The sequence below is a fragment of the Ruegeria sp. AU67 genome (assembly GCF_900312795.1).
In the GTDB taxonomy this organism is placed as follows: Bacteria; Pseudomonadota; Alphaproteobacteria; order Rhodobacterales; family Rhodobacteraceae; genus Ruegeria; species Ruegeria atlantica.
The window spans coordinates 1-57,343 of the sequence record NZ_OMPH01000030.1 but is presented as its reverse complement, the minus strand read 5'-3'; the positions used below and the strand labels follow the sequence as shown (position 1 = coordinate 57,343).

The following is a 57,343-nucleotide window of genomic DNA, read 5'->3' as shown; positions in this document are numbered from 1 at the left end:
GACGGGGCAAAAGTCTCGATCATGACCCTGCACGCGGCAAAGGGGCTGGAGTTCCCGGCCGTGTTCCTGCCGGGGTGGGAGGACGGGTTGTTCCCGTCGCAAAGGTCGATGGACGAATCCGGGATCAAGGGACTCGAGGAAGAACGGCGATTGGCCTATGTCGGAATCACACGCGCGGAAGAGATCTGTACGATTTCTTTTGCGGCCAATCGTCGGGTGTTTGGTCAATGGCAAAACGCGATGCCGTCGCGGTTCATTGACGAGTTGCCTGAAGATCATGTCGAAGTTCTGACGCCGCCGGGGCTGTATGGGGGTGGTCAGCCGACTGCCGGTATCGAAACCCGTGCGGCCGAGGCCAATGTCTATAACTCCCCCGGTTGGCGGCGATTGCAGGCCCGGCAGGGGCAGTATGGAACGTCCCAACCCCGCGAAAGCCGCAATACGGTGATTGACGCGACTGCGGTCGCCAGTTTCACCCTTGGCGAGCGCGTGTTTCATCAGAAATTCGGCTATGGCGCGGTGATCGGCATCGAAGGCGACAAGGTCGAGGTCGATTTCGAAAAAGCTGGATTGAAAAAAGTGGTTTCCCGCTTTCTGTCCGCCAAGGATGATGTGCCGTTTTAAGCAAACGGAATTTGCCTGACGGCACATGCTCGATCTTTTTGAAAAGCGCCCGGTTTCGACCGCGGCGCTTTTTTCTTGTCTGCAGAAACAAAAACGGCGGTTCCCAGGGAGGAGGAGAGGGAACCGCCGTTCTTTTCAACATCAGGGCAGGGAGGAGGAGAGCCCCGATGTATCCGAACCCGGGTTTGATCCCGGTATGAGGAAGACGCGGCGACGTCAGGGAGGAGGAGAGACGTCGCCGCGCGCTTTCAACACCGGGAAAGGGAGGAGGAGTACCCGGTGTGTCACGTTCCGGCGTTCAAGGCCGGTATTAAGGGCGGCGACATCAGGGAGGAGGAGAGATGTCGCCGCTGAAATACAGGTCCAAAAGGGAGGAGGAAGGACCTGATCTCGATGTTTCTGTGTCGCTTAACGCGCGACGTGCTCTTCGGCCGCTTGCTGAGCCAGGCGGCGGATCATTGAGCGGTGAAGCCCCAGATCAGCCAGTTCGCGGTTCGACAGATCAGACAGTTCGTGAACCGTCTGGCGATAGACGCGATATCGGGTGAACCGGGTCTTTGCCGCCTCGAACAGCGAAGCCAGGCTAACTGCCGGTGCGCCTTTGAGCGCGGTGTTCTGTGTTGCTACAGCCATTTGCTTTACTCGATGTATTCGTTGTTGCCGGTGTTGTCCGGCGCTTGCTTGAGATTGAAAATAATCAAATGCTGCGATTGCACAATACCCGACAACGTCAATGCTGCTATGCAGCAAATGCATAGATATCAACCGGTTGCCAGTGTGGGTTTGGCCGAGCCAATAAAATAAGGCCTTCAGTGAGTGTTTCCCCTAGGGAAGGTCTCAACAAGGTTTTCTGAATTTTCGTGTCTGCGCGTCTTTTGAGCGTAGTTTGTCAATTCTTGTGCGCTTTGTGTATTGGACGGGCCAGGCGCGCGGCGGCTGACATGATGATTTCTGATCGTGGGAATTCATGGGCGTCAGCTGGGGCGGCGCAGAATCCACATGTGGCTGAGGTTAAAAATTGGGATGATTCGTTAACCCAGTGGCCCATTTTCGCTATGCTCATCATAAAATATCACCTCTGGGAGAATTTTCTGGGAAATTATGGGAATATTTGGGGTGGCTCTGAAATTGGTCTATTTAGTATATTGATAACATAAACTACCTACAATTGGTGTCTGCGGGGTGGTTTTCTTTCCCAGTTGCGTTGGCTAAACTGTGACTCTGAACATAGGGTCGGCAAATTTTCTGTTGATTTCCATGAATTCCCATGTCATCCCTAGTTCATCCGATGAGGACGAGGCACATGGGGCGCCAAACGACCCCGAACCAATAAAAACAGGTTTCATACAGGCATCTCGCTTTCATCAATCAAGAGATCCGGCGCGCGGGCGAGCAGACATCCCCCCAGGTGGCGCGCGCAGCTGGACATCCCGCACAGCGGGTCAATGCGGCGGGTTGATCAGTGGCAGCAGATCAACCCGCCGTTTTTCATCTGGGGGAGTGAATTTTAAGTGGGGCGCAAGCGGAAGGGACAGTCGTCTTGGCGCGCAGGTTTAGAGGTGAAAGCCACCACAAGGTGGATACGAAGGGCAGGGTGTCGATCCCGGCCTCGTTTCGCCGTGTGCTTGAATCCTCTGACCCGAATTGGCAGCCCGGCGACACTCCTGAGCTTGTAATTGTCTACGGCGACCACCGACGCAAATTCTTGGAATGCTATACTATGCAGGCGATCGAAGAGGTCGATGCCAAGATCGATGCGCTGCCGCGCGGGTCGATGCAGCGGAAGATGTTGCAGCGCATGTTCCACGGTCAATCTTTCCCGACCACAGTGGATGAAACCGGCCGTCTGGTGCTGCCGGCCAAGCTGCGCAACAAGATCAATCTTGAAGGTGAGGCATTCTTTATCGCCGCGGGTGACACGTTCCAGATTTGGAAGCCTGAAACTTACGATTCCGAAGAATTGGCTGCGGCCGAAGAGTGGTTGGACGAACAGCCCGAGGACTTTGATCCTTTGGAGTTCCTTGACGGCACCGGGGATGCGTAACGGCATGGCCGGCGCTAAAACCCCTTCCGATAAACCTCATATCCCCGTTCTGCTGCGTCCGTTGCTGGCTGCTGTGGCGCCCGTGTCGGGTGTCTGGCTGGACGGAACGTTTGGTGCGGGCGGATATACGCGGGGCCTGCTGGAAGCGGGCGCTGACAAAGTCATCGGCGTGGACCGTGATCCGTTGGCCTTTGAAATGGCGGCGGATTGGGTCAAAGGTTATGGCGACCGGCTTGTGATGCAGCCGGGTGTATTCTCGCGCATGGACGAATACGCACAGGATCTGGATGGTGTCGTTCTGGATCTGGGCGTGTCGTCGATGCAGCTGGATCTGGCGGAACGCGGCTTTTCTTTCATGAAAGATGGCCCGCTCGACATGCGTATGAGTCAGGAGGGCGAAAGCGCGGCAGATTTGGTCAACACTGCGACCGAGGAACAACTAGCTGATATCCTATATCATTATGGCGAAGAGCGTGCCAGCCGCCGCATTGCCAAGGCCATCGCCAAAGCGCGTGCAGAAGAGCCGATTACAACAACTCTGCGCCTCGTCCAGATCATCGAATCCTGTTTGCCGCGACCCAAGCCGGGGCAGTCCCACCCTGCAACGCGCAGTTTTCAGGGTCTGCGGATCGCAGTGAATGCTGAATATGAAGAGCTGTATCAGGGTCTTATGGCTGCGGAACGTGCGTTGAAGCCGGGCGGGCAACTGGCAGTCGTAACGTTCCATTCCATCGAAGACCGGATGGTCAAACGGTTCTTTCAGTCCCGTGCGGGAAAGACGGGCCGGGCCAATCGATACGCGCCCGAGATTGAGCAGGAGCTGCCGCAGTTCACGCTTAAGACTCGTAAAGCCGTGGGACCGGATGATCAGGAGCTGCAGGAAAATCCGCGTTCACGCTCGGCAAAGCTGCGTGTTGCAATTCGAACGGATGCGCCGTCGGGGGAAATTGATGCCCGCGCCGTTGGTATGCCGCAACTAGGGGGAAGAGCAAAATGAAGAGTGTTTTGTATGTGTTGACTGCTCTGTCCGTGTTTGGGCTGGCGCTGTGGGCGTATCAGGAAAACTATCGCACGCAGCAGGTGGTGAAGGAAACGCAGAAGCTGCAGCGCGAAATTGGTATGGCGCAGGTGAAACTGGCGGTTTTGAACGCCGAATGGGCCTATCTGAACCGCCCCGACAGGTTGCGTGAGCTTGCTGATCTGAACTTTGAACGGCTGGGCCTTTTGCCCCTGCGGGCCGAGCAGTTCGGTCGCGCCGATCAGATTGCCTATGCGGAAGATCCTGACCTGCCGATCGTCGACCCGATCGAGCTGCAGGCCATCACGAACATTCAGGCGCTGGGTGAGGTGCAAATCCCATGACCCGAACGCCGCTGCGCCCTCTGGCTCGAATCCTTGACGCGCGCTCGCGGGGCGAGAATCCCAAAGCCATCGAGCGCGAAAATATCCGCAAGCGTCACGAAGACATGAAAGACCGCAGCCGTACCCGCGCTGAGGGCCGCTTGCTGGTGCTGGGTCTGTTCTTTTTCTGCGCCTTTTCCGTCGTGGGCGTCCGGATGGGCATGTTGGCCACTTCCGAAGCGCAAGAACCCGTGGCCTCGGCCCCGGGGGCAGCCATTGCGATGCAGCGGGCCAACATCGTAGACCGGGAAGGGCGCATTCTTGCGACCAATCTGGACACTTATTCGGTATATGCGCAGCCGCCGCTGATGATCGACCCGATTGCCGCAGCTGATCAGCTTGTAGCGATTTTCCCAGATCTGGAAAAAGAACGCCTGGTCAAGGACTTCACCGGCAATCGCAAATTCCTGTGGATCAAAAAGCGTATCTCGCCCGAGCAGAAACAAGCCGTGCACGATATCGGTGATCCTGGCATCCTGTTCGGCCCGCGTGAGATGCGGTTGTACCCGAATGGCCGTCTGGCGGCGCATATCCTTGGCGGGTCAAGCTTTGGGCGCGAAGGCGTCAGCGCTGCTGAAGTGATCGGTGTGGCCGGTGTTGAAAAGCAATTCGACGACTACCTGCGTGATCCCGCGAATGGGACTAAGCCGCTGCAACTTTCATTGGACCTGACGGTTCAAGCCGCCGTTGAGCAGGTGCTATATGGCGGCATGAAGATCATGAACGCCAAGGGTGCGTCGGCGGTTCTGATGAACGCGCATACGGGCGAGGTGATCTCGGCGGCCTCATTGCCGTCTTTCGATCCCAATGATCGCCCGCGCCCGCCGACCTCGGGGTTCGATCCATCAGATAGCCCGCTGTTCAATCGCTATGTACAGGGCGTTTACGAACTGGGATCCGTGTTTAAGATTTTCACCGCCGCGCAGGCGGTTCAGTTGGGTTTGGTGAATTCGAACACGATCATCGATACCTCGGGGCCGATGAAGATCGGCCGTTTCCCGATTGGTGAGTTCAACGGCAAGAATTACGGCAAGATCAGCGTAGCCGATGTGATCGTCCACAGCTCGAACCGGGGCACCGGGCGACTGGCGCTGCAGATCGGCGCGCAACGGCAGCAGGATTTCCTGGAATCGCTTGGTATGTTCGATCCCACCCCGTTCGAAATCGTCGAAGCCAAGGGCGGCGAACCGCTGAAGCCCAAGAAATGGGGCGAACTGAGCACGGTGACCATCTCATACGGTCATGGTCTGTCGACCAGCCCCATGCACCTGGCGGCGGGGTACGCGGCGATTGCCAATGGCGGGCACTATGTAAGCCCGACGATCCTGCGCAAAAATGGGCCACAATACGGTCCTCGGGTGATGTCTGATAACGCGGCAAATCAGGCGCAGAACATGTTGCGCCGAGTGGTAACAGATGGCACCGCCAGTTTTGGCGATGTTGCAGGCTATGATGTGGCCGGTAAGACCGGCACCGCGGACAAACCCAAGCCCCGCGGCGGGTACTATGATGACAAAGTTATCGCGACCTTTGCGACGTTCTTTCCGGCTTATGATCCTAAGTATGTCCTGATCGTGACGTTGGACGAACCATCCATACTTGCTTATGGCGAAAAGCGCCGTACGGCAGGCTGGACAGCGGTTCCTGTGGCCGCAGAATTGATCGGGCGCATCGCACCGTTGCTGGGCCTGCGTCCTCGGGTTGAGCCTGAGGCCGGCGCTGCTATAACGCTGACCTCAAATTAGGCTGTCCAAACGAGGTGGGTCATGGGCGCAAGGACAAAGAAACTCAGCCAACTGGCCCTGACCGCCCGAGGTGGCACCAATCCTGATATCACAGGGCTGGCGGTCGACAGCCGCGAAGTCAAAGACGGATTCCTCTTTGCGGCACTTCCCGGTACACGTGTTCATGGCGGTGAGTTCATTCAATACGCTTTGCGTATGGGGGCCGCAGCCATCCTGACGGATGCTGAAGGGGCAGAGATCGCATCCGAGGAACTGGCCGCATCAGATGCGGCGCTGATCGTGCTCGAGGACCCGCGTCAGGCGCTGGCCGGGTGCGCTGCGCTGTGGTTCGGAGCGCAGCCTAAGACCATCGTTGCGGTTACTGGCACCAATGGCAAAACCTCGGTCGCGACATTTGTTCGCCAGATATGGACCGAACTTGGTCACGCCGCGGTGAACCTCGGGACCACAGGGGTCGAGGGGGCGTGGACCGCACCACTAGCCCATACAACGCCCGAACCAATCACTTTGCATCGTTGCCTGTCCGAGGCTGCGGAGAACGGAGTGACTCATGCTGCGATGGAGGCATCCTCGCACGGGTTGGAACAGCGCCGCTTGGACGGGGTACAGCTGGCTGCGGCGGGGTTTTCGAACTTCACTCAGGACCATCTGGACTACCACGAAACGTTTGAGGCGTATTTCAACGCTAAGGCAGGTCTGTTTGATCGGGTCCTGCCGCAAGACGGCACCGTTGTCGTCAACATGAGCGATCCCAAGGGGGCTCAGGTCCTCCGAATTGCCAAAGACCGGGGGCAAAAGGTTTTGACCGTTGGGCTTGGGGAAGCAGACCTGTGCCTGATGAATCAGCGGTTTGACGCAACAGGTCAGGACCTGCGGTTTTCTTGGCAGGGCAAGATCTTCCAAACTCGTTTGAATCTGATCGGCGGGTTTCAGGCTGAAAATATCTTGTTGGCCTGCGGTCTGGTTATTGCTGCAGGGGAAGAGCCTGAACACGTTTTCGAAACCCTGCCGCATCTCACAACAGTTCGCGGGCGCATGCAGCTGGCCGCGTCGCGAGAGAATGGGGCAGCGGTGTTTGTGGATTACGCTCATACACCTGACGCAGTGGCGACCGCGCTCAAGGCACTGCGCCCGCATGTGATGGGCCGTCTGATCGCCATTGTCGGCGCGGGCGGTGATCGCGACGCGACCAAGCGCCCGCTGATGGGGCAAGCCGCCGCCAACCACGCAGATGTGGTTTTTGTCACCGACGACAACCCGCGCAGCGAAGATCCGGCCACCATACGCGCCGCCGTGATGGATGGGGCACCAGAGGCCACCGAGGTCGGCGATCGGGCGGAGGCCATCTTGCGCGGGATAGACGCGCTGCAACCCGGGGACGCGCTTTTGATTGCGGGCAAAGGGCATGAAACCGGCCAGATCGTTGGCGATCAGGTTCTGCCATTTGATGATGTCGAACAGGCCAGCATCAGTGTGGCCGCTCTAGACGGGAGGGTGGCATGACATTGTGGACTGCAGCCGAGGCCGCCGAGGCAACCGGTGGACGCGTCACTTCGGATTGGGCGGTCAATGGTGTGTCGATCGACACGCGCACCATCCAGCCCGGTGATCTTTTCGTTGCGCTAAAGGCTGCGCGGGACGGGCATGATTTTGTAGCGCAAGCTTTGGAGAAAGGCGCAGGTGCGGCTTTGGTATCCCGCATTCCCGAAGGCGTGGCTGAAGACGCGCCCTTGTTGGTCGTCGAAGATGTCCAGACCGGGCTGGAAGCGCTGGGTCGGGCGGGTCGTGCCCGAGCCGAAGCGCGTGTGCTGGGCGTCACAGGCAGCGTTGGCAAGACATCGACCAAGGAAATGCTGGCCACCATATTGGAAACGCAGGGGAAAACCCATGCCAGCGTTGCCAGCTACAACAATCATTGGGGGGTTCCCCTGACATTGGCGCGGATGCCGCGCGACACAGAATTTGCTGTGATCGAGATCGGAATGAATCACCCCGGAGAGATTTCTCCGCTCGCGCGTCAGGCCCGCCCGCATGTGGCGCTGGTGACGACCGTTGCGGCGGTGCATCTTGAGGCCTTCGAGTCCGTGGTCGGTATCGCACGCGAAAAAGCTGCAATCTTTGACGGCCTGACTCAAGGCGGTGCGGCTATCGTAAACGCGGATATCGAACACGCAGACATCCTGCGCGCCTGCGCGCGGGACTTAGGGGCAAAGACAGTGGATTTCGGCCGCAATGGGGCCGACTACACTTTGACCGATGTGTCCCAAGAGGCCGACTCGGTGAGCGCAAATGCAACAGTTGCAGGGCGTGCGATTGCGTTTGACGTTCGGTCAGCGGGCACGCATTTCGCCATGAACGCACTGGGGGCATTGGCTGCCTGTGTTGAAATGGGCGTCGATCTAGATCAGGCGATTGCAGGTCTCGGCGGATGGTCGCCGGTCAAGGGTCGCGGGGTGCGCGAACAGATCGCGTTGACCGACGGTGGCCGGATCGAAGTGCTGGATGACAGCTATAACGCTAACCCGACGTCGATGGAGGCCGCACTGGACGTTCTGGCCGCCGCGCAAGGTCAGCGTCGTGTCGCTTTTCTTGGGGATATGAAGGAGTTGGGGCCGGAGGAAATTGCCATGCATGCGGCGATGGCGGATGTTTCGGCTATGCAGCGCGTGGACAAAGTTCATTGCGTCGGTCCGCTGATGAAGGCGCTGTACGATGCACTTCCGGCGGATAAACGCGGGCTTTGGTTCGAGACCAGCTCCGAGATGGCGGTTCAACTGCCCGAGCTTGTTCAGGCCGGTGACACTGTGTTGGCCAAGGGATCGCTGAGCATGGCATTGGCGCAGATCGTTGACGGTTTGCGTAAAATGGGGCAAGGGGGCGCGCTTGATTGATGATCGCGCCCGCCACCTCAGTGTGAGAAAGGTTTTGAAATGCTCTATTGGTTGACCGCCCTGTCGGACGGAGGAGATTTTTTCAACCTCTTCCGTTATATCACGTTCCGCGCAGGCGGCGCCTTTTTGACCGCGCTGATTTTCGGTTTTCTCTTTGGCAAACCGCTGATCAACGTGCTGCGCAAAAAGCAGGGCAAGGGCCAGCCGATCCGGGATGATGGGCCCGAAGGGCATTTTTCGAAGGCGGGCACACCGACGATGGGCGGGCTGCTGATCGTGGGAGCGCTGATGACATCGACATTGATCTGGGCGCGGTGGGACAATCCCTATGTCTGGATGGTTCTGTTTGTAACGCTGGCCTATGCGGCGATCGGGTTTGCTGATGACTATGCGAAGGTGTCGAAACAGAACACCAAGGGCGTTTCGGGTAAAATGCGTATGGCACTGGGGGTTATCATCGCAGTTCTGGCCTCGGCCTGGGCCACGCTGCACCATCCCGAGGCCCTGCAGAACCAGCTGGCGCTGCCCATTTTCAAGGATACACTGATCAATCTGGGCATGTTCTACATACCCTTCTCGATCATCGTGATCGTAGGGGCGGCCAACGCTGTTAACCTGACCGATGGTCTGGATGGTCTGGCCATCATGCCGGCGATGATCGCAGCTTCGACGCTGGGAGTGATTGCCTATGCCGTTGGACGGGTCGACTTTACCGAATACCTGGATGTCCATTACGTGCCCGGAACAGGTGAGATTTTCGTCTTTACCTCGGCCCTATTCGGTGCCGGTCTTGGCTTCCTTTGGTACAACGCGCCACCAGCTGCGGTGTTCATGGGCGACACCGGATCGCTGGCGCTGGGCGGTGCATTGGGTGCCATCGCGGTAGCCACCAAGCACGAACTGGTTTTGGCGATTGTAGGTGGTTTGTTCGTGGTCGAAGCGCTGAGCGTGATCATCCAAGTGCTGTATTTCAAACGTACTGGACGTCGGGTGTTCCTGATGGCGCCGATCCATCACCACTATGAGAAAAAGGGCTGGGCAGAGCCGACGATCGTGATCCGGTTCTGGATCATCTCGCTAATCCTGGCAATGATCGGTCTGGCAACGCTGAAAGTCCGGTAACGCTCCCGTCAGGTTCGGCGGACCTGCGGTCCACCTGTCACCTGTTGGGCCCGGCTCGCGCTGACGCGCGAGCATTTTGCCACCCTTGCCATCGGTGATTTCTTCGGTGCAGTGTGGCGGCCAATTCAAAGCTATACGAAGGTGGGCAGCATGATCCCGGTCAAAGGGTTTTCAGCGCAGAAAGTTGCGGTTCTGGGGCTTGGCCGGTCGGGGCTGGCCACGGCGCGTGCCCTGCAGGCAGGTAAAGCTGAGCCTGTGTGTTGGGATGACAATCCTGCCGCCCGGGAATTGGCCGAGGCCGAAGGGTTCGTCTGTACCGATCTGCGCCGTCATGGAGCGTTTGACGATATCGCCACGCTGATCGTTTCGCCCGGTATTCCTCATCTCTATCCTGACCCCAATCCAATTGTGGCTGCGGCGCTCGAGGCCGGTGTCCCGGTCGATAACGACATCGGGCTGTTTTTCCGATCCTTTGCAGGGCCTGAGTGGAACAATTATGACTCTCCGCCGCGTGTGATCGCGGTGACCGGGTCGAACGGGAAATCGACCACCGCGGCTTTGATCCACCATATCCTGACCGAAGCCGGGCGCGAGGCACAGCTGGCGGGTAATATCGGTCGTGGCGTGCTGGATATTGATCCGGGTGGTGACGGTTCGGTCGTTGTGCTGGAGCTGTCCAGCTATCAAACAGAACTGGCCCGGGCCCTGACCCCGGACGTGGCCGTTTTCACCAACCTGTCGCCCGACCATCTTGACCGCCACGGCGGGATGGGGGGCTATTTTGCCGCCAAGCGTCGGTTGTTCGCCGAAGGTGGCCCGGACCGCGCCGTGATTGGCATTGACGAGAAAGAGGGCGCGTTTTTGGCCGGTCAACTGGCAGAGGGCCGCGCAGACGATCGGGTTATCCGGGTGTCGGTTGCGCGCAAACTGACGGGACCCGGATGGCAGGTGTTTGCGCGTAAAGGGTTCTTGTCGGAATACCGTAAGGGACGGCAAGCAGGTTCGATTGACCTGCGCGGAATCACGGGCCTTCCCGGCGCGCATAACCACCAAAACGCCTGTTCAGCTTATGCCGCCTGTCGCGCGCTTGGGCTGGCACCGCGCGTAATCGAAGACGCGCTGCACAGCTATCCGGGCCTGCCGCATCGCAGTCAGATCATCGCCGAGGTAGGCGGTATTACTTATGTGAATGACTCAAAAGCCACCAATGTGGACAGCGCTCTCAAGGCGTTGAGCGCCTTCAGGAAGGTCCGCTGGGTCTGTGGGGGGCTTGAGAAGGAAGGCGGTGTCGCCGCTCTGAACGCAGCCGCAGACCAGGTGGTCAAAGCTTATGTCATTGGTCGCGAGGCCGCGAGTTTCGCCATGCAACTTAAGGCTGATGCGCTGGTTTGCACCACCATGTCCGAGGCTGTTGAGCAAGCCATGAAGGATGCCCAACCCGGCGAGACAGTCCTGCTTGCGCCAGCCGCGGCCAGTTTCGACCAATACGACAATTTCGAGCAGCGCGGAGAGGACTTTGTAGCGGAAGTCAGGCAACGGCTTCCGGAATAGCCATTTGCAATAGACCGCCGGTTGGGCCAAGCTGCGATGCTATCAGCTTGACGCGCCATCATTATTGGTTTTGCTTGCCTGCAAATTCAACACGAGGTTATGACTATGCCATTTCGTAAGTTTTCTCTGATCCTGCCTGCCATTCTCGTTGCCGGTGCCTGCACCAACACAGGTGCCAATTATCAACCAATCGTCGACGGCCCGATCGGCCCGAACTACAACGTAGACCTTCAGCAGTGCCAACAACTGGCGGCATCACAAGCCAGCGTTGATGGCTCCACCGCAGGAAACGCAGCGATAGGCGCGGCAGGTGCGGCGGCTGTAACCGGGATTGTTCAGGACAGCAGCGACAATCTGGGCCGTGCGGCAGTTGCCGGTGCGCTTGTTGGCGCCGGCGCAGACGTGATTAACAAAAACCAGAACAAAGAAGTTATCGTGCGCAACTGCATGCGCGGACGTGGCTACAACGTCGTCGGCTAACTCTGCCCGGCGATTGCAATTCCTGCGGCGTGGCCCGAGGACCACGCCCATTGGAAGTTGTAGCCGCCCAGCCAACCGGTGACATCCACCGCTTCGCCAATCGCATAGAGGCCGGGGACATCCCTGGCCTCCGTTGTTTTTGACGACAGGCTATCAGTATCGATCCCGCCCAGCGTCACCTCGGCTGTACGATACCCTTCGGTGCCCGAGGGGGTAAGCTGCCAGTCGGACAGTGCTGCGATCAGTTCGGACAGCGCGGCGTCCGACTGATCGGCCAGATTGCCTGGCATGGGGATATGATGGCTCAGGTACTCGACCAGACGCCCGGGCAGGTGGCGCGCCAGTTCCGTGGTCAGCGCCTTGCGTCCGCCGCTTTGCCGCTGATCCCGCAGCAAATCAAACAGCGGCAGATCCGGGATCAGGTTTACGCGGACCGCCTCGCCTTCGCGCCAATAGGAAGACAACTGCAGAACCGATGGTCCACTAAGCCCGCGATGGGTGAACAGCAAAGCCTCGTCAAAGCTGGTCCGGTCATTCGACAGCCGCGCGGGTAGGGATACGCCAGACAGGTCCTTGAATTTGCCATCCGAAAACGTAAACGGCACGAGCGCGGCCCGCGTTTCGGTTATCGTTAGTCCGAACTGGCGCGCAATGTCATAGGCCAGCCCGGTCGCGCCCATCTTGGGGATCGACTTGCCGCCAGTAGCCAGCACGAGGTTGGTGCAGCTCAGGTTATGCCGCTGCCCTTCACGTTCGAGGTCCACAGCAAATCCGCCATCGGTCTTGCGCAGGTCTTTTACCTCGGTCCGAACCCACAATTCCGCCCCGGCGCGCTCCATCTCATCCAGCAACATTTGGATGATCTGTTTTGATGACCCATCGCAGAACAGTTGCCCCAGCGTTTTCTCATGCCACGCGATGCCGTGTCGACCGACCAGATCAATGAAATCCCACTGCGTGTACCGCGCCAGCGCGGATTTGCAGAAATGCGGATTCTGCGACAGGAAGTTTCCCGGTCCCGCATACATGTTGGTGAAGTTGCAGCGCCCACCGCCCGAGATACGGATTTTCTCTCCGGCAGCCTTGGCGTGGTCGATTACCAAAACGTGCCCGCCGCAATGGGCGGCGCACATCATGCCGGCTGCACCGGCACCAAGGATGATCGTGTCATAGGTCATGCGCGGGTGGATGGCTTGGATCGCAAAGGAAGGCAAGGGGTCAAAGTCTCAGATGAACGATCCAGAATTTTGTCTTGAGCTCAACCTTGCTTGAGGAATTACAAGCAAGTTTATGACGCCAAACAGTGCAATGCTTTTGAGGGTGCTTAAATGGATTTGGAAAACTGCTTGGACCGAATAGCGTATTCGGGCGACCTAAAGCCAGATCGGGCGACGCTCGACAATCTCTTCGCGGCCCAACTAAGGATGGTTGCTTTCGAAAATATCGATCAACAATTGGGGGTTCCGGTTTCGTTTGATGAGAACGACGTGTTTGAAAAAGTCGTTACGCGGAAACGCGGCGGATGGTGTTTTGAGCTAAACTCTCTTTTCAGTTGGGTACTGCAGGAAATCGGATTTGAGGTGTCATATCTGGCTGGATACGTCGGCCCGGACAAACCTTCTTCAGATCAGGCACCAGATCATATGCTTTTGAAGGTCAAGTGCGATGAGCATTTGCTTGTTGATGTTGGATTTGGTGGCGCGATGTCTACTCCAATCCCGCTGGAACCATTCACGGGATTGCAGCAGCCTTACAATATTTCGCTAGCCGCCCAGCGTGATGGCTTTGTTCAATATTCAGAAAGCGCATGCGGAGGGGAAACAGGCTATTGGTTTACTCAGGAAAGTGTCGAACCAAGCGTGTTTCAGTCTGCCAGTCGACATTTGCAGACCGATCCCAACTCGCCATTTCTACGCACCCTGACCGCGCAAAGGCGTTATACCAACAGGCATATTATACTACGCGGTCTGGTGATGAGGACGATTGATACTATGGGAATACGTGAGGAAACCGTTTCGACACCAAAGGAGTTGGTTGACTGCCTGAAGTATGACTTTGGCCTGAATGTCCCGGCGGTTGCTGAAGTCTGGCCCAAGATCAAGAAACGTCATGACGAGCTCTTTCATGATAAAGTCCGGTAGGTGTTCCGCCGCTCAGCCGCAACGATGAGCAGATTTCTCCATCCTTATTCATTCCGCTAGCCCAAACGCAAAAATCCCTGTAGACTCTCAATCAGATCCTGAAAAACGGGACGTTAACGAGGCAGATAGTGGCGGTATCTCATGACTGAGATGGTGTATGGCGCGGTCCAGGACCAGCGCGGAGAACCGATTCTTCCGAAATGGTGGCGGACGATTGATCGCTGGACGATGTCCTGCGTTCTGATCCTGTTTGTCATCGGATTGTTGCTGGGGCTGGCCTCATCACCACCGCTGGCAGGGCGCAACGGGTTTGATCCGTTCCACTATGTTGAACGGCAGGCGCTGTTCGGTGGGCTGGCGCTGATTGCGATGCTGCTGACGTCGATGATGTCGCCGACTTTGGTGCGCCGTTTGGCAGTACTTGGGTTCCTTGCCTCGTTTGTGGCGCTGGCCTTTCTGCCCGTCTTCGGAACGGATTTCGGAAAAGGGGCGGTGCGCTGGTACTCGCTGGGCTTTGCATCTTTGCAGCCGTCGGAATTTCTGAAACCCGGATTTGTCGTCGTGGCCGCGTGGCTGCTGGCTGCGTCGCAACAGATCAACGGCCCTCCGGGTCGGTTGTGGTCATTTGCGTTGTGCATTGCAATTGTGGCGATGCTGGTTTTGCAACCTGACTTCGGTCAGGCCTGCCTGATCCTGTTTGGATGGGGTGTGATGTACTTTGTGGCCGGTGCGCCGATGCTGCTGCTGGTTGGCATGGCGGGCGTCGTAGTCCTGGGGGGTATGTTCGCCTATTCGAATTCGGAACACTTTGCCCGCCGTATTGATGGCTTCCTGAACCAGGAGGTCGACCCTACCACCCAGCTTGGCTATGCCACGAACGCCATCCGTGAAGGCGGTCTTTTCGGTGTCGGCGTGGGTGAGGGACAGGTGAAGTGGTCTTTGCCCGATGCCCACACGGATTTCATCATCGCTGTCGCGGCCGAGGAATACGGTCTGATCCTGGTACTGATCATCATCGCGCTGTATTCACTGATCGTGGTGCGGTCACTTCTGCGGCTGATGCGGGAACGTGACATGTTCATCCGATTGGCCGGGACTGGTCTGGCCTGCATGTTCGGCGTTCAGGCCATGATTAACATGGGTGTGGCTGTGCGCCTGCTGCCAGCCAAAGGTATGACGCTGCCCTTTGTCAGCTATGGTGGTTCGTCGCTGATTGCGGGTGGTATCGCGGTCGGCATGTTGCTGGCGTTCACCCGAAGCCGCCCACAGGGCGAACTTGGCGATATTCTGCGCGGAAGAGGATAATGGGGACACCTTACCTGTTGATAGCGGCGGGCGGCACCGGGGGCCACATGTTCCCGGCGCAAGCGCTGGCTGAAGCGATGCTGAAGAAAGGCTGGCGTGTGCGCCTGTCTACGGATGAGCGTGGCGCGCGTTACACTGGTGGCTTTCCGCAAACGGTCGAGATTGTGGAAGTTGCCTCGGCTACTTTTGCGCGCGGCGGTCTTGCGGCCAAGGCAATGGCTGGACCCAAAATCGTGGGCGGCGTTGCCAGTATGGCCTTTCAGATGACACGGGACAAACCGGATGTGGTGGTCGGCTTTGGCGGATATCCGTCAATCCCGGCGCTGGGGGCGGCCACTATGCTGAAACTTCCCCGCATGATCCACGAACAGAACGGGGTCCTGGGTCGCGTTAATCAAGTTTTTGCCACACGCGTTGCCAATGTGGCCTGCGGTGCTTGGCCGACAGATCTGCCCGAAGGCGCGCACGGAATCCACACCGGCAACCCGGTTCGCGCGGCAGTTCTGGAACGTGCGGCAGCAGGATACATTCCGCCTGGCGACTATCCGATGTCGATCCTTGTAATGGGTGGCTCTCAAGGCGCTCGCATCCTCAGCGATGTTGTCCCCGGAGCAATCGCGGCCTTGCCTGACGATTTGCGCAGCCATATACGCGTTGCACATCAGGCCCGCGACGAAGATGGGGAACGTGTTACGGCATTCTATGCCGAGCATGGCATTCGGGCGGAGGTCAAACCTTTCTTTGACGACGTTCCGCGTCGCATGTCGGATGCACAACTTGTCATCAGCCGGTCCGGCGCATCCAGTGTGGCGGATATCTCGGTCATCGGACGTCCATCGATCCTGATCCCGTTTGCCGCAGCCGCCGGCGACCATCAGACCGCCAATGCGCGAGGGTTGGTTCAGGCAGGCGGCGCGATCATGATCCCCGAAAACGCACTTGACGTTCCCGCGCTGACAGAGCAAGTCACCGCCGTTCTGACCAACCCCGAAGCCGCGCAAAAGATGGCCCATGCCGCCCTCTCGACCGGTGCCCCCGACGCGACTGAGCGTCTGACGGCCCTTGTCGAACAACTGGCGCAGAAGGAGACCACATGAATCCTGCAACCAAACTGCCGCAAGACGTAGGGTCGATACACTTTGTGGGGATCGGCGGGATCGGGATGTCGGGCATTGCCGAGGTTCTGCTGAATCTGGGCTACCGCGTGCAGGGGTCCGACCTGAAGGCGTCCAAGATCACTGATCGTCTTGCGAGCCTTGGGGCTGAGATATTTGTCGGCCAGCGTGCCGAAAACCTTGAAAACGCGGCCGTTGTCGTGGTGTCGACCGCGATCAAGCCTGGCAACCCCGAGCTGGACGGCGCCCGAGCGCAAGGCTTGCCGGTTGTTCGTCGCGCCGACATGCTGGCCGAGCTGATGCGCCTGAAATCCAACATCGCCATTGCCGGAACCCACGGCAAGACCACCACGACCACCATGATGGCCGAGCTGATGGTGGCCGGCGATTTCGATCCGACCGTCATCAATGGCGGCATCATCCACGCCTACGGTTCGAACGCACGGATGGGGCAGGGTGAATGGATGGTGGTCGAGGCCGACGAGTCCGACGGTTCGTTCAACCGACTGCCCGCGACCATTGCCATTGTTACGAATATCGACCCTGAGCATATGGAGCATTGGGGTGACTTCGACCAACTGCGCGACGGGTTCTACGAGTTCGTATCAAACCTGCCATTCTACGGTCTGGCTGTGTGCTGCACGGACCACGCCGAAGTGCAGACGTTGGTTGGACGTATCACCGACCGCCGTGTCCGGACCTATGGGTTCAACGCGCAGGCCGATGTGCGCGCCTTGAACCTGACCTACAAGGGCGGCGTGGCGCATTTCGACATCCACCTTCAGTATGAAGATAAGATGATCGAGGGTTGCACTTTGCCGATGCCCGGCGACCACAATGTCTCGAACGCGCTGTCTGCAGTGGCCGTTGCCCGCCATCTGGGCATGAAGGCCACTGAAATCCGCGATGCGCTGGCCAATTTCGGTGGCGTCAACCGCCGCTTCACCAAGGTCGGAGAAATCGATGGCGTTACCATCATTGATGACTATGGCCACCACCCGGTAGAGATTGCAGCCGTCCTCAAAGCCGCGCGCCAGGCAAGCGAAGGCCGCGTCATCGCCGTGCACCAACCGCACCGGTACTCGCGCCTGTCCAATCTGTTTGACGATTTCTGCACCTGCTTCAATGACGCGGACGTTGTCGCCATCGCCGATGTTTTCTCTGCCGGAGAGGATCCGATCGAAGGAGCCAGTAGAGATGATTTGGTGCAAGGCTTGATCCGCCACGGTCACCGCCACGCGCGTGCATTGCTGAACGAAAACGATCTGGAGCGCCTTGTGCGCGAACAGGCCCGCCCCGGCGACATGGTCGTCTGTCTCGGCGCTGGTACGATCAGCACTTGGGCCAACGGGCTGCCAGAAAGGCTGCGACAAAAGCAAGCCGTTTGATGGAATGGACTCTCTAGCATTGCAACTTTAAAGTGTGATGTTGCAGTTGCAGCAATGATCGTCCTCGGAGGGGCAGTTGGTATATTCAGTGCTTTTTGCTGGCTTGTGGGTTTTGGCCTCTACGGTCGTAGCCATGCTGCCGATGCGCCTTCAATTTCCGCCGGGCGTGGTTCTTTTCGTTTCTGCACCTGCGCTGATCGTCTGGCTGGGCCATGACTTCGGCTGGGTTTTTTCGGTGCTGGCCTTTGCGGCCTTTGCATCCATGTTCCGTAATCCCATTCGCCATTACTGGCGCCGCTGGACCGGGCAGGAGGTCGAGGAATGAATTGGTCGATCGCCCTAGCTGCGCTTTGGGGAATTTCGGCGAATGTGCTGGCGATGATCCCCAGCAAGGACAACCACTGGACGCGCGCCTATGTTTTGATCGCTGTGGGGATTCCGATACTGGGTTACGTCACTTTGCAAAACGGCCCATGGATTGGACTGATCGTTTTGGCCGCAGGAATGTCGGTGCTGCGTTGGCCGGTGATCTATTTGGGGCGTTGGGTACGCAGGATACTCGGGTCTGCTCCGTAATGGATGCGTCTTGCGTTATGCGTCAGAATCCGCGATCTAGCCGACATGACAGCGCTTCCGACACCGCGCGGTAAACTCACTGAGAGCCGCAACTTGAACGATCTGACCTGGCTTCGGGTAGGAGGTCCTGCAGACTTTCTTTTCCAGCCGGCCGATATCGCAGATCTGCAGACATTTATGCGCGATTTGCTCGCAGATATTTCGGTTTTCCCGATGGGGGTCGGGTCAAATCTGATTGTGCGTGATGGCGGTTTGCGCGCGGTTGTGATCCGATTGGGGCGCGGGTTCAATGCTATCTCGGTTGAGGGAAACACCGTTACCGCCGGAGCAGCCGCGTTGGATGCGCATGTGGCGCGCAAGGCGGCGGATGAGGGTGTGGATCTGACCTTTTTGCGTACCATCCCGGGCTCAATTGGCGGCGCGGTGCGGATGAACGCAGGGTGTTATGGCAGCTACACGGCAGACGTGCTGCGCAAGGCGACCATTGTCACCCGGCAGGGAGAGCTTGTGGAACTGACTCCGGAAGACCTGAATTTTCGTTATCGCCAGTCCGATCTGCCCGAAGGCGCGGTACTAATCTCGGCCACTTTCGAAGGTCCATCCGGCGATCCGGAAGAGCTGCACGCCCGGATGTCCGCGCAGTTGCAAAAACGCGACGAAACCCAGCCGACCAAAGACCGCAGCGCCGGGTCAACCTTCCGCAACCCGGCAGGGTTTTCTTCGACCGGGCGGGCGGATGATGTACACGACCTCAAGGCATGGAAGGTCATTGACGATGCGGGCATGCGCGGCGCGACGCGCGGCGGCGCACAGATGAGCGAGAAGCACTCGAATTTCCTGATCAATACCGGTGATGCCTCTGCCGCGGACCTCGAAGGTCTGGGCGAAGAGGTGCGAAAAAAGGTTTACGAAACAAGCGGCATCACGCTAGAGTGGGAAATCATGCGGATCGGTGATCCGTTGACAGAATAAAGCCCTGACCGTCAGACCATAACAGGCAAATTAAGGCGACGGATCAAGGAGATAAACGCAGTACGGACCACCACATAAGGTCCGGGGACATTGAGGCGCACGTTGGGTATGTCGAGCAGGACAAACCCCAAAGTGGCGGTATTGATGGGTGGACCCTCGAAGGAACGCGAGGTGTCTCTCAGCTCTGGGCGCGAATGCGCGGCCGCCCTTGTGGGAGAAGGCTTTGAAGTAGTTGAGCTGGACGCAGGTCCTGACCTCTATGCGCGCCTTTTGGAAATCAAACCAGACGTTGTGTTCAACGCCCTGCATGGCCGCTGGGGTGAGGACGGCTGCGTTCAGGGTTTGCTGGAATGGATGCGCATTCCGTACACGCACTCAGGTGTTCTGGCCTCGGCGCTGGCGATGGACAAGCAGCGCAGCAAAGAAGTTTTTGAAGCCGAGGGCCTACCCGTTGTTGCCAGCGTGATCGTACCAAAGGTTGAGGTAGTTAAGGTTCATGTGATGGAGCCTCCTTACGTGACCAAGCCCAACAACGAAGGCTCCAGCGTTGGGATCTACATCGTGCATGAAGGGTCCAATGGTCCACCGCAACTGTCCGAAGAGATGCCCGATCAGGTTATGGTCGAGAAGTACATTGCCGGGCGCGAGTTGACCGTGACGGTGATGAACGACAAGGCCGTAACGGTTACCGAGATCATGACCGATGGCGGTTGGTATGATTATGACGCCAAGTACAAGCCCGGCGGATCGTGGCATGTTTTGCCCGCTGACGTACCGACCGAGATTTTTGACCTGTGCATGGACTACGCATTGCGCGCTCATTCTGCGCTGGGATGCAAGGGCGTAAGCCGTACAGATTTCCGCTGGGATGACAGTATGGGTGCCGATGGGCTTTTCCTTCTCGAGACCAACACTCAGCCCGGCATGACGCCGACGTCACTGGTGCCTGAACAGGCCGCACATCTGGGGATGAGTTTCGGGCAGCTTTGCGCCTGGATGGTGGAGGACGCATCATGCGACCGCTAAGAGCCACCCGAGCGCCTGTGGTTCACCGGCCCAAACAACTGACCGGTCCCGATGCTGATTTCGAATCCGGCGCACATACCGGAGCCGAACCCAAATTGCGGCTGCGTGGTATGTTTGGTGGCAAAGGCGATCGCCTCGACCCGGCCCCGTCTCGTCTCAGCTACCGCCTGCAGCGCTGGATGCTGACGCGGGGCGTTCGGCGCAGCCTAAAGATTGGCCTGCCGGTATTTGCAGTTTGCGCCGCAATTGGCATCTATTTCGGCTCGCAAGAGCGTCGCGATGCGGTTGTGGCCTATGTCATCGACATCAAAACCTCGATCCAGCAACGGCCAGAGTTCATGGTCAATCTGATGGCCATTGACGGGGCAGGGACCAACCTGTCCGAGGATATTCGTGAGGTCGTGCCGCTGGATTTCCCTGTCAGCTCTTGGGATCTGGATGTTGAGCAAATCCGCGACACGATTACCGGGCTGAATCCGATCAAATCCGCCACGGTACGGGTGCGCCCGGGCGGCATTCTGCAGGTGGATGTTGTCGAACGTCAGCCCGTCATCGTCTGGCGAACGCGGAGCGGGATCGAATTGTTGGACGAAACCGGTGCCCATGTGGAACGCATCGCGTCGCGCAAGGATCATTCTAATTTACCTCTGATCGCGGGCAAAGGTGCAGACGGTCACGTGGGTGAGGCGCTTGAATTGCTGACAACCGCCCGCAGCCTGGGCGGCCGTGTGCGCGGGCTGGTCCGGATTGGTGAGCGTCGCTGGGACCTGGTTATGGACCGCGGCCAGCGCATCATGTTGCCGACCGAGCGCCCCGTACGCGCGTTGGAACGCGTTCTGGCCGTGAATGAAGTGCAGGACCTTTTGGAACGTGACGTGGCGGTAGTCGACATGCGCCTTGGGCAACGTCCGACAATAAGAATGACCAAAGCTGCCAGCGAAGACTGGTGGAATACAAAAGTGACAGTGGGTAGCGAGCAGTAACGACCATGATGACCGATCTTTATCAGTCCCAGCGCGCCATGCGGCAGATGCGCAGACAAGCCATGCAGCGCGGTGTTGTCGCCATTCTCGATGTTGGCAGCTCCAAGATTGCCTGTCTTGTACTGCGCTTTGACGGGACCGGCCGCCTGAGCGAGGACAACACCATCGGGTCGATGGCCGGGCAGACCGGCTTTCGTGTGATTGGTGCTGCGACCACACGGTCGCGGGGCGTTCAATTTGGCGAAGTCACCGCCATGCAAGAAACCGAACGGGCGATCCGAACCGCCCTGCAGGCGGCGCAAAAGATGGCCGATATCCGGGTCGATCATGTGATTGCCAGCTTCTCGGGTGCGAACCCGCGCTCTTACGGGTTGGATGCGCAGGTCGATCTTGAGGGGCAGGTCGTGACAGAGGCCGAGGTTGGCCGTGTCCTGAACGCCTGTGACGTGCCGGACTACGGGGCAGGGCGCGAGGTGTTGCATGCCCAACCGGTAAACTTCGCTTTGGACAACCGCTCAGGTCTGATCGACCCGCGTGGCCAAATGGGGCAGAACCTTGCCGTCGACATGCACATGCTGACCGTCGACGCAACTGCGATCCAAAACATCGTGCGCTGCATCAAACGCTGCGATCTGGAATTGGCCGGAATTGCAAACTCGGCCTATGTGTCTGGTGTTTCCGCCTTAGTCGAGGATGAGCAGGAACTCGGCGCGGCCTGTATCGACATGGGTGGCGGCACGACCAGCGTGTCGATCTTTATGAAAAAGCACATGATCTATGCCGATTGCGTGCGCATGGGTGGCGATCACGTAACCTCGGACATTTCGATGGGGTTGGGTATCCCGGCCTCGGTGGCTGAGCGGATTAAAACCTTTAACGGCGGGGTTCACGCAACTGGCGCGGATGATCGGGACCTGATCGACATCGGTGGGGATACTGGCGACTGGGAACATGATCGCCGCACCGTCAGCCGTGCTGAACTGATCGGGATTATGCGTCCCCGTGTGGAAGAGATCCTTGAAGAGGTGCGTGTTCGTCTGGATGCCGCCGGGTTCGAGCACATGCCGAGCCAGCAGATCGTCCTGACCGGCGGCGGCAGCCAGATCATGGGACTGGACGGACTGGCCACCCGCATCCTTGGGCAGCGCGTCCGCCTTGGCCGGCCGCTGCGTGTGCATGGTCTACCGCAATCGGCGACCGGGCCGGGGTTCTCCTCCGCAGTGGGGCTTAGCCTGTTTGCAGCGCACCCACAGGACGAATGGTGGGACTTTGAAATCCCTGTCGACACCTATGCCGCGCGCCCGTTCAAGCGGGCCGTGCGTTGGTTCCGTGACAATTGGTAAGCTAGGGGTCGCAGCGCTGCTGGCCCTGACACCGCTGACCACTCAGGCGCAAACCCGGATCACCCCCGAGGCATTTCTGGATGCGGTTCTGGGCAAAACCGTCGACTTTCATGACGTTCGCAGCGGCGACCTTGTTGGCACCGAAGAATTTCTCAGCTCTACCGTTTCGGTTTGGCGCCGAGAAGGAAGAGGGTGCGTTTATGGGCATATCACAACGCCGAACGGGCAAATCTGTTTTCTCTATGATGATGAAGTCGAAGGGCCAGCCGTGTGTTGGTGGCCTTTCGAATATAAGGGCAGGTTGATGGTGCGACTGGCCACTTTTGCGGACAGCGAAATCCAGGAGGTGCGCAGCATCACCGAGGACGGTTTGAATTGTCCAAGTGCCCCGATCAGCTAAAGAAATGGGTTGCAGCTGACTCGTTTATCCCGCAAGATATCCACAAGGCCCGACAGAGGCCCGCGGCAGGACCTGAGCAGTTTTCCGCAGTTTGACAGTTTATTAGTCCCTTTGGTGATGCGTCGGTTGAGTGCCGCGCGCAAATCGCCTGTTTTGTGCTACATTGAGTTCTTTACGCAACATCTGGCGGTATATGCGAAATACTGCCGGTCAGCGCCTTATTTCCTCCATATTTTGTGGAATTGCGCGATTTTTGGCGTGACGTTTGCCGTTTCAAACGGTAGGATTGTTAGTGGATAGGTAAGAAAAACACCGCTTTGGCGGGAACAAAAAAACAGGCGGACAGAGCATGACATTGAATCTTTCGATGCCCGGGCACGACGAACTGAAGCCTCGGATCACAGTATTTGGCGTTGGTGGTGCAGGCGGCAACGCTGTCAACAACATGATTGAGAAACAGCTGGACGGCGTCGATTTTGTGGTCGCCAACACCGATGCGCAGGCACTGCAACAAAGCCAGTCCTCGGCACGGGTTCAACTGGGCGTGAAAGTCACCGAAGGTCTGGGGGCAGGGGCCCGTCCGACCGTGGGTGCGGCAGCAGCCGAAGAAAGCATTGAACAGATCGTTGATCACCTGGCCGGCGCGCATATGTGCTTTATCACCGCCGGAATGGGCGGCGGTACTGGCACAGGCGCCGCTCCGATCATCGCGCAGGCCGCGCGGGAATTGGGCGTTCTGACCGTTGGTGTTGTAACCAAACCCTTCCAGTTTGAGGGTGCCAAGCGGATGCGTCAGGCCGAAGACGGCGTTGAGATGCTGCAAAAGGTCGTCGACACTCTGATCATCATCCCGAACCAGAACCTCTTCCGTCTGGCCAACGAAAAGACTACGTTCACTGAGGCGTTCTCGATGGCGGACGATGTTCTCTATCAGGGCGTCAAAGGCGTGACCGATCTGATGGTCCGTCCGGGCCTGATCAACCTCGACTTTGCAGATGTTCGCGCCGTGATGGACGAGATGGGCAAAGCGATGATGGGAACAGGCGAGGCCACCGGCGAAGATCGCGCGGTTCAGGCCGCCGAGAAGGCGATCGCCAACCCACTGCTGGACGAAATCAGCCTCAAGGGTGCCAAGGGTGTTCTGATCAACATCACCGGCTCGCACGACCTGACCCTGTTCGAACTGGACGAAGCCGCCAACCGCATCCGCGAAGAAGTGGATCCCGAGGCGAACATCATCGTTGGTTCGACACTGGATACCGTGATGGAAGGCGGCATGCGCGTATCGGTTGTCGCGACCGGTATCGATGCCAGTGAAAAACAGGAAGATGTCCCCGTCGCGCGCCGTTCTATGTCGGCACCGCTGACCCGCACCGTTTCGGCAGAAGAGTCGGTGCAGGAAGAGGCTCCGGTTGCTGCGGAAGTCGCGGAGCAAGCACCGCAGCAAGATATGATCCGCGAACCCTCGCTGTTTGAAGCGCCGGAAGAGCCTGCCCAGCCGCAGTTCCAGTCGTGTGCCCGGCAGGATGATGATGGTTTGCCTCCGCCGGCCTATCAGCCGCGCGTTGCCGAATTCGAGCCGACCCCCGAACCGGTTGAGCCTGTGTCCGAAAACTATGTCGCGCCGCAGCCTCAACCGGCAGCGGGAACACCGTCGCCCGAGGCGCTGCAGCGCTTGCAGGCCGCAGTCCAGAACGTTCCGCCGTCCGAGCGGAGCCCTTCGATGGCCCGCCCTGCAACGCCGCAGCCGACCCCTGTGCCGCAGGAAGAAGCGAATGATCGTCCCCGCTTTGGCTTTAACCGGCTGATCGATCGGATGACCGGTCACGCGGCAGATACTCCGGCGCAACCACCGCGCCAGCAGCCCGTTATGCGCCAATCTGACGCTACGGCACCTGCAAGGGATGAGGTCGACCCCGAACAGGACCGGATCGAAATTCCCGCCTTTTTGCGGCGCCAGGCCAACTGATCGCGGTAACAAAATGAATGCAGAGGGTCGCCAAATGGCGGCCCTTTTCTTTTGTTTTACAGATGCTTAATGGGGTGTAAGCAGGGATTTGCCGATCTGTCACATACATGTTTCATTCGGTTGCAAAGAGTGAGTTGAGCCTTGACGCCGCCTTCCTTAACTGAGTGTCCAACACGGCCAACCGAGGCCGGACACCACTCTTCGAGGTTCACCTTGCAACATACGCTCAAATCTCCGGTCACGTTTAAAGGCGTCGGACTGCATAGCGGTAAGCCTGCGACGATGGTCCTGAAACCGGCGGCCGCCGGTCACGGCATCTGGTTCAAACGGACGGATATTGAGCTGGGCAATGCCCTTGTCCCTGCGATCTATGACGTGGTCGAGCGCACCCCGCTGTGCACCCGCCTGATCAACGACGCAGGTGTGTCTGTATCTACGGTTGAACACATCATGGCCGCGCTGGCCGGTTGCGGAATACATAACGCGCTGATCGAAATTGATGGTCCCGAAGTTCCGATCATGGACGGGTCTTCGATTGATTTCGTTCGCGGTATCATGGCGAAGGGCGTGCGTCGCCAAGCCAGCCCAGTTCTGGCCTATGAGGTTCTTAAGCCGGTGACCGCTGTGCGCGAAGGTGCCAGCGCATCGATTGCGCCTGCAAATGGTCTGATCATCGATTTCCATATCGACTTCGAAGACGGTGCCATCGGCAGCCAGACCAAGACACTGGATATGCGCAACGGCTCGTTCGCACGTGAGCTGTGTGACTGCCGGACGTTCTGTCGCCGTACTGATGTTGAGGCGATGCGCGAAAACGGGCTGGCTTTGGGCGGTACGCTGGAAAATGCCGTCGTTGTTCAGGGTGATGAAGTCCTTACCCCGGGTGGTTTCCGCCACGCGGATGAGGCTGTGCGTCACAAGATGCTGGACGCCCTTGGTGATCTGTATTTGGCAGGCGGTCCGATCTTTGGTCACTTTACCGGTGACAAATCCGGGCATGCAATGACCAATACTCTGCTGCGCAAGCTGTTCGAAACACCGGGTGCCGTCCGTCCGATCCTGTGTACGCCTGAACAGGCAGCCCGCCTTCCGGGGCAGGGCCTGGTCCGGGACGAAATCCCCGAAGTCGCCTGATTGGATCAACTCTGTCGACAATTCCGCGAACGGGCGCATAAGACGTTTTGCACCGGAATTTTATGTGCTAGACCTTGGCCTAAATCGGGGCTTAACCCCGTCAAGTAATACGACAAGGATAGGCGGAATGGTTGGCAGCAAAGCGGCAGTCAGGTTCGCAGGCGCGATTCTTCTGACAGCAGTTTTGACGGCGTGCGCTGGAAAAGGCGCAGACCGCAATCAGAACCTGGAAGGGTTCACTCCTGAACAGATTTTCACGCGCGGCGAATATGAGCTGTCGCAGAATCGTTCGGACGATGCGGCGTGGTATTTTTCAGAAGTTGAACGTCTGTATCCGTATTCCGATTGGGCCAAGCGCGCGCTGATCATGCAGGCGTTCTCATACCACTCGGACAAAAACTACGAAGAGAGCCGAGGCGCCGCACAACGGTACATCGACTTTTACCCGACGGATGAAGATGCGGCTTATGCCCAATATCTTCTGGCGCTCAGCTATTATGACCAGATTGACGAGGTCGGGCGCGATCAGGGCCTAACTTTTCAGGCGTTGCAATCGCTGCGCACCGTGATCGAAGTCTATCCGGATAGTGAATACGCGACCTCTGCGGTGCTGAAATTCGATCTGGCATTTGACCATCTGGCTGGCAAAGAGATGGAAATTGGACGCTATTATCTGCGCCAGGACCATTATACCGCAGCCATCAACCGGTTCCGTGTGGTGGTTGAAGATTTCCAGACCACATCTCACACCGCCGAAGCTCTGTACCGCTTGATTGAAGCCTATCTGGCACTGGGTCTTGTGGATGAGGCACAGTCGGCAGGGGCCATTCTTGGGTACAACTATCAATCGTCCGAATGGTACGATGCGGGCTATTCGCTGCTGACGTCACGCGGGTTGGATCTCAAGAGTCGTGGCAACAACTGGCTCAGCACGATCTACCGTCAGACCGTCAAAGGTGAGTGGTTGTAATCGCCATGGCCAATGGGGTGGGACGCTAAGACCCGATGCTGCGCGCCCTCGATATCCGTGACATGCTGATCATCGACCGGCTGGAACTGACGTTTCAGCCGGGCCTGAATGCGTTGACTGGTGAAACCGGTGCGGGCAAGTCGATTCTTCTGGATTCGCTGGGGTTTGTTCTGGGCTGGCGTGGCCGGGCTGAATTGGTCCGTCAGGGTGCCGCCCATGGTGAAGTCGTGGCCGAGTTCGAATTAAACGAAGACCATCCTGCACATACAATTCTGGCCGAGGCGGGCCTGCCGAGCGGAGAGGAACTGATCCTGCGGCGGGTGAATACGGCCGAGGGGCGCAAGACCGCGTGGGTCAATGATCGCCGTTGTTCGGGCGAGGTGCTGCGCGCATTGTCCGAGACCCTGATCGAACTACATGGTCAACACGATGATCGCGGCCTGTTGAACCCGCGCGGTCACCGGGCAATGCTGGACGATTACGCCGGCGCAGAACCCCAACTGGCAAAGGTGCGGTCGGCCTGGTCCGAGATGTCACGTGCGCTCAAAGCTCTTGCTCAAACGGAATCGACCCTTGTGGCGATGCGCGCGGAAGAGGAATTCCTGAGGCATTCGGTGTCTGAGCTTGATCAGCTGGACCCGCAACCCGGTGAGGACGCCGAGCTCGACGCCCGCCGTCGCATGATGCAAGGGGCTGAACGTATCCGCGATGATGTCGCTCGGGCTTTCTCTCTGCTTGGCGGGGACGGGGCTGAAAGCGCAATGGCGGACGCTGTGCGTTGGCTCGAAGGCGTCTCGGACAATGCCGGCGGCCAATTGGAGTCACCAATCGCGGCCCTGGGGCGCGCCTTGATCGAATTGGGTGAGGCGCAGGACGGTGTCGAGGCTTGTCTGCAGAAATTGGATTTCAATCCGGCGGAATTGGAACAGGCCGAAGAACGCCTGTTCGCCATCCGCGCGCTGGCTCGTAAGCATGATGTCGTGCCTGATGATCTGGGCACCTTTGCTGAAACTTTGCGTGACCGTTTGAACCGGCTTGACGCTGGCGACGCGGACCTGGCCGATCAGCGGGCAGCGGTAGACGCCGCTCAGACCGAATATGACGGCGCAGCGGCCAAGCTTAGTGCGGCGCGACAGAAGGCAGCCGGACAGCTGGATGCCGCCGTGATGACCGAACTCGCCCCGTTGAAGATGGAGCGCGCTGTGTTCCAAACCGAAATTACAGCCGCGGATCCCGGTCCCGATGGAATTGACGCAGTAGCTTTCACAGTTGCCCCCAACCCCGGCGCACCTTCTGGTCCGCTGAACAAAATCGCCTCGGGCGGCGAACTCAGTCGGTTTCTTCTGGCGCTCAAGGTCTGCCTGACCGGGGATGACAGCGCGCGCACGATGATTTTTGATGAGATCGACCGGGGCGTTGGTGGTGCAACTGCCGATGCGGTCGGGCGGCGTCTGGCGGCGCTGGCGCAGGGCGGGCAGGTGCTGGTTGTGACGCACTCACCGCAGGTGGCGGCCCGCGCGGCGCATCACTGGCGGGTGCAAAAACACGTCACCCACGGGCAGACCCTTTCTACCGTTGTTCCGCTGGCCGAACCCGACCGCGTGGATGAAATTGCCCGTATGGTCGCAGGGGACACGATCACGGACGAAGCGCGCGCTGCCGCCCGAGCCCTTTTGCAGGCCTGAGGCAATTCTGCCGCTTTCGCGTGTTCAAACCGTCGCGATCCCACTTTTATAAGGGCGCTCCGTGGCTTACTAAGGGGAAAGACGTGATCCCTGAGGGCCAATGACCCAATCAACCCGCACTGTTCTGCGCAACCAGCTCAATCAGGCTTTGGCCGCGATCAAGGACGCTTGGAGGGTGATGCGACGGCGTGGGCCCAGCCAGATTCAATTCTGGTTCATCGCGCTGGCGATCGGGATTGCGGCAGGTTTCATGGCATTAGGGTTCCGCAAGGCAATCCGATCGCTGCAGGCTTATGTCTATGATACGGATGACATTTTGTTGCTGCACAGCCATGCGGAAAAGCTGCCTTGGTTTCTGATCCTGATCATTCCCATCATCGGCGGGCTAATCGTGGGCGTGATCCTGAACAAGTTCACCGACGACGGACGCGTGCGATCCGTCGCTGACGTCATCGAAGGGGCCGCGGTGACCGATGGTCGCGTGGAAAGCAAGGCGGGTATCGCGTCTTTCTTTGCCTCGCTCGTCACGCTCAGCACAGGCGGGTCCACGGGCCGAGAGGGGCCGGTCGTGCACATGGCTGGTGTGATCTCAACCTGGGTCAGCAACCGCATCCATGCTGATGGCATCACCGGGCGCGACCTGTTGGGATGCGCTGTCGCCGCCGCCGTCTCGGCCAGCTTTAACTCACCGATCGCAGGTGCACTGTTCGCGCTTGAGGTCGTGCTGCGCCACTTTGCAGTGCATGCGTTTGCGCCCATCGTGATCGCTTCGGTTGCGGGGACGGTGATCAACCGGCTGGAATATGGCGACGTGACCGAGTTTGTTCTGGATACACCCGGTTCCCTGCAATTCTACGTGGAATTGCCCGCCTTCCTGCTACTTGGCCTAATCTGCGGGCTGGTTTCGCTTCTGCTCATGCGGTCGATCTTTTTTGCCGAAGATATCGGCAACCATATCCAGAACCGGCTTGCCTTGCCTGGCTGGCTGCGCCCAGCTGTTTCAGGCGCGATGTTGGGGCTGCTGGCGATCTGGTTCCCGCACATCATCGGCGTCGGGTATGAAACCACGATCCGCGCTTTGGCAGGTGACCTGACCCTGAGTTTTGCCATCCTGTTTGCGGTAATCAAGACGGTTGCCGTAGCGATCACCATGGGCGGACGTATGGGCGGCGGGGTGTTTTCCCCATCGCTGATGATTGGGGCGTTGACCGGACTGGCCTTCGGCCTGATCGCAACCGGGCTGCTGCCTGATGTTTCTGGCACCCATACGCTCTATGCCTTTGCCGGAATGGGGGCCGTTGCTGCCGCGGTTCTGGGCGCACCGATTTCGACCACGATGATTGTCTTTGAACTGACCGGAGACTGGCAGATCGGCCTGGCTGTGATGGTTTCGGTGTCGATGTCGACAGCGCTGGCCTCGCGTCTTGTGGATCGGTCCTTCTTCTTGACCCAGCTGGAACGTCGTAACGTGCATCTGGCCGCAGGGCCGCAAGCCTATCTGCTGGCGATGCTGCGAACCGGGGCGGTCATGCGCCCCTTGGGCGATTCGCGCTCGATCACGAAACAACAGGCGGTCGAATTGATCGAACAAGGGCTATGTGTTCAAGCTAGCGCCACGCTAGAGGCCGCGATGCCTTATTTCGACAGGGATGACATCCCCTGTATTCCGGTGGTGATTGTCGAAGAGGACGGCAGTGAAAACCCGGTCGGAGCGCTTTACCACGTCGATGCACTGAAAGCGTATAATCGCGCCTTGGCTGCCACGGCGGCTGAAGAGCACTCTTAGCGTTTATACACGGTCGCGGTATCGCCTAGGTAGTTGTCCCAAGCAAACCAGTACGAAATATGGCCTGCGACCCGGGGCAATTCCGTGCCTCCCGGTCCAACCAGCGCCTCTTCGGTCATGGTCCACTTCTGACCCGTTTCATCCACCAATTCGCTGCCAGACGCAGCGAACTTGTGGGATGCGCGTTCATAAGCCCGCACTGCGCGCTTCTCGTCGTTTCCGATAAGCACCAGAGGCCGGTTGGCGATGGCGTCGTTGATTACCCGGCTCCTGCCGAACGCATCCAGGGGCCATGCTCGCGCCGCGCCGAATTGCCGGATGGCGAAAACATAGTCTTTCTGCCTGTGGCTGGACTGATCGACCAGCGCCGGGAACATCAATTCGGACGAAGCGAAATACTCCCGATACACGACACCCGACCCATAATTCCGCCGGTGACCGGTGTTCATTGAAAGAACTTTCGTTTTGGGATGCGATGTTTTCCAACTTTGCCATGTAGTGATAACCACCGGGCGTTGTTTCAACTCGGTACCGCTGCCGACAAGCGCGCCAACAACTGGCTTACCGGTATATTGGTTCCACAGGGAATGCGTCTGACGATCGAACATCAGTTTATTGGATCTGTACAGAAAACCGGATGAGCCGAAGATCAGCGGTTTGCTGCGACCCGGCACTTGCGTTTCAAACAGAATGCCTGAACCACACAGTGTGCAGTAGGCCAAGGCTACCGGAACCCCGCCAATCACCTCGTTGAACATTTCATGCCAGCCCATGATCCGCAGCGGGTAAGCCCGTTCGTCCCCGTTGATCGAAACGCCAAAGACCAGGTCATCGTCCTTAAGGTAATCTGCGCGCGCGGCAGGGATCAGCGCCGGATTGTCCAGCGATGGGATACCATCCTTGTTCACACCACCCCACGCGATCTCTTCAAGCCGGATCTTTATCTTGTCGCGCTGCAAGTACTTTGGCTTCAGGAAGACATCGAAATTCGTATCTATCCCCAGGAGAACCTCGCGCTTGAACGGGATGAGCGAGGGGTGCGGCACGATTTGCGGGTTCTTTTCCTGCCAGAGCATCCAGTCAAACCAGTCTTGGCCGATACTCTCACCAGTCAGGGTCTGCATGACCTTCACGATGTCGCTGCTGCGACGTCTGGCGTATCGCATACCGGTCAGCAAAGCAGGCACCACATCCGGGTTGTCGCGTTGCACGAGAATGGCCATGCCTTGCTCAAACTCCGCGTTGCTTCCGAACAAGGTGGAACGCACAGCATCCAGCACGGGGTCTTGTTGCGCGGACAATGCGCCAGGCAACAAGAGCACGGTCCCCAATGATCCTGCAAAACTGCGACGGGTAAGTGACATGGCATCCTCTGGGCGGTGTTTGGTGGCATTGTGCACTCTTGATGCCTCACATGCATGCAACAGCCCCGTGATCGGATCGTGATCAAGCCCTGTCAGTCGCGAGCGCGCTGTTGAACTACCAACGAAGACTATCTGCTTGCATGTATTCGTGAAATTTTCCGGTTAGTCACACCTAAAAAATGTCACAGATTTTTTGTCACGATGCCAAAAACGATAATACTTGCTATGGCTTCGAATACCTGGCCATGCCAGGGCGGCCTGGCCAGGTATTTCTTTGTCGCGTACGAACGGCAGCAACCCACCTCAGGTAACTGACATCCATGGCACAGGCCTATGGGCGTGCGTGTAACGACATAGCCTCGACCGAGCGGGTCAGAGAGGCCATCTGAGGGATTTAGATCTGTTCGACTTTGACGGAATCGACGCGGTAAAACGCGACATAACCCTTGATCTCGGCCATTGCGGCGACCGGGTCTTCATAGCTCCACGCTGCGTTTTCGGTCACCGATGATTTGTTGACGATTGAGAAATGCGTTGCATCGCCTTTGTGCGGGCAATGCGTGACCTTTTCTGTACGGTCCAGAAATGCCATTCCGATATCGGTGCGAGGGAAATAGATCACCGGATCCAGATCACCTTCCAGCAGCTCCAGCGCATTCATGCTCTCTCCGAGAACGGCGCCCCCGGAACGAACGCTCCATTTACCAGCTGCTTTGCGGATCGTTATGTCTGTCATCTCTGCTTCTTCCCTCGTCTTCAGTACGGATCACTCCTCTGCCCGGTTTATGTGACAGTCCGGTGTCAGATCGGCGCAGTTGCGGCATCCAACCACAGTTGAGCGTCGTCGCCCAGCCTTGGGCGGACTTTTTCCGCAACGTCGCGGTGATATGAATTCAGCCACGCGCGCTCATCTGCCGTTAGCATATCAACTACTATCAGCCGCCGGTCAATCGGTACGTATGTAAGTGTCCGCCAGTTCAGCATCGCACGCTCGGTGTCAGCGGTGGGCAGCGTCGGGGCATCCTGCACCACAACAAGGTTCTCAATCCGAATGCCGAACGCGCCTTCGCGATAATATCCGGGCTCGTTGGACAGGATCATACCTGGCTCGAGCGGTACGTGGCTGACCTTTGACAAGCGCTGCGGCCCTTCATGGACGCTCAGATACGCACCGACGCCATGGCCGACCCCGTGATTGAAATCCTGGCCCGCTGCCCACAAGGGGGCGCGTGCGATGCATTCGATATCTCGTCCGGCCAGCCCGGCGGGCCAGCGCAGCATGGACATATCGATCATCCCTTTCAGCACGCGGGTAAAGCAGGCTTTTTCCTGATTGCCTACTTCCCCTATCGCAATGGTGCGGGTGATGTCGGTTGTGCCATCCAGATACTGCCCACCGCTATCCAAAACCAACAGTTGCCCATTTTCCAGTCGGCTGTCGGTTTCTTCGGTCACCCGGTAATGCATGATCGCGCCATTGGGCCCGGTGCCCGCAATCGTGTCGAACGAGATATCCTGTAGCGCGTTATCCCGGCGGCGGTTTTCCTCAAGCTGCGTGACTACCTGAGTTTCCGTCATTGTGCCCGGGGTCTTTGCGTCCAGCCAGCATAACGTCTCAATAACGGCCACCGCGTCGCGAAGATGCGCTTCGGCACTTCCAGCGATTTCCGCCGGATTCTTGCGAGCTTTGGGCAAGGCACAGGGATCCCCTGCATCCATCATCTTGTCGCTGAGAACGTCAGCAACTGCTTGCGGCAAAGTCCCCAAGTCGACTTGAACCTTGCCGACCAAACCCGCAACGGCTTCCAGAAACACCTGTGGGTCGTGAACCTGAACATGGTCGCCAAGATGATCGTCCAACCCCGCCAGTTTTTGTGCCGCCATGAACAGATCAACCCGACCATCGGTTTTCAGAATGGCAAACCCATGTGCCACCGGGTTGTACCCGATATCTGATCCGCGAATGTTAAGCAGCCACATGATCGAATCCGGCAAGGAAATGATCGCCGCCTCACACCCGTTCTGCTTTAAATCATCCGCCAGCCGCGCGATTTTGCTTGTAGCGGTTTCCCCGGCAAACTCAATCGGGTGTGCCTTGACCGGGTTCATCGGGGCGTCCGGCTGATCCGGCCACACCCGATCCACCAGATTGTCACACCGAACCAGCTCGATGCCGCTCGCGTTCAACTCTTTCTTCAGGCTGGAAATCTGCCCAGCTGCATGCAGCCAGGGATCAAAACCAACCTTTCCGCCGCTCGGCAGTTGTTCCTTGAGCCAGGCGCTAAGGCTTGTTTCGGGCCAGGGTACGGGCGTGAATTCTTCCGCCACTTGCGCCTTGACCTGGGTGCGGTATCGGCCGTCGATGAATACACCCGCAATTTCGGACAATGCCGCACAGAAGCCGGCCGAACCGGTAAAGCCCGTCAGCCATGCCAGCCGTTCATCGCGTGTGGCCACATACTCGCCCTGATGCGCATCTGCGCGTGGGATCAGAAAACCGTCCAACCCATCCTGCGCCATCTGGGATCGCAAAGCGGCCAGTCTGGGCGGTCCCTGTTCCGGACGTGCAGTGACTGCAAAGGACTGAAACATGTGACACCTCTCGTAAACGGGGGGCAGTCCCCTTCATCTTTTGAAAAATACTCCTGCCGGAGGCAGGGCCAGCGTCAGCTGGCCCTTTTCATCCCCATCACGCGTGCACGTGCCCGAGGATCGCTGTCGAACAATGCCGCCAGCTGTTCAGTCATCGCACCTGCCAGCTGTTCGACATCCGTGATTGTTACCGCGCGGTCGTAGTATCGGGTTACATCGTGGCCGATGCCGATGGCCAAAAGCTCGACCATCTTGCGTTTTTCGACCATCCCGATCACGTCGCGTAGGTGTTTTTCCAGATAATTGGCAGGGTTAACGCTGAGAGTTGAATCATCAACAGGCGCACCGTCCGAGATCACCATCAGGATCTTGCGCTGCTCGCGTCGCGCAAGCATCCGGCGATGCGCCCATTCCAGTGCTTCGCCATCGATGTTCTCTTTCAGCAGGCCTTCTTTCATCATCAAACCCAAGTTAGGTCGCGCTCGACGCCACGGGGCATCCGCACCTTTATAGATGATGTGGCGCAGATCGTTCAGACGCCCCGGCTGTTGCGGGCGACCGTCATTCAGCCATGCCTCACGTGCCTGGCCGCCTTTCCAAGCGCGCGTAGTAAAGCCAAGGATTTCGACCTTCACATTACAGCGCTCCAGCGTACGGGCCAGAACATCGGCACAGATCGCCGCGATCGAGATCGGGCGACCGCGCATCGAGCCCGAGTTATCCAGCAGCAGCGTCACCACTGTATCGCGGAACTCGGTGTCTTTCTCGACCTTGAAGCTTAGCGGCGTGGTCGGGTTGGCCACAACGCGCGCCAGACGACCGGCATCAAGAATGCCTTCCTCGCGGTCGAACTCCCAGCTGCGGTTCTGTTGCGCCTGCAACCGGCGCTGCAGCTTGTTCGCCAGACGGCTGACGGCACCCTTTAGCGGCTCAAGCTGCTGATCCAGATAGGCGCGCAGCCTCTCCAACTCGGCAGGCTCGGCCAGATCCTCGGCTGCGATCTCCTCGTCATAAGTGCCAAGGTAAACCTTGTAGTCCGGATCGGCCTCGGATGCAGGCGGTAGGGTAGGCGGCTCCATCGGGGCCTCGCCCTCGGGCATCTCGGCCTCATCGCCCATCTCATCCTCGGCCATCTCGTCCATCGAGACCTGGGCCTGAGATTGGTCCTGCTGCTCTTCCTGCGTTTGCTCGGGTGTCGCGTCGGCGTCCTGCTCGTCCTGATCATCCTGACCGGTGCTGTCGGGATCGGGCTGTTCTTCTGCGTCGTCCTCGGCCTGATCTTCCTGATCTTCGTCCAGTTCGTCCGGATCATCGCCCAACTGGTCGCCGTATCCCAAATCCTTGATCATCTGGCGGGCGAATTTAGCGAATTCGGCCTGATCCGAGAGGATCTCCTGCAGGTTCTCCAGTGTGCCGCCAGCTTGCTCTTCGATGAAACCGCGCCACAGGTTCATGATGTTCTCAGCCGCTGGCGGCAGGTCGCGACCGGTCGCCAAGTGACGGATCAGATAACCCGCGGCCACCGACAAGGGGGCATCTGCAGGCTGTTTGCACTGGTCGTAACCGCGGCGCAGTGCTTCGTGCCCGATCTTGACATCGATGTTTGATGCGGTGCCGGGCATATCCCGCGCGCCCATCGCCTCACACCGGGCAACTTCCATGGCCTCATAAAGATCCCGCGCCATATCACCCGGAGGGGCATAGCGATTATGGGTCGCATCGTCATGATATCGGCGCTGCAACGCCAAAGCATCTGCCGTACCGCGCGCCAGCAAAACCTCTTCGCGGGTCATCCGCCGAGAAACCTGTGGCAAACGCATCGACTCGCCCGACAAGCCAGAGGGGTCGACGGTATAGCTCACCGAAAGCTCGGGATCGTCAGCCATCACCTTGGTGGCTTCGGCCAGAGCCTTTTTGAACGGATCAGCGGGGTTGTCGTTTGGTTTGCTCATCGGGCAGGTCCGGTCTTGTTCTGTCGCGGCAACGTAGAGCTATTCCGGGGCCTTGACCATAGGGCCAACCCCCTTTTCCCATCGAACCAGCACACCGCTACAGCATGTTCTTATGCACTCAGATACCCTTGCCCCGGTCAACTAACAGTTCCAGCCGCACACAGGCCGGTTAGGAGTTACTCAGGTAGCGTAACTTCCTGGGTGTTTTTCGAGTAGAAGCCGCGACCATACCTAATAGTAATAGCGCGCGTGAATTCCGCACATGCAATTGTATGGGCGACAAGAAGCCTGCCTTCGCGAACATTGTAAGGTGTACCATCGTTAAGTTTGATTGGTGCCCAGTAGGTTTCGCCTTGGCTTCGCCAGTTTTTTTCCCAGCCGAGTGCTACTTTTTGCGCATCTGCGAGAACCAACATTCCGCCTATGGCCTCAAGAATCCAGTCGGCGGGTAGGTTGGTCTGAGTTGTGTCGCCATAGTAGTATTCGCGTGGCTTGGAGGACAAGTTGGCTAACTTCGAACCAACTAGTCCAGCTAGTGCGTTGGCATAGTTCACAGCTACACAGTGTTTGATCTTCTCGACTTCTGAAGCACCCGCCGGAAAAACGGTAGAAGGTAGTTCTGCGTGCGCCAGAGAGGGCAGCGACATTAACGCTGCACCTATCGTTAGCCTTATCACCAATTAGCCCAGACTAACACTCGCCGCGCTTTCCGGCAGTTCCTCGTCGAAGCAACGCTGATAGAACTCGGCAACCGTCTGACGCTCCAACTCATCGCATTTGTTCAGGAACGACAGGCGGAAGGCATAGCCCACATCGCGGAAAATCTCGGCGTTCTGCGCCCAGTTGATCACGGTCCGGGGGCTCATGACAGTCGACAGGTCACCGTTCATGAAGGCGGTCCGGGTCAGGTCGGCGACGGTGACCATCTGGCTGACGGTCTTGCGGCCCTTTTCGGTGTTGTAATGCGGCGCCTTGGACAGAACGATCATCGTCTCGGCATCGTGGCTGAGGTAGTTCAGCGTCGAGACCAGAGACCAACGGTCCATCTGTGCCTGGTTGATCTGCTGCGTACCGTGGTAGAGGCCGGTAGTGTCGCCCAGACCCACAGTGTTCGCAGTGGCGAACAGGCGGAAGTTCGGGTTCGGCGTGATGATCTCGTTCTGGTCCAGCAGGGTCAGTTTACCGTCATGTTCCAGAACACGCTGGATCACGAACATCACGTCTGCACGACCCGCGTCGTATTCGTCGAACACTATTGCAACGGGGTTCCGCAGAGCCCAGGGCAGGATGCCTTCGTGAAACTCGGTCACCTGTTTGCCATCACGCAGTTTGATCGCGTCCTTACCGATCAAGTCGATCCGGCTGATGTGGCTGTCGAGGTTGACACGGACGGCGGGCCAGTTCAGCCGGGCCGCGACCTGTTCAATATGGGTCGATTTGCCCGTACCGTGATAGCCTTGGATCATCACACGCCGATTGTGCGAAAAGCCTGCCAGAATGGCCAGTGTAGTTTCGGGGTCAAACTTGTAGGTCGGGTCGATCGCGGGTACGCGGTCACTGCGGTCAGCAAAGCCCTTGATCGCCATGTCGGTTTCAATACCGAACACGTCACGGACCGAAATTTCTTCGGTGGGTTTTGCGTTTACGTCGATCGATCCGTCAGCCATTCGCCTTGTCCTTATCCTTTGCCCCGCGTTGCCGGGTTTGAACTCGTGTGTGGTGCAACATATTGCGGGCAAGGGCAAGGGAAAGCCGTGCTGGTAGGTACTTAGGCGGATGTTTCTTTGAAACTGGCCTTATCGACGTTGCGTCCAATGTCTCGAGCTAATCTTTCAAATCTTGGACAGCTCGAATTTTGGGTCCAGAACGCCGCCACGCAGTCCCGTGAAGCATTAACATTGCAATAATAAGATATGATGAGTTAAATATGCATATATGATTGTGCAAAAGCGGTTCCCGATTTTGTTTTTAAGAGTGTAGGTAATAATGTCGCTAGTAATCACAGGTCCGACTTCTATCTCGATCCCCAGTGGGTCGAGCTCGGTTGCGGAGCAGTATACCACGACCAAAGCTGTGACGTGGAGCGTGACCGTAACTGGCAATGGTGGATTGGATCCTTCCGACTACACTGTTTCGATTTCACCGAGCGGAGTTCTGACCGTTGAGCTTACTGAGGGGGCAGACATTCCCCCGAACACGCAGCTCACGGTTCTAATACGCGCGACGACGGGGAACCCGGGAAATGGTAACAATGCCTCTCTCAGTGTGACAGTCGACCTTCCTGCCGGAACAGTGCCATGTTTCGTAAAGGGCACTTTGATAGAAACCGAAAAAGGCCCTTGCCCTGTCGAAGAACTGTCGGTTGGGGACAAAGTTCGCGTTTCCAGCGGTGCGCTGTTGCCTATCCTTTGGATTGGCAAAAAGACCATGAGCGCGGAAGCGTTGCAGCGAAACCCGCGATTGCGCCCTGTTTGCATCCAGAAAGGGGCAATCGGGGACCGTTTGCCTGATCGTGATCTATACGTGTCTCCACAGCATAGGATTGTTCTCGAAGGGTGGCGCGCCGAATTGCTGTTTGGAGAGCCCAGAGTTTTTGCTGCGGCAATTCATTTGGTCAATGACAAAACAATTCGACAAGTGCGGTCCGATGAGGCCGTGACGTATTTCCACGTTGCCTGTGATCGCCATGCGATACTGATTTCGCATGGTTTGCCGACAGAAAGCTTGTTTCTGGGCGACATGGCGCTTTTGTCATTCGATCGCGAAGATGTCGAGGAGTTTGGTATGCTATTCCCGGATCGTTTCAGCCCTAAACCCACTTTGGAACAAACTCGCGTGCGGTGCCTAAAGCGCCTCGAAACAGAGGCGCTTTTGCGCATGTACGGTCGTCGATAAGCCGACTACCTAAAGTTCCGGCTGTCCTTGATCTGATCCCACGCCCAGACGACCTCTTGCAACTGCTCTTCCTGGGAACGGTCGCCGCCGTTCATGTCAGGGTGCAGCACCTTGATCAGCTTTTTGTACGCTTTGCGCACCTCGGCCTTGGTCCAGCTGTCGTTGGCTTCCAGAATTTCGATCGCGCGGCGTTCCGTGGGGGGCAGGCGACGACCGCCACCACCTGACGTGCGCCCTTTGTTTTGGGTGCTGTTTGCGCCAAGTACCTGATGCGGGTCTTCGATGCCCAGACGCGCCCATGCGCGCGCTTCGGGATCGCCCATTGGCTTTGTTTCGCGCTCCCACACTTTGTCCTTGGAGCGCTGGGCGTTCAGCTCGGCCTCGGTGGTGCCGTCAAAGAAGTTCCATTTGTTGTTGTATTCGCGAACGTGCTGCTGGCAGAACCAGAAAAAGTCGTCCAGAACGTCAGGGGCCTTGGGTGCACGGAACTTGCCCGGTTCTTCGCAACCTTCGTGATCGCAGATACGCGTCGAGGTTTCAGACGCGCCCGACATTCCGCGACGCCCGCGCGGGTTCTTTTTCTTCGAAGTGGATACGGACATATCAAATCCGAAGGGGTCTGACTTCACCATGTGCTCATCCTTAAGAACGCATCTTTTCGACTCGGAGGCAGCAGTTTAGTCTAAGCAGCCGAAAGTAGAAGAGGGGGGGCGGTAAAATTTTCGCCCGTGAGCAAAAAAATGACTGTTACCGACGAGATCCGAACCTGCCTGATGGCAGCCTTTGAACCGCGTGAGCTGGAAGTCGTGGATGACAGCGAAAGCCACCGAGGACACGCCGGGTTTCAAGAGGGCGGCGAAAGTCATTTCAACGTCCGTATTCGTGCCAGCGCTTTTCAGGGTCTATCCCGCGTCGCCCGCCACCGGGCCGTACATAAGGCACTGGGTGACATCGTGCCCCGCATTCATGCGCTGGCGCTGGATATTGATACCTGAACAGGCCCTTTGGTCGGTGCCTAGGCGACCAGAGAAATGGCCCTGTTAACCGCGATTCCCTGATTCACCGCGCGATAGGTGGGAAAAGGCAGCCGGTGCGTCGCATCAATGTCTCGCTGTATCCACTCTTGCTCTTCCAGGCGATGAAGCGACGTCGAAAGTGCGCGATCGGAAATCGTGATCAGACCGGATTTGAGGGTCGAGAACCGTTGGGGCCTGTCGGTCAGTGCTAGAATAGGTGCCGTCCAACTGCGTCTGAGTAACGCGAAATCAGCGTCATCAGGCACGGCATTCACGATTCGGCTGGCGATTTCGGCCGCAGTTTCACCCGTTTGGGTCAATTGAAACTCGGGACGCAACGGATGACCGTGGCCGGGATTCCGTTCCAGAAAACCCAATTGAATCAAATGGTCAAGGCTTTGTGCAAAAGCGGTTCTGCCGGCGCTTGTCGCAGCCAGTAGCGGTGCCTGTCGTCCCGGCATGCCTTCATGCATCAACGCCAGAATGTTCAGGGACCAGGCGCGGGATGTAAGCTTGACAAGAATCATTATGTCCATAAAGTATAGTTACCTTAATTTTCGACAAAAGGATAGTTCAATGCCACTCGTTTCACTGGAAAACACGATCACGCTCGCCATGTCCGTGCAAGACAGGCATGTCAGTGCCGAATGGTATCAGGCCAAGCTGGGGTTTGAGCTGATCCACCACATTGACGAGGCCGGTTGGAGCGAGATGAAGACCAAAACTGACGGTGTGACCTTGGGCCTGGGTGAACAGGCCGAGCCTGCGCCGGGTAATACGGTGCCGGTGTTCGGGGTGTCGGATATTGCGACGGCGCGTCAGGCGCTCGAGTCCTCGGGCGTCAGGTTCGATGGGGCGACTGAAACGATCGAGGGTATGGTCAGCACCGCGACGTTCTACGACCCGGACGGCAATGCACTGATGCTGGCGCAGGATCTGAGCCAAGCGGCAAACGCTGCTGAGTAATTCAGCTGTTGGCTATGAAAACGCGGAGCAGACCGCTTAGGTCTGCTCTTTGTCCTTTTCGGACAGGTCCGTGGGCTTCAAGGTCAATGGCGGATCTTTGACCTCTTCTGAAATCGGTGCAGGGGCCTGCACTTCTTCTGGTCCGGGCACTGGCTGAGCCACGGGCGCATCATCGCTGTCCTCAACCGGCTCACGTGCTGAAGAAAACTCAACTGCAACCTCTCGCCGAAACACCAGAACATTGCGCCAGTTCACGGTGGAACTGGTCAGGCCTGCGCGTTCCTCGCTGGGCAAAAGTTCCGCACGCTGGTAATCCCAGCCATCCTGCCCCATCTGATTCAGTATCTGTTCGATCGACACTGCAAACCGCCCTTCGGCAGTTTTGACGCCCTTGGCCTTGGTGCCTTTTTGTGGGGCGGGGACAACTTTGTATTCGTAGCGCTGCATCAGATTTTCCTGGTTGCCGATCCCCAGCAATCTAACATGTTGTCGGGTTTCGAACAGTCATCATCGCCCTTTGGGCAAATTCTGTTTTGTCTGTTGCGCCCCGCGCGCGGGACCGGCAAAGTCCGCGCCAGACGCACGGACCTTGCCGTTGCAGTTTCATGAACCGAAAGGCTTACGAGCTCAGCTTTTTGCTGACCAACTCATTGACGGCCTTGGGGTTCGCCTTGCCACCGGTTGCTTTCATGACCTGACCAACAAACCAGCCTGCCAATTTCGGGTTCACCTTGGCTTTTTCGACCTGCGATGGGTTGGCCGCGATGATTTCGTCCAGCGCAGTTTCGATGGCACCGGTGTCGGTAACTTGTTTCATGCCGCGTTCTTCAACGATCTGCGCCGGGTCGCCGCCTTCGGTGTAGACAATCTCGAACAGATCCTTAGCGATCTTGCCAGAAATGGCGTCTGAGGCGATCAGGTCGATGATCCCACCCAGCTGCGCAGGCGAGACCGGCGAGGCGGTGATGTCGTGGTCTTCTTTCTTCAGGCGGCCAAACAGTTCGTTGATGACCCAGTTCGCCGCCAGTTTACCGTTGCGGCCTTTGGCGACCTCTTCGAAATAGGCAGCCGACTCTACTTCGGCCGTCAGAACCGACGCATCGTAATCCGTCAGACCGAAGGTGCCAATAAAACGCGCCTTTTTGGCATCCGGTAGTTCCGGAAGCCTGGCTGCGATGTCATCAACCCACGCCTGTTCAATTTCCAGGGGCAGCAGGTCAGGGTCGGGGAAATAGCGGTAATCATGCGCTTCTTCCTTTGACCGCATCGAGCGTGTCTCACCCTTGTCCGGATCATACAGGCGGGTTTCCTGATCGACAGTACCGCCACCTTCGACGATGGCAATCTGACGCCGGGCCTCGACCTCGATCGCTTGCTGGATAAAGCGCATCGAGTTCATGTTCTTGATCTCGCAACGCGTACCCAGATGCGAGAAGTCCTGCGTTTCCTGATACTTTTCATAGGCACCGGGCAAGCAGATCGAAACATTGACGTCCGCCCGCAAGTTGCCGTTTTGCATGTTGCCATCGCAGGTACCCAGATAACGAAGAATCTGGCGCATCTTGGCGATGTAGGCCGCTGCTTCTTCGGGGCCGCGAATATCGGGGCGGCTGACGATCTCCATCAGGCAAACACCGGTCCGGTTCAGGTCGACAAAGGACATATGCGGGTCCATGTCATGGATCGATTTGCCTGCGTCCTGTTCCATGTGGATGCGTTCAATTCGCACCATGCGCGCGGTGCCGTCGCCCATTTCCACCAGCACTTCACCTTCGCCCACGATGGGCTGGTACAGCTGAGAAATCTGGTAACCCTGCGGCAGGTCCGGATAAAAATAATTCTTGCGGTCAAAGGCCGATACCAGGTTGATATCCGCCTTCAGGCCCAGACCGGTTCGTACCGCCTGTTCAACGCAGTATTCGTTGATCACCGGCAGCATTCCCGGCATCGCCGCGTCCACGAATGCCACGTTCGAATTTGGCTCGGCCCCGAATTGAGTCGATGCTCCCGAGAACAGCTTGGCATTGGACGAGACCTGCGCATGCACCTCCATCCCGATGACCAGTTCCCAATCGTGCTTGGCCCCGGCAATGGTTTTGGGTTTGGGCATTTCGTATGTCAGGTCGAGCATGGCGCGCCTCATTTCCGCAGAAGTCTAAGCCTGCGTATTAGGCCCGGCACGGCCTAGGGGCAAGGGGGAATCAGTGCCCGGACAGGCGCAAACCCGTCGGAGTAAACGTCACATCCAATCCGCTGCGCAGCTCATCGCGGAACAGATCGCCAATTGCACGCAGGGCATCGCGCTGCCCGCGGGCCGCGAACCGTTCGGGTGAATTGATCCGAACACTGTTGTTGAACCCATTTGCTGCATGGGCCCAAATCAACGGGTGCAGTTCTGTCAGGTGATCGCGGATCAGCCAGTTTGCAGCCTGGTGTATCTGGCTGCGCACCAGATCAGCCTTGTCGCACTGGCCAGCACCGTTCTGGATCGTGATGGCGCAGTAGGCAGACAACATGTTGACGGTTTGCTGGTCAGGACGCCGACGGAGAATATCGTGCATGCCTTCCAGGAAGAAATCGACATCCAGACGCGCGCAGGCCTCTTCGTCCAGGGCAATTGCGTCGAACTGAACCCAAGTATAGCCTCCGGCCCCCCAGATGTCCCGGGTCTGAGCCGCCATACGCAGCGCCTGGACCTCGAGCTCGCCATAGCTTCCGAACCAGCGCGGCAGTAGGTGCGTCCCCATCGCGCGCATGTGCCGATGATTCAACGGGTCGAGCTTAATCAACCGCTCGTATTCATCCGCCACCCGTGTGTTGGCTCTACGCTGACCTGCCAAAATTGCGCAGCCAGCCGAGGCGACAATGGGGCTGTCCGCTGCGGCCTCGCGACAATTGGGAAGGATTGCAGCTGCCCGATCGAAATGGGCGGCGCAGCGGGATTGGTGCAGCGAGGGCAGGGTTGCTTCGTTCGTCGTACCGCGCCATGCCCATGCCATATCAATGTGGGCCAAAGCGACAACCAAGGCGATCATCGGGTAACCCGAATGCGCGCGCATCTCGTCTTCCAATTCGGAAATGCCGCTCAGGACGTCAAACTCTGATAGCGCTTTGGCATCGGACAGCGCATGTTCTGCCGCCAGAACCACATCGGCCCGCGCCCCAAACGCCAGCAATTCCGCGACAGGCATGCCGTCGGGTGCAGTTTCCCGTGCGTCGTCTGCTTTGTGCATCAGGTCGGACAATTCTGCCCAGCGATCCTGCCTGGCGAGGAAACGGCCTTTTTCTATCGAGCTGCGCCCAATCTCATCCTGGGCCTGAACATCAGCCAATGGGATGTTCAGTTGCCCTTGGTCCGGTAACACGGGCGAAACAGCCGGGTCAGCGAAATACGCGCCGGATGCAGCGGGATGAGCAATAGAAAATCGGGAACGGGACGAACGGTCCCTAAAAAACCAGAACATGGCGGCACTCAAAACAAACAAACCAGAAACTTGAGGGTAAGAGCTTTGCCGTAATCGGTGTCAAATTCAAGGTCTTTGAAGGGGACCGGTTAGCATTTGCCTCTAATCTTTCAAAAATGAACCTATTGTTTCAAAATGTGACGAAGTGATGACGTTCAATTCGAAAACCAGCCTGTTGCAGGGCCTGTTCGAAGTCCCTGTGGTGCGGAGACGACTCATCAGGTAGCCGAATCCGCTTGCCGGATGTCAGAACCAGAGAAACGCGCACCGAGAAATCCCAACGCGTGTCAAAGCGAACATAATCAATGTCCGAACGATCAATTTCGGCCTCACGGGTGCCGGTAAACCAGCGCAGTTTGTTTTGATCAAGAACCAGCCCTGCGCTGGTGTTCTGAGCAATATCCCAAATGGCCGGTAACGTAGGCAACGCCAACAGCGCCATCAGCCACCATCCCGCGTCGAACAGGATCACAAGTGCCAACAAGGCCGCGTAAACGCAGATCAGGACACCGACAGTGCGCGGTGCCCGGTTCTGACGTGTAAACGTGAATTCCGTCATGCGGTGAGAATGCGCGAAACCATTTCGGTCGTGTCGCGTGACAGGTCAGGCGTTTCTGCGATGCGGGTCAGCTGTGCGCGGATCAGGTCCTGACGGTTCGCGTCATAGCGTTTCCAGGTCTGGAAGGCCGAACACATCCGCGCCGTGGTCTGCGGATTGACAGGGTCCAGTTTGATCAGCCAGTCGGCCAGCAACGCATAACCCGCTCCATCTTCGCGGTGGAAACCGGCGTGGTTCATAGCCAGCGCCCCCATCACGGCCCGGAACCGGTTGGGGTTTTTCCAGTTGAAATCGGTGTGCTCGGTCAGGGTGCGGGCGATGTCTGCCGTGGTCGCTGGCGAGGCCATCCCGACCTGAAGGGCAAACCATTTGTCCATCACCAGACGGTCGTGCTGCCATTGTTCGTAGAACGCAGAAAGCTCGGCCTCACCCTTGCTTGCGCGCAGCAGGCAGGACAGGGCGCTCAGTTGCTGTGTCATGTTGCCAGCCGCCGCGTATTGCTCGGCTGCCATTGCCGCACCATCAAGCCGTGACGTCAGGGCCAGTGCGGCATTGCCAAGCGAACGTTTGCCGGCTTGGTCTGCATCGGGACTGTATGGTGCCTCGATCAAGGTTTCGCTGTGCAAGCGCGGTAGCAGGTCCTGAACGTGCTGGGCTGTTGCCTGCCGCAGTGTCTCTACCGCTGTCCAGATCGCCATCGGGTCAGGTGTTTCGCCCCGGTCGGACAACGCCGCCGCCAGCTCGGATTGCGAAGGCAGACCCAGCATCAGGGCGCGATACGCCGGGTCCAGATCGCCGTCGCGGAGAACGGCCAACACCCCGTCCAGGTAATCCGCACCCGGCGTTGCGTCTTCCAGGATCATGCGCAACAGCGTGTCCTGCGCCAAAGACCGTCCCGCCTGCCACCGATTGAAAGGATCGGTGTCGTGGGCCAGAAGGAAGGCGCGTTCGGCGTCAGTGTGATCGTGCTCAAGGATCACAGGGGCCGAGAAATCTCGCAGGATCGAGGCCACAGGTTTTGCCGCCAGCCCGGTAAACTGGAAGCTTTGTTCCGCCTCGGTCAGTTCCAGAATCTCGGTTGCGCGCACCTCGTCCCCGTTTTGGCCAAGCAGACCTACAGCGACGGGGATCACTTGCGGCAGCTTTTCAGATTGCCCAGGTGTTTCTTCGGTGTGCTGCGCCAATGTCATCGTATATGTGCCGTCATTCCAATCTTCGCTCACTGTCACACGCGGCGTGCCAGATTGGCTGTACCAGCGCTTGAATTGGCTCAGATCGCGGCCGGTGGTGTCCTCAAACACCTTGATCCAGTCTTCAATGGTGCAGGCCTGCCCATCGTGACGATCGAAATACAAATCCAAAGCCTTGGTGTAGGCCTCATCACCAACCAGACGTTTCAGCATGCCGATGACCTCGGCACCTTTTTCGTAGACGGTCGCGGTGTAGAAGTTGTTGATTTCCTGAAAACTCTCGGGCCGAACGGGATGCGACAAGGGCCCGTTATCTTCGGGGAACTGCCGCGCGCGCAGGTCGATGGCGTCCTCAATCCGCTTTACCGGGGCCGAGCGCAAATCTGACGTAAACTGCGCATCCCGGAAAACGGTCAGTCCTTCTTTCAGGCACAGTTGGAACCAGTCGCGGCAGGTGATCCGGTTGCCGGTCCAGTTGTGGAAATACTCATGCGCGATGATCGCCTCGATCCGTTCAAAATTTGCGTCGGTCGAGGTTTCAGGGCTGGCCAGAACAGCGGATGAGTTGAAGATATTCAACCCCTTGTTCTCCATCGCGCCCATGTTGAAATCGTCCACGGCAACGATGTTGAAAACGTCCAGATCGTATTCCCGACCATAGACGTCTTCGTCCCATTTCATGGACTTCCTCAGGGCTTCCATACCGAAATCGCATTTACCTTCATCGCCGGGACGGACCCAGAGGTTCAGCTCCACATCGCGACCCGACATGGTGGTGAACTGGCCGGGATGGGCGATCAACTCGCCCGCGACCAGCGCGAACAGGTAAGCGGGTTTGGGCCACGGGTCGGTCCATTCTGCCCAGCCTTCGCCTTTGCCCGAGGGGTTGCCGTTGGACAGCAGTACAGGAAGGTCGCCGTTGATGCGCACGGTAAAGGTGGACATTACATCGGGGCGGTCGGGGTAGAAGGTGATCTTGCGGAACCCTTCCGCCTCGCACTGGGTGCAGTACATGCCGTTCGACATATAAAGCCCTTCGAGGGCGGTGTTGTTTCCCGGGTCGATCTCGACCTCGGCCTCCCAGATAAATGGCGCGTCGGGGGCGGCAACGGTCAGGCCCTTGTCGGTAATCTCGGGGGTAATATCCGCACCGTCGATGGATGCGCGGATCAGCTTGAGGTCTTCGCCGTGCAGGAAGAACGTCTTGTCGCTGGCCTCCGGGTTCGGGTGAAATGCAATGCGAGAGGTGACGCGGGTTGCGTGGGCGGCGAGGTCGAACGTCAGGTGCACGCTGTCCACCAAATAACCAAAGGGTGTGTAGTCTTTCAGATAGATCGTCGTTGGGGCAGCGTCGCGCATCAGGGGCCTCGCGTGATTTTGTGTTTGCGCGAACGTATGGGCTGTGGCGGTTGGCTGCAAGCGGTGCGATCCGCGCGCCGGAATGTCCCGAAAATTGATTTTGGTAAGTCTTTTTGACCGCGACGCTGCGGCGCACGTTGCCTATCGGAAACTTTCGTCCTAAATGCTGACGGCATACAGTCGTGCACATTCCCGGGAGAAACAAAATGAGCAGCAGACAGGCGCGCAGCGGATTGCAGGTGGATACGGTTCTGGCCGAGTTCATCGAAGGCCAAGCCCTGCCGGGAACCGGTGTCACAGCAGATGCCTTCTGGGATGGACTGGCGCGCATGGTCGCCGAGCTTGGCCCCAAGAACCGCGCCTTTCTGGCCAAGCGGCAGGACATTCAGGGCAAGGTCGATGCATGGCATCTTGAGCGCCAAGGGCAGGACCACGATGCCGAGGCCTATCAGGCTTTCCTGCACGAGATCGGCTATCTGGTTGAGGAAGGTGCGGATTTCCAGATTGAAACCGCCAATGTCGACCCCGAGATCGCCTCGATCCCCGGACCGCAGCTTGTTGTTCCGATTACCAATGCGCGTTTTGCGCTGAACGCAGCCAATGCACGTTGGGGCAGCCTTTACGATGCGCTTTACGGAACGGACGCGATGGGTGATCTGCCCGCGGCTGGCGGCTACGACGCAGCGCGGGGCGCGCGGGTGATTGCATGGGCCAAAGGGTTCTTGGATGACGCTGTGCCGCTGGCTTTCGGGTCATGGGCTGATGTCTCAGATCTGAGCGTACAGGACGGCGCGCTGATGCCAACTCTGGCCAATCCTAAACAATTTGTTGGATACGACGGAGATCCGGGCAAACCGGATGCGGTACTGCTCTGCAACAACGGGTTGCACATTCAGATCAGGATCGACGGACACAGCGCTATCGGGGCCACTGATCCGGCGCATATTGCTGATATGCGTTTGGAATCGGCCTTGTCGACCATCATGGATTGCGAGGATTCGGTCGCTTGCGTCGATGCCACTGACAAGGTGGTGGCATACGGTAACTGGCTTGGGTTGATGAAGGGTGACCTGACCGAAGAGGTGAACAAGGGCAACACGACTTTCACCCGCAAACTTGCCAAGGACCTAAGCTTTACAACGGCATCCGGTGAGGCAGGCAGCTTGAAGGGGCGTTCGCTGATGCTGATCCGCAACGTCGGGCATTTGATGACAAACCCTGCTGTGTTGGATGAACAGGGCAATGAGATCGGCGAAGGGTTGATGGATGCGCTCTGCACGACGCTGATCGCCATGCACGATCTTAAGCGTGACGGCGGAAATTCTGTCCAAGGCTCGGTCTATGTGGTGAAACCCAAAATGCACGGCCCGAAAGAAGTGGCGTTCTCGGTCGAGATTTTTGACATGGTCGAAGACATCCTTGGCCTGCCGCGCAATACCGTGAAGCTGGGTATCATGGATGAAGAACGCCGTACGTCGGTCAACCTCAAGGAATGCATCCGCGCTGCGAAATCGCGGGTGGCCTTCATCAACACCGGTTTTCTTGACCGGACTGGGGATGAGATTCACACCTCGATCGAAGCTGGGCCAATGCTGCCTAAGGGCGACATCAAGAACACGCCGTGGATTGCGTCTTACGAAGATCGCAACGTAGATATTGGTTTGGCCTGCGGCCTGAAGGGCAAGGCGCAGATTGGTAAGGGCATGTGGGCTATGCCCGACCGGATGGGTGATATGCTGGAGCAGAAGATCGGCCACCCGAAATCCGGCGCGACATGCGCCTGGGTGCCGTCGCCGACAGCCGCGACATTGCACGCGACGCATTATCACAAGGTCGACGTGCTGGCGCGCCAGGATGAACTGGCTGCCGGTGGCGCGCGGGGGACGCTGGGGGATTTGCTGACCATTCCGTTGCTGGGCGGTCGAAACCTCAGCGAGAACGAGATCACCCGCGAGATCGAGAACAACGCGCAGGGCATTCTTGGATACGTGGTGCGCTGGGTTGATCAGGGTGTTGGCTGTTCGAAAGTGCCGGATATCAGCGATGTCGGTCTGATGGAGGATCGCGCGACCTGTCGGATTTCATCTCAGGCGCTGGCCAACTGGTTGCACCATGATGTTGTATCGGAAGGGCAGGTCATGGCTGCGATGCAAAAAATGGCCGCTGTGGTGGACCGCCAGAACGAAAATGACGCAGACTATCGCCCGTTGGCACCTGGTTTCGACGGAATTGCTTTCCAAGCGGCCTGTGATCTGGTCTTCAAGGGGCGTGTGCAACCCTCGGGCTATACCGAGCCGGTCCTGCATGCCCGCCGGTTGGAACTGAAAGCCAGCCTTTAAACCAACAGGAACGATAGGACACGATATGGGAGTTTCCCTCCGCAAAGCCCGCACCATCATCCGAAAGACCCTTGAGAAGGGGCACGAAATGGAGCTGAAACCCCTTTCTGTCGTCGTTCTTGATGCAGGCGGCTACGTGATCGCATTTGAACGCGAAGACGGCGCTTCCCCCGGTCGGTTCGCGATTGCGCATGGCAAGGCATATGGCTCGGTGATGCTTGGCCTGGCCGGCACAGCGCAGATGCAGCGGGCCGAGGCGCAGGCCTATTTCATGGCAGCTGTGAATGGCGTCTATGGCGGGCAGGTCGTGCCAGTTCCGGGTGGTGTGTTGCTGCGCGACAAAAAGGGCGCAGTGATCGGTGCGGTCGGCGTGACCGGCGATACGTCCGACAATGATGCCGCAGCGGCATTGGCCGGGATCGAAACTGCCGGCCTGATTGGCGAGATCTGAACTTGATGACTGGCGGAGAGCCTTTTGGGCTCTCCGACCCAATGCGATGTTCGTGCAAAGCCACAAAAACGGGCAATGGCCAAAGTACCAGACAAAGCGCGATCATTTTCCAACATGTGCACAGTTGAACAAGAGCTTGCGCTGACACGCAGGGCCTGTGCTATTGCGCGCTGTTCTTGCTGTCGATAGTTTTTGGAAAGCAAACATAAAACGCAGGAACGCAGCATGTCTCGACCCGTCGTCGGTATCATCGGCAACTCGTATTTGATGAATGATCAATATCCGACCCATGCCGGTGGCACGATGAACTCGGACGCGGTTGCCAATGTGTCGGACTGTCTGCCACTGCTGATCCCAGCCGATCCGCGCTATGTCTCGGTCGATGAGCTGCTTGAGGTCTGCGACGGGTTTCTGCTGACCGGCGGGCGCCCGAATGTCCACCCCGAGGAATACGGCGAGTCCGCGACTGAGGCCCATGGCGAATTTGACCGGGCGCGCGATGCGATCACATTGCCGCTGGTGCGGGCCTGTGTGGAACGCGGGCAGCCCTTCTTTGGCATCTGCCGAGGGTTCCAAGAAGTCAACGTGGCGATGGGCGGGACACTATACCCGGAAATCCGCGAGCTGCCGGGTCGGATGAACCACCGCATGCCGCCTGATGGGACCCTGGAAGAGAAATTTGCCCTGCGTCATGTCGTTGCGCTGAACGAGGGCGGAGTATTCCACCGCCTGATGGGCGCGACCGAAGTGATGACGAACACCTTGCACGGGCAGGGGATCAAATCGGTTGGGCGTCGGGTTGTGATTGATGGTCAAGCCCCCGATGGAACGCCCGAGGCGATATTCATTCAGGACGCGCCCGGATTCACGTTGTCAGTGCAATGGCACCCGGAATGGGACGCCGAAAATGATCCCGTGTCACGCCCTTTGTTCAAGGCATTCGGTGCTGCTGTACATGCATGGGCAACCGGGTCGGATAGGGCGTTGGTCCAACAATCCGCGTAAGTCCTGCGCCGATCCGAGAGAGAGGGTTCGGACCGGCGCAGCACGATCAAACCAGCAGATTGAACTGATTGATCAAAGGCAGAGTGCGGGCGCGCTCACCCGCCAGGTCAAAAAGGGCATTGCCAAGGGCCGGCATGGACGGGGGTGTCCCCGGTTCGCCAACGCCACCCATGTGGTGGTTGGTTTCCAGAATTTTCACCTGGGTCACTGGAGCATTGTGCATCCGCAGAGCGTCGTAGTCGGGGAAGTTGTACTGTTCGACCTCACCGTCCGAGAATGTGATCTCACCCATCACGGCCGCCGTCAGGCCATAGATCATGCCGCCGAACATCTGCGCCTCGACTGTGCCGGGGTCCAGGGCCAGACCCACGTCACAAGCGATCCATGCCTTAGCGATACGGATGGTGCCATCTTCGTCGACGACCTCGATCACCTGAGCGACCGGCGTGCCAAAACTATAGGTCATCGCCACACCGCGCCCGACACCGTCAGGGGTTTCTCCGGTCCAGCCGGACATCTCTTTCACGGCCTGTAGGCAGCCTGCCGATGGCGCGTGCTCGGCCTTGGCCAATTCCAATCGGAACTCCAGCGGGTCACGACCTGCGGCATGCGCCATCTCGTCCATGAATGTCTCATGGAAGAATCCATTGTGGCTGTTCCCGACTGAACGCCAGAAGCCGACGGGAATATCCAGATCGGCGATGTGCCCGCTCATGCGATAGTTGGGCACCGCGTAGGGTTGGTTAAAAAACCCTTCGACCAGCACTTTGTCAGGGCCGCCAGCCGGCAAGCCGGTATAGCGCTGAACCGCTTGTTGCGTGCAGGATTGCGCTGCGACCTTGCCGTCAATCAGAACGGCTTGACCGTCTTTGACAGCACCGCGCATACGAGCCATTGCGCCGGGGCGGTAGTAGTCGTGGCGCATGTCTTCTTCGCGGCTCCAGGTGGTCTGAACAGGAACGCCGGGCATGGCCATCGCGACCTTAGTGGCGATCTCGCCAAAGTCCAGCTCACCCCGGCGGCCAAACCCTCCACCCAAATAGGTGGTATGGATTTGAACGGCGTCTCTATCCAGGTTGGCCGTGTTGGCCGCGCGTATTTGTACAAGCGTCGGGGCCTGATTGCCGCACCACAGTTCCAGCGCCGATCCCGTGAACAGCGCTGTGGCGTTCATCGGCTCCATTGTAGAATGGGCCAGATAGGGCACCGCATATTCGGCCGTGATTTCGGTGGCGCCGTCGGGCAGAGTGTCAACGTCTCCGTCATCGCGCATGGTCGAATTGGGTGACGCGTCGAATGCATTGGCAATTTCGGTGAAAATGGCGTCGGTTTCCGGCGGGTAGGGGGCGTCGCCCCAATCTACGTCAATCGCCTCGACGGCCTGAATGGCCAGCCATGTGTTGGTGGCAATCACAGCCACGCCGTTGCCCAGATCAACCACTTTTTCAACGCCGGGCATTTGCTCAGCTTCGCTGGCGTCAAAGCCTTTCATCTCGCCGCCCAGCTTGGGATTGATCCGGACCGAGGCGAATTTCAGACCCTCGGGGCGCACATCGATCCCGAACTCAGCCGTTCCGGTGGATTTGCCGACCACATCCACACGCGGCAAGCTCCGCCCCAGCAAGCGCCAGTTGGACGGATCGCGCAGTTCGACTTCCGGCGGTTCAATCTGGCCGGCAGCCTCGGCAAGCTCAGTATAAGGAATGCGCGTCCCGTCCGGCGCGATTACAGCACCATTCTCGGTTTTCAGTTGCGCACGATCCACGCCCAGACGGTCGGCAGCGGCCTGTTTCAGCGTTTCGCGCGCGGTCGCACCCGCCTCGCGCATGCGCTCGAACCCGTCCTTCATCGAGGTCGAGCCACCGGTAACTTGCAGGCCCAGCGTTCGACCTAACACCCCCAGCGTTTCCCCCAGATTGTGCTGGAAGTCCGAGATGTCATAACCCTTGTTCGGCAATCCCTCACCAACCAGGGCCGAGTTGTAATAGGCCGCTGCCGCGGGGCCGTGCAGAACGCGGATCTGGTCTAATTCCACATCCAGTTCTTCGGCGATCAAGGCTGCCCAAGTGGTCCTGACGCCTTGCCCCATCTCGGCGCGAGGGGCGAACAGGGTGACGCCTTGCTGATCAATCAGAACAAAGGGGCTGAGCGCGGTTTCGCCCTCAGCAGGCTTCAGCGGATTGGCGGCCGGGCGGCTGACGTAATAGGCGCCGAATGCTACGCCGCCGACAATCGCGGCCGAACCGATCAGGAACGTACGACGGAGGATTTTTCCAACAGATGCCATCGTTTATGCCTCTTTCAGCTTGGATGCCGCGTCGTGAATTGCAGCGCGGATGCGGGGGTAGGTGCCACAGCGGCACAAATTGCCCTGCATGGCATCGTCGATATCGGTATCCGAAGGCGCAGGGTTCTCGGCCAGCAGCGCTGCGGCCTGCATGATCTGGCCCGACTGGCAGTAGCCGCATTGCGCCACCTGATGATCGACCCAGGCCTGCTGAATCGCGGCCATCGCGTCCGGGGTGCCAATGCCTTCAATCGTGGTCACATCGCCCCAGACATCGGACAGGGCCACTTGGCACGAACGCACAGCCTCGCCGTCAATGTGCACGGTGCACGCCCCGCAAGCGGCCACGCCGCAGCCGAATTTGGTGCCAGTCAAGCCGACCTTATCCCGTAGAACCCAAAGCAGAGGGACGTCATCGGGCAGGTCAACCTGATGTTGCGTTCCGTTGATCTTAAGGGCGGTCGCCATGGCGCACCTCTCGTAGCTGTGGCTGGTTTATGACATAATTGGTGAAAAATGTCAGTATGTCAATTGACAAAATGAACAAAAAGTGTCACGAGTTCGGGGATGGCAGATGTAACTGAAGATTCACGGCAACAGGCGATCCTGGACTCGGCGTTTCGGGCCTTTGCGACTTATGGATTCCGCAAGACCTCGATGGATGACATAGCGCAGGGCGCAGGGATGTCCCGTCCGGCAGTGTATCTGCATTTCAAAAATAAAGAGGCGATCGTCACTAAGCTGACCGAACTCTACTATGCAGCGAAAAGCGTTGCAGTGGCTGCGGCGCTGACCAAACCGGGCTCAGTTTCGGACATTTTCAAGGGCGCGGTTCACGCTCAAACCGAAGGGATGGCCACCATCCTAGCGTCCCCTCATGGGCTTGAAATGTTGGATACGACCAAATCCATGTCGTCAGAAATCATATCGCAAGGCGAGGCTAAGCTTGCGCGCCTATATGCCGAGTGGCTGAAGCGCGAAGATCAGGCCGGGCGAGTCAGGTTGCAGGTGGAGGCAGACGAGACGGCCAAAACGATAACGGCCACTCTGAAGGGGCTGAAGGCAAGCGCTATTGGCGCGGAAGAATATGAAACCCGTGTTGCCCAGTTTGCCGCTCTGATAGGAGCCGGGCTAGAAGTCAGGTAACGCGCTGACGCACCTTGAATTCTGGTGCGTCCCACAGGCGGTTCTGCATGATGTCCGCCAAGATTTCGACTGCATTTTCAACATCCTGCTCATCAATGTACAGCGGCGTGAAGCCAAACCGCATGATGTCAGGCGCGCGGAAGTCTCCGATCACACCGTGGGCAATCAGGGCCTGCATGGCGGCATAGCCGTCGGCAAATCGGAAAGACACCTGACTACCGCGCTGGGCAGGATCACGCGGGCTTGCCAGTTGCAAATCGGGGCAGGCGGCTTCGACACGTTTGATGAACAACTCGGTCAATTCAATGGATTTGGTCCGTACGTCCTGCATGTCAGCCATATCCCATATGTCCATCGCCGCGGATAAGGCGACCATCTGAAGGATCGGAGGCGTACCGACACGCATTCTTTCGATCCCGTTGCCGGCGCGATAGTCCAGATCAAAGGCAAAAGGCGACTCGTGGCCCAACCACCCGGACAATGCGGGGCGCACCTGTTCCGTCAGGCGCGGGGCGACATAGATGAATGCGGGCGCACCCGGCCCGCCGTTCAGGTATTTGTAGGTGCAACCAACCGCGAAATCTGCATTGCATGCCGCCAAATTGACGGGAATCGCGCCAGCTGAATGGGCCAGGTCCCAGACTGTCACTGTACCGTTTGCATGGGCAAGTTTTGTCAAAGCTTTCATGTCGTGGATCCGGCCCGAGCGGTAATCCACCTCGGTCAGCATCAAAACGGCTACATCCTCGGTCACATTGTCAGCTACGTCTTCCGGCGCGACGACGCGCAGTTCATATTCCGGCCCGAGTGAGCGAAGCAGGCCATCCACCATGTAGAGGTCGGAAGGAAAGTTACCGTTGTCCGAAAGCACGACCTTGCGGTCCGGGCACAATTCCAGCGCTGAAGCAACGGCCTGGTAAACCTTGATCGACAGGGTGTCACCGGTGACGATACTACCGGGTTCTGCGCCAATCAGCCGTCCGATGCGATCACCCAAACCGGTCGGCATCGCCATCCAGCCTGCCTTGTTCCAGCCGGTGATCAGCATCTGCCCCCATTCCTGAACCATCATGTCACTGACCCGGTCTCCGGCAGCGCGCGGCAGCGGTCCAAGCGAGTTTCCGTCCAGATAAACGACGCCTTGGGGAAGGTTGAACATGGCTTTTGTCGCGGCAAAGTCGGTCATCGTTTTCTCTTCATTATGCGGGCAATTGTTGATGTAAAATGGCTATCTGATCCAAAAGCGACTGTCCATCATCGAAGACCCTCTCTGCATCCATGTCCGGACCGCGTCGATTGCGCGGCTGCGACCAACTGTGATTTTGCTATTTCCGGCAAAAAGCGGTAGGTCATCGGGCAAAAGCGACACTTTGCCCTGCCCGAATACGAAAGACTGCCCGACATGCAAAAAATCGACATCCCTCCGGTGTGGTTGCTGGGCTTTGCGGTGCTGGCATGGCTGCAGGCGCGGCATATGCCGATGGGGCTGTCGCTCGACAACGGGTTTGTTGATTTGCTCAGCGGTGTTTTGATCGGTGGCGGTGTCATCATGATCGTTCTGGCCGCAGCCGAATTTCGCCGTCATCGCACCACGATTATCCCGCATGAAACGCCTACATCGCTGGTGCGGTCAGGGATCTTCAATCGTAGCCGAAACCCCATATACGTGGGCGATGTGCTCATCCTGTCCGGCCTGATCCTGCGGTTTGATGCCATAACGTCATTGGTTCTGATTCCAATATTCGTATGGCTTCTGGAACGTCGTTTCATCGTGCCAGAAGAGGACAGAATGCGCAGAACTTTTCGCGCCGAATTTGCCCGATATGAACGCCAAACCCGCCGATGGATATGAGGTGATGTGGTAATGACACAACGTAATAATGCTGCGCTTGCGAAATAATGTTGCGCAGGATACACCTTTGCTTAACAAACAATACCGACCACCCGCTCGGTCAGAGTGAAAATTAGGGGGACTGCCAGTGAAGATAGGCACACCGAGAGAGACTTATGACGGTGAGAACCGTGTTGGGATGACGCCGGAGTCGGCGTTGCAGCTTCAGAAGTTGGGCTATGAATGTCTGATTGAGAAGGGTGCGGGCGCTGCGGC

53 protein-coding genes (1 of these 53 cut by a window edge) are annotated in these 57,343 nt (G+C 58.1%); 35 read left to right on the top strand and 18 right to left on the bottom strand.

The annotated features are described in order from the left end of the window. Positions 1 to 624, top strand: partial view of an ATP-dependent helicase gene (locus DK510_RS17080; protein ID WP_109313116.1) — the final stretch only. The gene continues 1,773 nt to the left of window position 1, outside the view; only the last 624 of its 2,397 coding nucleotides appear in the window; its start codon lies beyond the left edge, outside the window; its stop codon occupies positions 622 to 624. A gap of 408 nt (positions 625 to 1,032) precedes the next feature. On the opposite strand, the gene DK510_RS17075 is transcribed toward DK510_RS17080, so the two are convergent. Continuing rightward, entirely contained in the window at positions 1,033 to 1,257 is a 225-nt protein-coding gene (locus tag DK510_RS17075) for a DUF1127 domain-containing protein (protein WP_058279568.1), read from the bottom strand. Positions 1,258 to 2,164: 907 nt separating this feature from the next. Here DK510_RS17075 and mraZ point away from each other — a divergent pair. The 9 genes from mraZ (at position 2,165) to DK510_RS17030 (ending at position 11,858) form a co-directional block, all read left to right on the top strand. Continuing rightward, positions 2,165 to 2,668: a division/cell wall cluster transcriptional repressor MraZ gene (gene mraZ / locus DK510_RS17070; RefSeq protein WP_082637227.1), complete on the top strand. Its 504-nt coding sequence runs from the start codon at positions 2,165 to 2,167 to the stop codon at positions 2,666 to 2,668. Positions 2,669 to 2,672: 4 nt separating this feature from the next. Continuing rightward, positions 2,673 to 3,665: a 16S rRNA (cytosine(1402)-N(4))-methyltransferase RsmH gene (gene rsmH, locus DK510_RS17065; protein ID WP_109313337.1), complete on the top strand. Its 993-nt coding sequence runs from the start codon at positions 2,673 to 2,675 to the stop codon at positions 3,663 to 3,665. Further along, positions 3,662 to 4,030, top strand: a complete 369-nt coding sequence (locus DK510_RS17060; RefSeq protein WP_058274326.1) for a hypothetical protein — start codon at positions 3,662 to 3,664, stop codon at positions 4,028 to 4,030. The genes rsmH and DK510_RS17060 overlap by 4 nt, the downstream gene beginning before the upstream one ends. Beyond that, positions 4,027 to 5,814 (top strand): penicillin-binding protein 2, encoded by a 1,788-nt coding sequence (locus DK510_RS17055; protein WP_109313115.1) that lies wholly within the window; start codon positions 4,027 to 4,029, stop codon positions 5,812 to 5,814. The genes DK510_RS17060 and DK510_RS17055 overlap by 4 nt, the downstream gene beginning before the upstream one ends. Positions 5,815 to 5,835: 21 nt before the next feature. Then, a complete protein-coding gene (locus DK510_RS17050; RefSeq protein WP_109313114.1) occupies positions 5,836 to 7,317 on the top strand; it encodes a UDP-N-acetylmuramoyl-L-alanyl-D-glutamate--2,6-diaminopimelate ligase in 1,482 nt (493 codons plus the stop codon). Further along, positions 7,314 to 8,705 carry a UDP-N-acetylmuramoyl-tripeptide--D-alanyl-D-alanine ligase gene (gene murF, locus DK510_RS17045; RefSeq protein ID WP_109313113.1) on the top strand — a complete coding sequence of 464 codons (1,392 nt, stop codon included), beginning with the start codon at positions 7,314 to 7,316 and terminating at the stop codon, positions 8,703 to 8,705. The genes DK510_RS17050 and murF overlap by 4 nt, the downstream gene beginning before the upstream one ends. A 39-nt stretch (positions 8,706 to 8,744) precedes the next feature. Continuing rightward, positions 8,745 to 9,827 (top strand): phospho-N-acetylmuramoyl-pentapeptide-transferase, encoded by a 1,083-nt coding sequence (gene mraY / locus DK510_RS17040; protein WP_109313112.1) that lies wholly within the window; start codon positions 8,745 to 8,747, stop codon positions 9,825 to 9,827. Positions 9,828 to 9,977: 150 nt separating this feature from the next. Next, positions 9,978 to 11,378, top strand: coding sequence for a UDP-N-acetylmuramoyl-L-alanine--D-glutamate ligase (gene murD / locus DK510_RS17035; protein WP_109313111.1), 1,401 nt, complete (start codon positions 9,978 to 9,980; stop codon positions 11,376 to 11,378). A gap of 105 nt (positions 11,379 to 11,483) precedes the next feature. Continuing rightward, positions 11,484 to 11,858, top strand: a complete 375-nt coding sequence (locus DK510_RS17030) for a glycine zipper family protein (RefSeq protein ID WP_233493524.1) — start codon at positions 11,484 to 11,486, stop codon at positions 11,856 to 11,858. Here DK510_RS17030 and DK510_RS17025 read toward each other — a convergent pair. Further along, on the bottom strand, positions 11,855 to 13,036 hold the full coding sequence (locus tag DK510_RS17025; RefSeq protein WP_109313336.1) for an NAD(P)/FAD-dependent oxidoreductase: 1,182 nt from the start codon (positions 13,034 to 13,036) through the stop codon (positions 11,855 to 11,857). The two genes, DK510_RS17030 and DK510_RS17025, sit on opposite strands and share 4 nt — an antisense overlap. 150 nt (positions 13,037 to 13,186) lie before the next feature. Here DK510_RS17025 and DK510_RS17020 point away from each other — a divergent pair, with 150 nt between their 5' ends. The 16 genes from DK510_RS17020 (at position 13,187) to DK510_RS16945 (ending at position 30,651) form a co-directional block, all read left to right on the top strand. Beyond that, positions 13,187 to 13,999, top strand: a complete 813-nt coding sequence (locus DK510_RS17020) for an arylamine N-acetyltransferase (RefSeq protein ID WP_109313110.1) — start codon at positions 13,187 to 13,189, stop codon at positions 13,997 to 13,999. A gap of 141 nt (positions 14,000 to 14,140) precedes the next feature. Continuing rightward, entirely contained in the window at positions 14,141 to 15,304 is a 1,164-nt protein-coding gene (ftsW, locus tag DK510_RS17015; RefSeq protein ID WP_058279575.1) for a putative lipid II flippase FtsW, read from the top strand. Beyond that, on the top strand, positions 15,304 to 16,401 hold the full coding sequence (locus tag DK510_RS17010; protein ID WP_109313109.1) for a UDP-N-acetylglucosamine--N-acetylmuramyl-(pentapeptide) pyrophosphoryl-undecaprenol N-acetylglucosamine transferase: 1,098 nt from the start codon (positions 15,304 to 15,306) through the stop codon (positions 16,399 to 16,401). Before ftsW ends, DK510_RS17010 begins: the two co-directional genes overlap by 1 nt. Then, positions 16,398 to 17,807, top strand: a complete 1,410-nt coding sequence (murC, locus tag DK510_RS17005) for a UDP-N-acetylmuramate--L-alanine ligase (RefSeq protein ID WP_109313108.1) — start codon at positions 16,398 to 16,400, stop codon at positions 17,805 to 17,807. The genes DK510_RS17010 and murC overlap by 4 nt, the downstream gene beginning before the upstream one ends. A gap of 76 nt (positions 17,808 to 17,883) precedes the next feature. Then, positions 17,884 to 18,132 carry a DUF2484 family protein gene (locus tag DK510_RS17000; protein ID WP_109313107.1) on the top strand — a complete coding sequence of 83 codons (249 nt, stop codon included), beginning with the start codon at positions 17,884 to 17,886 and terminating at the stop codon, positions 18,130 to 18,132. Next, on the top strand, positions 18,129 to 18,383 hold the full coding sequence (locus tag DK510_RS16995) for a DUF2484 family protein (protein ID WP_109313106.1): 255 nt from the start codon (positions 18,129 to 18,131) through the stop codon (positions 18,381 to 18,383). Before DK510_RS17000 ends, DK510_RS16995 begins: the two co-directional genes overlap by 4 nt. Positions 18,384 to 18,428: 45 nt before the next feature. Then, positions 18,429 to 19,355, top strand: coding sequence for a UDP-N-acetylmuramate dehydrogenase (gene murB / locus DK510_RS16990; protein ID WP_109313105.1), 927 nt, complete (start codon positions 18,429 to 18,431; stop codon positions 19,353 to 19,355). Positions 19,356 to 19,457: 102 nt separating this feature from the next. Continuing rightward, positions 19,458 to 20,381, top strand: a complete 924-nt coding sequence (locus tag DK510_RS16985) for a D-alanine--D-alanine ligase (RefSeq protein WP_109313104.1) — start codon at positions 19,458 to 19,460, stop codon at positions 20,379 to 20,381. Beyond that, positions 20,369 to 21,364: a cell division protein FtsQ/DivIB gene (locus DK510_RS16980; protein ID WP_109313103.1), complete on the top strand. Its 996-nt coding sequence runs from the start codon at positions 20,369 to 20,371 to the stop codon at positions 21,362 to 21,364. The genes DK510_RS16985 and DK510_RS16980 overlap by 13 nt, the downstream gene beginning before the upstream one ends. An 8-nt stretch (positions 21,365 to 21,372) precedes the next feature. Next, positions 21,373 to 22,707, top strand: coding sequence for a cell division protein FtsA (ftsA, locus tag DK510_RS16975; RefSeq protein ID WP_109313335.1), 1,335 nt, complete (start codon positions 21,373 to 21,375; stop codon positions 22,705 to 22,707). Beyond that, on the top strand, positions 22,694 to 23,107 hold the full coding sequence (locus DK510_RS16970) for a hypothetical protein (protein ID WP_234999117.1): 414 nt from the start codon (positions 22,694 to 22,696) through the stop codon (positions 23,105 to 23,107). The genes ftsA and DK510_RS16970 overlap by 14 nt, the downstream gene beginning before the upstream one ends. 349 nt (positions 23,108 to 23,456) lie before the next feature. Beyond that, on the top strand, positions 23,457 to 25,076 hold the full coding sequence (gene ftsZ / locus DK510_RS16965) for a cell division protein FtsZ (RefSeq protein ID WP_109313102.1): 1,620 nt from the start codon (positions 23,457 to 23,459) through the stop codon (positions 25,074 to 25,076). A 213-nt stretch (positions 25,077 to 25,289) separates the two neighbouring features. Next, positions 25,290 to 26,210, top strand: a complete 921-nt coding sequence (lpxC, locus tag DK510_RS16960; RefSeq protein ID WP_109313101.1) for a UDP-3-O-acyl-N-acetylglucosamine deacetylase — start codon at positions 25,290 to 25,292, stop codon at positions 26,208 to 26,210. A gap of 127 nt (positions 26,211 to 26,337) precedes the next feature. Beyond that, entirely contained in the window at positions 26,338 to 27,180 is an 843-nt protein-coding gene (locus DK510_RS16955; protein WP_109313100.1) for an outer membrane protein assembly factor BamD, read from the top strand. Between the two features lie 35 nt (positions 27,181 to 27,215). Then, positions 27,216 to 28,865 (top strand): DNA repair protein RecN, encoded by a 1,650-nt coding sequence (gene recN / locus DK510_RS16950; protein WP_109313099.1) that lies wholly within the window; start codon positions 27,216 to 27,218, stop codon positions 28,863 to 28,865. A gap of 100 nt (positions 28,866 to 28,965) precedes the next feature. Beyond that, positions 28,966 to 30,651, top strand: a complete 1,686-nt coding sequence (locus tag DK510_RS16945) for a chloride channel protein (RefSeq protein ID WP_109313098.1) — start codon at positions 28,966 to 28,968, stop codon at positions 30,649 to 30,651. On the opposite strand, the gene DK510_RS16940 is transcribed toward DK510_RS16945, so the two are convergent. From DK510_RS16940 to cobS, 6 genes are all read right to left on the bottom strand, one after another. After that, positions 30,648 to 32,015 carry a DUF3179 domain-containing protein gene (locus tag DK510_RS16940; RefSeq protein ID WP_109313333.1) on the bottom strand — a complete coding sequence of 456 codons (1,368 nt, stop codon included), beginning with the start codon at positions 32,013 to 32,015 and terminating at the stop codon, positions 30,648 to 30,650. The genes DK510_RS16945 and DK510_RS16940 overlap by 4 nt on opposite strands. A 394-nt stretch (positions 32,016 to 32,409) precedes the next feature. Next, on the bottom strand, positions 32,410 to 32,751 hold the full coding sequence (locus DK510_RS16935) for a DUF427 domain-containing protein (RefSeq protein ID WP_109313097.1): 342 nt from the start codon (positions 32,749 to 32,751) through the stop codon (positions 32,410 to 32,412). Positions 32,752 to 32,816: 65 nt separating this feature from the next. Then, positions 32,817 to 34,607, bottom strand: a complete 1,791-nt coding sequence (locus DK510_RS16930) for an aminopeptidase P family protein (RefSeq protein ID WP_109313096.1) — start codon at positions 34,605 to 34,607, stop codon at positions 32,817 to 32,819. Between the two features lie 74 nt (positions 34,608 to 34,681). Continuing rightward, on the bottom strand, positions 34,682 to 36,559 hold the full coding sequence (cobT, locus tag DK510_RS16925) for a cobaltochelatase subunit CobT (RefSeq protein ID WP_109313095.1): 1,878 nt from the start codon (positions 36,557 to 36,559) through the stop codon (positions 34,682 to 34,684). Between the two features lie 176 nt (positions 36,560 to 36,735). After that, positions 36,736 to 37,206: a hypothetical protein gene (locus DK510_RS16920; protein WP_160116556.1), complete on the bottom strand. Its 471-nt coding sequence runs from the start codon at positions 37,204 to 37,206 to the stop codon at positions 36,736 to 36,738. A gap of 33 nt (positions 37,207 to 37,239) precedes the next feature. Continuing rightward, positions 37,240 to 38,226, bottom strand: coding sequence for a cobaltochelatase subunit CobS (cobS, locus tag DK510_RS16915; RefSeq protein WP_058274350.1), 987 nt, complete (start codon positions 38,224 to 38,226; stop codon positions 37,240 to 37,242). A gap of 319 nt (positions 38,227 to 38,545) precedes the next feature. Here cobS and DK510_RS16910 point away from each other — a divergent pair, with 319 nt between their 5' ends. Next, on the top strand, positions 38,546 to 39,454 hold the full coding sequence (locus DK510_RS16910) for a Hint domain-containing protein (RefSeq protein ID WP_109313093.1): 909 nt from the start codon (positions 38,546 to 38,548) through the stop codon (positions 39,452 to 39,454). Positions 39,455 to 39,459: 5 nt separating this feature from the next. On the opposite strand, the gene DK510_RS16905 is transcribed toward DK510_RS16910, so the two are convergent. Further along, complete coding sequence (locus tag DK510_RS16905) at positions 39,460 to 40,086, bottom strand: J domain-containing protein (RefSeq protein ID WP_058274352.1); 627 nt, start codon at positions 40,084 to 40,086, stop codon at positions 39,460 to 39,462. Positions 40,087 to 40,194: 108 nt separating this feature from the next. Between DK510_RS16905 and DK510_RS16900 the strand changes: the two genes are divergently transcribed. Then, entirely contained in the window at positions 40,195 to 40,449 is a 255-nt protein-coding gene (locus DK510_RS16900) for a BolA family transcriptional regulator (protein ID WP_109313092.1), read from the top strand. Positions 40,450 to 40,469: 20 nt separating this feature from the next. Here the strand turns inward: DK510_RS16900 and DK510_RS16895 are convergent, their stop codons facing one another. Continuing rightward, a complete protein-coding gene (locus tag DK510_RS16895) occupies positions 40,470 to 41,006 on the bottom strand; it encodes a winged helix-turn-helix transcriptional regulator (protein ID WP_109313091.1) in 537 nt (178 codons plus the stop codon). Between the two features lie 40 nt (positions 41,007 to 41,046). Here DK510_RS16895 and DK510_RS16890 point away from each other — a divergent pair, with 40 nt between their 5' ends. Beyond that, positions 41,047 to 41,436, top strand: a complete 390-nt coding sequence (locus DK510_RS16890; protein WP_109313090.1) for a VOC family protein — start codon at positions 41,047 to 41,049, stop codon at positions 41,434 to 41,436. 36 nt (positions 41,437 to 41,472) lie between these two features. Here DK510_RS16890 and DK510_RS16885 read toward each other — a convergent pair whose 3' ends face one another. From DK510_RS16885 to pepN, 5 genes are all read right to left on the bottom strand, one after another. After that, positions 41,473 to 41,883 carry a DUF4177 domain-containing protein gene (locus tag DK510_RS16885; protein WP_109313089.1) on the bottom strand — a complete coding sequence of 137 codons (411 nt, stop codon included), beginning with the start codon at positions 41,881 to 41,883 and terminating at the stop codon, positions 41,473 to 41,475. 172 nt (positions 41,884 to 42,055) lie between these two features. Continuing rightward, positions 42,056 to 43,567 (bottom strand): Asp-tRNA(Asn)/Glu-tRNA(Gln) amidotransferase subunit GatB, encoded by a 1,512-nt coding sequence (gene gatB, locus DK510_RS16880; protein WP_109313088.1) that lies wholly within the window; start codon positions 43,565 to 43,567, stop codon positions 42,056 to 42,058. Positions 43,568 to 43,637: 70 nt separating this feature from the next. Beyond that, positions 43,638 to 44,900, bottom strand: coding sequence for a hypothetical protein (locus DK510_RS16875; protein ID WP_109313332.1), 1,263 nt, complete (start codon positions 44,898 to 44,900; stop codon positions 43,638 to 43,640). A gap of 130 nt (positions 44,901 to 45,030) precedes the next feature. Next, positions 45,031 to 45,459 carry a hypothetical protein gene (locus tag DK510_RS16870; protein WP_109313087.1) on the bottom strand — a complete coding sequence of 143 codons (429 nt, stop codon included), beginning with the start codon at positions 45,457 to 45,459 and terminating at the stop codon, positions 45,031 to 45,033. Then, positions 45,456 to 48,008, bottom strand: coding sequence for an aminopeptidase N (pepN, locus tag DK510_RS16865; protein WP_109313086.1), 2,553 nt, complete (start codon positions 48,006 to 48,008; stop codon positions 45,456 to 45,458). Before pepN ends, DK510_RS16870 begins: the two co-directional genes overlap by 4 nt. Before the next feature lie 206 nt (positions 48,009 to 48,214). On the opposite strand from pepN, the gene DK510_RS16860 reads away from it, so the two are divergent. From DK510_RS16860 to DK510_RS16850, 3 genes are all read left to right on the top strand, one after another. Then, on the top strand, positions 48,215 to 50,347 hold the full coding sequence (locus tag DK510_RS16860) for a malate synthase G (protein WP_109313085.1): 2,133 nt from the start codon (positions 48,215 to 48,217) through the stop codon (positions 50,345 to 50,347). 25 nt (positions 50,348 to 50,372) lie between these two features. Beyond that, the gene (locus tag DK510_RS16855) at positions 50,373 to 50,798 is read left to right on the top strand and encodes a heme-binding protein (protein WP_109313084.1); all 426 of its coding nucleotides are present in this window, start codon (positions 50,373 to 50,375) and stop codon (positions 50,796 to 50,798) included. 225 nt (positions 50,799 to 51,023) lie between these two features. Then, on the top strand, positions 51,024 to 51,803 hold the full coding sequence (locus DK510_RS16850; protein ID WP_109313083.1) for a gamma-glutamyl-gamma-aminobutyrate hydrolase family protein: 780 nt from the start codon (positions 51,024 to 51,026) through the stop codon (positions 51,801 to 51,803). A 46-nt stretch (positions 51,804 to 51,849) separates the two neighbouring features. On the opposite strand, the gene DK510_RS16845 is transcribed toward DK510_RS16850, so the two are convergent. Together DK510_RS16845 and DK510_RS16840 are read right to left on the bottom strand one after the other, a co-directional pair. After that, positions 51,850 to 54,090 (bottom strand): xanthine dehydrogenase family protein molybdopterin-binding subunit, encoded by a 2,241-nt coding sequence (locus DK510_RS16845; protein WP_109313082.1) that lies wholly within the window; start codon positions 54,088 to 54,090, stop codon positions 51,850 to 51,852. A 3-nt stretch (positions 54,091 to 54,093) separates the two neighbouring features. Continuing rightward, on the bottom strand, positions 54,094 to 54,558 hold the full coding sequence (locus DK510_RS16840; protein ID WP_109313081.1) for a (2Fe-2S)-binding protein: 465 nt from the start codon (positions 54,556 to 54,558) through the stop codon (positions 54,094 to 54,096). A 99-nt stretch (positions 54,559 to 54,657) separates the two neighbouring features. Between DK510_RS16840 and DK510_RS16835 the strand changes: the two genes are divergently transcribed. Beyond that, on the top strand, positions 54,658 to 55,236 hold the full coding sequence (locus DK510_RS16835; RefSeq protein WP_109313080.1) for a TetR/AcrR family transcriptional regulator: 579 nt from the start codon (positions 54,658 to 54,660) through the stop codon (positions 55,234 to 55,236). On the opposite strand, the gene kynU is transcribed toward DK510_RS16835, so the two are convergent. After that, positions 55,229 to 56,422, bottom strand: coding sequence for a kynureninase (gene kynU / locus DK510_RS16830; RefSeq protein ID WP_109313079.1), 1,194 nt, complete (start codon positions 56,420 to 56,422; stop codon positions 55,229 to 55,231). The two genes, DK510_RS16835 and kynU, sit on opposite strands and share 8 nt — an antisense overlap. 216 nt (positions 56,423 to 56,638) lie before the next feature. On the opposite strand from kynU, the gene DK510_RS16825 reads away from it, so the two are divergent. After that, the gene (locus DK510_RS16825) at positions 56,639 to 57,088 is read left to right on the top strand and encodes an isoprenylcysteine carboxylmethyltransferase family protein (RefSeq protein ID WP_109313078.1); all 450 of its coding nucleotides are present in this window, start codon (positions 56,639 to 56,641) and stop codon (positions 57,086 to 57,088) included. 127 nt (positions 57,089 to 57,215) lie between these two features. Next, positions 57,216 to 57,343 (top strand): hypothetical protein (locus DK510_RS16820; RefSeq protein WP_160116555.1); only part of this gene is annotated, 128 nt, incomplete at its 3' end.

Excerpts from the sequence above, each read along its gene's own strand:
- DK510_RS17075 (WP_058279568.1), bottom strand. The coding sequence starts at position 1,257 with ATGGCTGTAGCAACACAGAACACCGCGCTCAAAGGCGCACCGGCAGTT.
- rsmH (WP_109313337.1), top strand. The coding sequence starts at position 2,673 with ATGGCCGGCGCTAAAACCCCTTCCGATAAACCTCATATCCCCGTTCTG.
- DK510_RS17060 (WP_058274326.1), top strand. The coding sequence starts at position 3,662 with ATGAAGAGTGTTTTGTATGTGTTGACTGCTCTGTCCGTGTTTGGGCTG.
- DK510_RS17055 (WP_109313115.1), top strand. The coding sequence starts at position 4,027 with ATGACCCGAACGCCGCTGCGCCCTCTGGCTCGAATCCTTGACGCGCGC.
- DK510_RS17050 (WP_109313114.1), top strand. The coding sequence starts at position 5,836 with ATGGGCGCAAGGACAAAGAAACTCAGCCAACTGGCCCTGACCGCCCGA.
- murF (WP_109313113.1), top strand. The coding sequence starts at position 7,314 with ATGACATTGTGGACTGCAGCCGAGGCCGCCGAGGCAACCGGTGGACGC.
- mraY (WP_109313112.1), top strand. The coding sequence starts at position 8,745 with ATGCTCTATTGGTTGACCGCCCTGTCGGACGGAGGAGATTTTTTCAAC.
- murD (WP_109313111.1), top strand. The coding sequence starts at position 9,978 with ATGATCCCGGTCAAAGGGTTTTCAGCGCAGAAAGTTGCGGTTCTGGGG.
- DK510_RS17030 (WP_233493524.1), top strand. The coding sequence starts at position 11,484 with ATGCCATTTCGTAAGTTTTCTCTGATCCTGCCTGCCATTCTCGTTGCC.
- DK510_RS17025 (WP_109313336.1), bottom strand. The coding sequence starts at position 13,036 with ATGACCTATGACACGATCATCCTTGGTGCCGGTGCAGCCGGCATGATG.
- DK510_RS17020 (WP_109313110.1), top strand. The coding sequence starts at position 13,187 with ATGGATTTGGAAAACTGCTTGGACCGAATAGCGTATTCGGGCGACCTA.
- ftsW (WP_058279575.1), top strand. The coding sequence starts at position 14,141 with ATGACTGAGATGGTGTATGGCGCGGTCCAGGACCAGCGCGGAGAACCG.
- DK510_RS17010 (WP_109313109.1), top strand. The coding sequence starts at position 15,304 with ATGGGGACACCTTACCTGTTGATAGCGGCGGGCGGCACCGGGGGCCAC.
- murC (WP_109313108.1), top strand. The coding sequence starts at position 16,398 with ATGAATCCTGCAACCAAACTGCCGCAAGACGTAGGGTCGATACACTTT.
- DK510_RS16995 (WP_109313106.1), top strand. The coding sequence starts at position 18,129 with ATGAATTGGTCGATCGCCCTAGCTGCGCTTTGGGGAATTTCGGCGAAT.
- murB (WP_109313105.1), top strand. The coding sequence starts at position 18,429 with ATGACAGCGCTTCCGACACCGCGCGGTAAACTCACTGAGAGCCGCAAC.
- DK510_RS16980 (WP_109313103.1), top strand. The coding sequence starts at position 20,369 with ATGCGACCGCTAAGAGCCACCCGAGCGCCTGTGGTTCACCGGCCCAAA.
- ftsA (WP_109313335.1), top strand. The coding sequence starts at position 21,373 with ATGACCGATCTTTATCAGTCCCAGCGCGCCATGCGGCAGATGCGCAGA.
- ftsZ (WP_109313102.1), top strand. The coding sequence starts at position 23,457 with ATGACATTGAATCTTTCGATGCCCGGGCACGACGAACTGAAGCCTCGG.
- DK510_RS16955 (WP_109313100.1), top strand. The coding sequence starts at position 26,338 with ATGGTTGGCAGCAAAGCGGCAGTCAGGTTCGCAGGCGCGATTCTTCTG.
- recN (WP_109313099.1), top strand. The coding sequence starts at position 27,216 with ATGCTGCGCGCCCTCGATATCCGTGACATGCTGATCATCGACCGGCTG.
- DK510_RS16945 (WP_109313098.1), top strand. The coding sequence starts at position 28,966 with ATGACCCAATCAACCCGCACTGTTCTGCGCAACCAGCTCAATCAGGCT.
- DK510_RS16940 (WP_109313333.1), bottom strand. The coding sequence starts at position 32,015 with ATGTCACTTACCCGTCGCAGTTTTGCAGGATCATTGGGGACCGTGCTC.
- DK510_RS16935 (WP_109313097.1), bottom strand. The coding sequence starts at position 32,751 with ATGACAGACATAACGATCCGCAAAGCAGCTGGTAAATGGAGCGTTCGT.
- DK510_RS16930 (WP_109313096.1), bottom strand. The coding sequence starts at position 34,607 with ATGTTTCAGTCCTTTGCAGTCACTGCACGTCCGGAACAGGGACCGCCC.
- cobT (WP_109313095.1), bottom strand. The coding sequence starts at position 36,559 with ATGAGCAAACCAAACGACAACCCCGCTGATCCGTTCAAAAAGGCTCTG.
- DK510_RS16920 (WP_160116556.1), bottom strand. The coding sequence starts at position 37,206 with ATGTCGCTGCCCTCTCTGGCGCACGCAGAACTACCTTCTACCGTTTTT.
- cobS (WP_058274350.1), bottom strand. The coding sequence starts at position 38,226 with ATGGCTGACGGATCGATCGACGTAAACGCAAAACCCACCGAAGAAATT.
- DK510_RS16910 (WP_109313093.1), top strand. The coding sequence starts at position 38,546 with ATGTCGCTAGTAATCACAGGTCCGACTTCTATCTCGATCCCCAGTGGG.
- DK510_RS16905 (WP_058274352.1), bottom strand. The coding sequence starts at position 40,086 with ATGGTGAAGTCAGACCCCTTCGGATTTGATATGTCCGTATCCACTTCG.
- DK510_RS16900 (WP_109313092.1), top strand. The coding sequence starts at position 40,195 with ATGACTGTTACCGACGAGATCCGAACCTGCCTGATGGCAGCCTTTGAA.
- DK510_RS16895 (WP_109313091.1), bottom strand. The coding sequence starts at position 41,006 with ATGGACATAATGATTCTTGTCAAGCTTACATCCCGCGCCTGGTCCCTG.
- DK510_RS16890 (WP_109313090.1), top strand. The coding sequence starts at position 41,047 with ATGCCACTCGTTTCACTGGAAAACACGATCACGCTCGCCATGTCCGTG.
- DK510_RS16885 (WP_109313089.1), bottom strand. The coding sequence starts at position 41,883 with ATGCAGCGCTACGAATACAAAGTTGTCCCCGCCCCACAAAAAGGCACC.
- gatB (WP_109313088.1), bottom strand. The coding sequence starts at position 43,567 with ATGCTCGACCTGACATACGAAATGCCCAAACCCAAAACCATTGCCGGG.
- DK510_RS16875 (WP_109313332.1), bottom strand. The coding sequence starts at position 44,900 with ATGTTCTGGTTTTTTAGGGACCGTTCGTCCCGTTCCCGATTTTCTATT.
- DK510_RS16870 (WP_109313087.1), bottom strand. The coding sequence starts at position 45,459 with ATGACGGAATTCACGTTTACACGTCAGAACCGGGCACCGCGCACTGTC.
- pepN (WP_109313086.1), bottom strand. The coding sequence starts at position 48,008 with ATGCGCGACGCTGCCCCAACGACGATCTATCTGAAAGACTACACACCC.
- DK510_RS16860 (WP_109313085.1), top strand. The coding sequence starts at position 48,215 with ATGAGCAGCAGACAGGCGCGCAGCGGATTGCAGGTGGATACGGTTCTG.
- DK510_RS16855 (WP_109313084.1), top strand. The coding sequence starts at position 50,373 with ATGGGAGTTTCCCTCCGCAAAGCCCGCACCATCATCCGAAAGACCCTT.
- DK510_RS16850 (WP_109313083.1), top strand. The coding sequence starts at position 51,024 with ATGTCTCGACCCGTCGTCGGTATCATCGGCAACTCGTATTTGATGAAT.
- DK510_RS16845 (WP_109313082.1), bottom strand. The coding sequence starts at position 54,090 with ATGGCATCTGTTGGAAAAATCCTCCGTCGTACGTTCCTGATCGGTTCG.
- DK510_RS16840 (WP_109313081.1), bottom strand. The coding sequence starts at position 54,558 with ATGGCGACCGCCCTTAAGATCAACGGAACGCAACATCAGGTTGACCTG.
- DK510_RS16835 (WP_109313080.1), top strand. The coding sequence starts at position 54,658 with ATGGCAGATGTAACTGAAGATTCACGGCAACAGGCGATCCTGGACTCG.
- kynU (WP_109313079.1), bottom strand. The coding sequence starts at position 56,422 with ATGACCGACTTTGCCGCGACAAAAGCCATGTTCAACCTTCCCCAAGGC.
- DK510_RS16825 (WP_109313078.1), top strand. The coding sequence starts at position 56,639 with ATGCAAAAAATCGACATCCCTCCGGTGTGGTTGCTGGGCTTTGCGGTG.